Annotated in this window: 35 protein-coding genes (2 of these 35 running past the window's edge); 19 read left to right on the top strand and 16 right to left on the bottom strand. The window is 36.4% G+C overall.

The window, feature by feature from the left end; translation table 11 throughout:
- Positions 1–949, top strand: partial view of a TonB-dependent receptor family protein gene (locus RQM59_RS04510; RefSeq protein ID WP_349240887.1) — the 3' end only. It extends 1,283 nt beyond the left edge of the window; only the last 949 of its 2,232 coding nucleotides appear in the window; its start codon lies off the left edge, out of view; the stop codon is at positions 947–949.
- Positions 950–984: 35 nt separating this feature from the next.
- On the opposite strand, the gene RQM59_RS04505 is transcribed toward RQM59_RS04510, so the two are convergent.
- Together RQM59_RS04505 and RQM59_RS04500 are read right to left on the bottom strand one after the other, a co-directional pair.
- A complete protein-coding gene (locus RQM59_RS04505) occupies positions 985–2,493 on the bottom strand; it encodes a bifunctional metallophosphatase/5'-nucleotidase (protein ID WP_349240886.1) in 1,509 nt (502 codons plus the stop codon).
- A gap of 10 nt (positions 2,494–2,503) precedes the next feature.
- Positions 2,504–3,361: a hydroxymethylglutaryl-CoA lyase gene (locus RQM59_RS04500; RefSeq protein WP_349240885.1), complete on the bottom strand. Its 858-nt coding sequence runs from the start codon at positions 3,359–3,361 to the stop codon at positions 2,504–2,506.
- A gap of 347 nt (positions 3,362–3,708) precedes the next feature.
- On the opposite strand from RQM59_RS04500, the gene RQM59_RS04495 reads away from it, so the two are divergent.
- Positions 3,709–3,972, top strand: coding sequence for a hypothetical protein (locus tag RQM59_RS04495; RefSeq protein ID WP_349240884.1), 264 nt, complete (start codon positions 3,709–3,711; stop codon positions 3,970–3,972).
- A 2-nt stretch (positions 3,973–3,974) separates the two neighbouring features.
- On the opposite strand, the gene RQM59_RS04490 is transcribed toward RQM59_RS04495, so the two are convergent.
- The gene (locus tag RQM59_RS04490) at positions 3,975–4,592 is read right to left on the bottom strand and encodes a LysE family translocator (RefSeq protein ID WP_349240883.1); all 618 of its coding nucleotides are present in this window, start codon (positions 4,590–4,592) and stop codon (positions 3,975–3,977) included.
- 86 nt (positions 4,593–4,678) lie between these two features.
- Here RQM59_RS04490 and RQM59_RS04485 point away from each other — a divergent pair, with 86 nt between their 5' ends.
- Positions 4,679–5,581: a T9SS type A sorting domain-containing protein gene (locus RQM59_RS04485; protein WP_349240882.1), complete on the top strand. Its 903-nt coding sequence runs from the start codon at positions 4,679–4,681 to the stop codon at positions 5,579–5,581.
- Here RQM59_RS04485 and RQM59_RS04480 read toward each other — a convergent pair.
- From RQM59_RS04480 to pheT, 3 genes are read right to left on the bottom strand one after another with little or no spacing between them, the layout of a single operon-like run.
- Positions 5,567–6,583 (bottom strand): quinone-dependent dihydroorotate dehydrogenase, encoded by a 1,017-nt coding sequence (locus RQM59_RS04480; RefSeq protein WP_349240881.1) that lies wholly within the window; start codon positions 6,581–6,583, stop codon positions 5,567–5,569. The two genes, RQM59_RS04485 and RQM59_RS04480, sit on opposite strands and share 15 nt — an antisense overlap.
- Complete coding sequence (locus tag RQM59_RS04475) at positions 6,583–7,728, bottom strand: tetratricopeptide repeat protein (protein WP_349240880.1); 1,146 nt, start codon at positions 7,726–7,728, stop codon at positions 6,583–6,585. Before RQM59_RS04475 ends, RQM59_RS04480 begins: the two co-directional genes overlap by 1 nt.
- Before the next feature lie 45 nt (positions 7,729–7,773).
- Entirely contained in the window at positions 7,774–10,200 is a 2,427-nt protein-coding gene (gene pheT / locus RQM59_RS04470) for a phenylalanine--tRNA ligase subunit beta (RefSeq protein ID WP_349240879.1), read from the bottom strand.
- Between the two features lie 171 nt (positions 10,201–10,371).
- On the opposite strand from pheT, the gene RQM59_RS04465 reads away from it, so the two are divergent.
- The 4 genes from RQM59_RS04465 to RQM59_RS04450 all read left to right on the top strand — a co-directional run bounded on the left by RQM59_RS04465 (position 10,372) and on the right by RQM59_RS04450 (position 20,246).
- Complete coding sequence (locus RQM59_RS04465) at positions 10,372–14,568, top strand: endonuclease (protein ID WP_349240878.1); 4,197 nt, start codon at positions 10,372–10,374, stop codon at positions 14,566–14,568.
- A 35-nt stretch (positions 14,569–14,603) separates the two neighbouring features.
- The gene (locus RQM59_RS04460) at positions 14,604–14,777 is read left to right on the top strand and encodes a hypothetical protein (protein ID WP_349240877.1); all 174 of its coding nucleotides are present in this window, start codon (positions 14,604–14,606) and stop codon (positions 14,775–14,777) included.
- Between the two features lie 217 nt (positions 14,778–14,994).
- Complete coding sequence (locus RQM59_RS04455) at positions 14,995–18,942, top strand: fibronectin type III domain-containing protein (RefSeq protein WP_349240876.1); 3,948 nt, start codon at positions 14,995–14,997, stop codon at positions 18,940–18,942.
- Between the two features lie 92 nt (positions 18,943–19,034).
- The gene (locus tag RQM59_RS04450) at positions 19,035–20,246 is read left to right on the top strand and encodes a TlpA disulfide reductase family protein (protein ID WP_349240875.1); all 1,212 of its coding nucleotides are present in this window, start codon (positions 19,035–19,037) and stop codon (positions 20,244–20,246) included.
- 1 nt (position 20,247) lies between these two features.
- On the opposite strand, the gene msrA is transcribed toward RQM59_RS04450, so the two are convergent.
- On the bottom strand, positions 20,248–20,913 hold the full coding sequence (msrA, locus tag RQM59_RS04445; protein WP_349240874.1) for a peptide-methionine (S)-S-oxide reductase MsrA: 666 nt from the start codon (positions 20,911–20,913) through the stop codon (positions 20,248–20,250).
- 139 nt (positions 20,914–21,052) lie between these two features.
- Between msrA and dnaX the strand changes: the two genes are divergently transcribed.
- Positions 21,053–22,741, top strand: coding sequence for a DNA polymerase III subunit gamma/tau (gene dnaX / locus RQM59_RS04440; RefSeq protein ID WP_349240873.1), 1,689 nt, complete (start codon positions 21,053–21,055; stop codon positions 22,739–22,741).
- 1 nt (position 22,742) lies between these two features.
- Here dnaX and RQM59_RS04435 read toward each other — a convergent pair whose 3' ends face one another.
- On the bottom strand, positions 22,743–24,560 hold the full coding sequence (locus RQM59_RS04435) for a cation:proton antiporter (RefSeq protein WP_349240872.1): 1,818 nt from the start codon (positions 24,558–24,560) through the stop codon (positions 22,743–22,745).
- 132 nt (positions 24,561–24,692) lie between these two features.
- Between RQM59_RS04435 and RQM59_RS04430 the strand changes: the two genes are divergently transcribed.
- Genes RQM59_RS04430 through RQM59_RS04415 form a run of 4 tightly spaced genes read left to right on the top strand, consistent with a single transcriptional unit; the run spans position 24,693 to position 28,765 of the window.
- Positions 24,693–25,526, top strand: coding sequence for a universal stress protein (locus RQM59_RS04430; RefSeq protein WP_349240871.1), 834 nt, complete (start codon positions 24,693–24,695; stop codon positions 25,524–25,526).
- Entirely contained in the window at positions 25,526–27,736 is a 2,211-nt protein-coding gene (locus RQM59_RS04425) for a SulP family inorganic anion transporter (RefSeq protein WP_349240870.1), read from the top strand. Before RQM59_RS04430 ends, RQM59_RS04425 begins: the two co-directional genes overlap by 1 nt.
- Entirely contained in the window at positions 27,717–28,298 is a 582-nt protein-coding gene (locus tag RQM59_RS04420) for a MiaE family protein (protein WP_349240869.1), read from the top strand. Before RQM59_RS04425 ends, RQM59_RS04420 begins: the two co-directional genes overlap by 20 nt.
- Before the next feature lie 29 nt (positions 28,299–28,327).
- Positions 28,328–28,765: a DUF4268 domain-containing protein gene (locus RQM59_RS04415; RefSeq protein ID WP_349240868.1), complete on the top strand. Its 438-nt coding sequence runs from the start codon at positions 28,328–28,330 to the stop codon at positions 28,763–28,765.
- A 74-nt stretch (positions 28,766–28,839) separates the two neighbouring features.
- Here RQM59_RS04415 and RQM59_RS04410 read toward each other — a convergent pair whose 3' ends face one another.
- Positions 28,840–29,178: a DUF4870 domain-containing protein gene (locus RQM59_RS04410; protein ID WP_349240867.1), complete on the bottom strand. Its 339-nt coding sequence runs from the start codon at positions 29,176–29,178 to the stop codon at positions 28,840–28,842.
- 102 nt (positions 29,179–29,280) lie between these two features.
- Between RQM59_RS04410 and mnmE the strand changes: the two genes are divergently transcribed.
- Together mnmE and RQM59_RS04400 are read left to right on the top strand one after the other, a co-directional pair.
- On the top strand, positions 29,281–30,672 hold the full coding sequence (gene mnmE, locus RQM59_RS04405) for a tRNA uridine-5-carboxymethylaminomethyl(34) synthesis GTPase MnmE (protein WP_349241456.1): 1,392 nt from the start codon (positions 29,281–29,283) through the stop codon (positions 30,670–30,672).
- Between the two features lie 214 nt (positions 30,673–30,886).
- Entirely contained in the window at positions 30,887–31,825 is a 939-nt protein-coding gene (locus RQM59_RS04400; protein WP_349240866.1) for a hypothetical protein, read from the top strand.
- Between the two features lie 219 nt (positions 31,826–32,044).
- Here RQM59_RS04400 and RQM59_RS04395 read toward each other — a convergent pair whose 3' ends face one another.
- On the bottom strand, positions 32,045–32,200 hold the full coding sequence (locus tag RQM59_RS04395) for a hypothetical protein (protein ID WP_349240865.1): 156 nt from the start codon (positions 32,198–32,200) through the stop codon (positions 32,045–32,047).
- 385 nt (positions 32,201–32,585) lie between these two features.
- Entirely contained in the window at positions 32,586–33,347 is a 762-nt protein-coding gene (locus RQM59_RS04390) for a LytR/AlgR family response regulator transcription factor (protein ID WP_349240864.1), read from the bottom strand.
- A 344-nt stretch (positions 33,348–33,691) separates the two neighbouring features.
- Here RQM59_RS04390 and RQM59_RS04385 point away from each other — a divergent pair, with 344 nt between their 5' ends.
- From RQM59_RS04385 to RQM59_RS04365, 5 genes are all read left to right on the top strand, one after another.
- Positions 33,692–34,648, top strand: a complete 957-nt coding sequence (locus RQM59_RS04385) for a sensor histidine kinase (protein WP_349240863.1) — start codon at positions 33,692–33,694, stop codon at positions 34,646–34,648.
- Between the two features lie 72 nt (positions 34,649–34,720).
- Positions 34,721–35,740: a sensor histidine kinase gene (locus RQM59_RS04380; protein ID WP_349240862.1), complete on the top strand. Its 1,020-nt coding sequence runs from the start codon at positions 34,721–34,723 to the stop codon at positions 35,738–35,740.
- 145 nt (positions 35,741–35,885) lie between these two features.
- Positions 35,886–36,824, top strand: a complete 939-nt coding sequence (locus RQM59_RS04375) for a sensor histidine kinase (RefSeq protein WP_349240861.1) — start codon at positions 35,886–35,888, stop codon at positions 36,822–36,824.
- A 90-nt stretch (positions 36,825–36,914) separates the two neighbouring features.
- Entirely contained in the window at positions 36,915–37,853 is a 939-nt protein-coding gene (locus tag RQM59_RS04370; protein WP_349240860.1) for a sensor histidine kinase, read from the top strand.
- A 2-nt stretch (positions 37,854–37,855) separates the two neighbouring features.
- Positions 37,856–38,599: a LytR/AlgR family response regulator transcription factor gene (locus RQM59_RS04365; protein WP_349240859.1), complete on the top strand. Its 744-nt coding sequence runs from the start codon at positions 37,856–37,858 to the stop codon at positions 38,597–38,599.
- Positions 38,600–38,682: 83 nt separating this feature from the next.
- On the opposite strand, the gene RQM59_RS04360 is transcribed toward RQM59_RS04365, so the two are convergent.
- The 5 genes from RQM59_RS04360 to RQM59_RS04340 form a co-directional block, all read right to left on the bottom strand.
- A complete protein-coding gene (locus tag RQM59_RS04360; RefSeq protein WP_349240858.1) occupies positions 38,683–38,853 on the bottom strand; it encodes a hypothetical protein in 171 nt (56 codons plus the stop codon).
- 14 nt (positions 38,854–38,867) lie between these two features.
- Positions 38,868–41,045: a DUF8693 domain-containing protein gene (locus RQM59_RS04355; RefSeq protein ID WP_349240857.1), complete on the bottom strand. Its 2,178-nt coding sequence runs from the start codon at positions 41,043–41,045 to the stop codon at positions 38,868–38,870.
- Positions 41,046–41,257: 212 nt separating this feature from the next.
- The gene (locus RQM59_RS04350; protein WP_349240856.1) at positions 41,258–52,804 is read right to left on the bottom strand and encodes a BspA family leucine-rich repeat surface protein; all 11,547 of its coding nucleotides are present in this window, start codon (positions 52,802–52,804) and stop codon (positions 41,258–41,260) included.
- A gap of 199 nt (positions 52,805–53,003) precedes the next feature.
- Positions 53,004–54,794 carry a BspA family leucine-rich repeat surface protein gene (locus RQM59_RS04345; protein WP_349240855.1) on the bottom strand — a complete coding sequence of 597 codons (1,791 nt, stop codon included), beginning with the start codon at positions 54,792–54,794 and terminating at the stop codon, positions 53,004–53,006.
- Between the two features lie 310 nt (positions 54,795–55,104).
- Positions 55,105–57,671, bottom strand: the 3' end of a protein-coding gene (locus RQM59_RS04340; RefSeq protein WP_349240854.1) for a BspA family leucine-rich repeat surface protein. 4,897 nt of this gene lie beyond the right edge of the window; only the last 2,567 of its 7,464 coding nucleotides appear in the window; its start codon lies beyond the right edge, outside the window — the gene reads right to left on this strand; the stop codon is at positions 55,105–55,107.

The raw sequence follows: 57,671 nt of genomic DNA, 5'->3' as shown, positions 1-57,671 counted from the left end.
GGGAGCTCCAGGCTCTAACGCGAATAGAATTAGTAGTGCCAATGCTTTTGCAAGCTTTATAATGTATAAATTAAAATATAAGAACTTGACAATTACTCCTGGGGTTCGATATGAAAACATTACATTGAAAAGAGAAAATTTTGGAACAAGCGATCCGACAAGAACAGGAAATGCATTATCTGTAAGGGAAAATAAAGTTGATGTATTTATTCCTGGTATCGGTGCCAATTACAATTTTTCTAATACATTGTCTGTTTTCGGTGGAATTCATAAAGGTTTTTCTCCTCCGGGAAATCAAGAAGGACAAAAGCCAGAAAAAAGTATAAATTATGAACTTGGTACAAGGTTTAATTTGCTAGGACTTAAAGGAGAATTTGTTGGATTCTTCAATGACTATAGTAATCTACTAGGAAGTGATCTTGCAGCTACAGGAGGTACTGGTTCTCTAGATCAATTTAACGCTGGTGAAGTGAACGTTATGGGGCTTGAAGTCCTGTTAAATTATGATTTATTGGCAAAAGATCAGGATTGGTCGTTGCCTATTTCATTTGGATATACATATACAGATACGGAATTTCAAAATAGTTTTGGAAGTTCTGATGACCTTTGGGGTGTTGTAACTGCAGGTGACGAATTGCCTTATATTTCTAAACATCAATTTAATGCAACCATATCTCTAGAACATCAAAAGTTTCAGTTAAATCTGAATACAAGGTTTAACGGATCCTTCAGGACAGTAGCTGGTTCTGGAACGATTCCAGCCAATGAACAAGTGGCATCTAACTTTATTGTAGATTTTGCGGGAAAATATAGCATAAGCAAGAAATTAAATGCTACCGCGAACATTATTAATCTTTTCAATAAAACATATGCAGTATCACGAGTTCCTGCTGGTCTAAGACCAGGACATCCGTTTGGAGTATACGCAGGGTTGGAGTTCATGTTCTAATTTAAAAAGTAAAAAAGGCTCTTTAGGAGCCTTTTTTACTTTAAAGTTTTTAGGTACAAAATCACAGCCTTTCGTATATCATAACCTACCTCACTCGGTGTAGGCTTATAAACTGAGATTACACCCTTGGCTTTTTCCGTAAGTACCGGAATATCAAAACCTTTCAATAGATAATCGCTAACAGCAAGCGTGTAGGTCTTTCTTGGGTTCAGTTTTTGCTCATTGATAAACCAGTTATTCTCTTTTTCATTTATGTTGAATCGCTGCAAATATGGCCCTTTTCCTTTAGCTTGTTTTCCAAAATTTAACACTTCTTCCAATAAGAACCCTTTGATTTCTATTTTATAAACGCTTCCTCCAAAAGGCAGTACTCGAAAGATGTCGGTACTGGTAACTTCGCCTATCAGCTCATCATCAATTCTAATAGATCCACCATTGACCAAAGCACCATCAACCTTATTATCAAATGCAAAAGCCATAGCTTCTGTAACTAATTCTCCAAGATTCGTTTGCTTAGATCTAATAGGAGTATCTCTACCATCTAAAGGTACTTTTGCTTCATAAATCACCTCATTAGGGTTGGCCACAATCTCTTTGATTTTTGTGTTCAATATCTTTTGCCATTTTTCTACGATACCTCCTACTCTTTCTTCAGATTTAATAGCCGCATTGATCTCTTTTAATGTCGATGTTACTGTGGCTTTGTTTGTTTCTTTATTAAATGTAATCTTATGAATGTAAGCAGATTTGGCATTTGCATCCGCTTTAGCGATTATCGTATTACCTACTTGATGTTTCATATTTGTATGCTCATGCCCTCCCATGATCAACGGAATGTTTGGCAGCATTTCCGCTATTCGTTTATCTTGATGGATATTCACATGGGTTAAACCAAATACCACATCTACACTATCCTTTAAAGATTCATAAGAAGCTTTGGCAGCAGAAAACATATCTGAATAAGACACGTAACTTCTAGGATTAGAAGGAATACAAACACTAATAAAACCTATTTTAATGGTTGTACCATCACTGTCCTTTATCGAAATTGTATGCGTTTTAGAAATAGTGTTTTTTATGTTATTCTCCTCTTTGTAAAAAGGCGCTATAACTCCATCGTTATTAAGTGCCACATTCGCTCCAATCCAATGAAATGAACTTTCATTAATTCTTTTCTGGAGATCATTTTTGCTTAGATCAAATTCATGATTCCCAAATGCGGCCAATTCGAAATCCATGGCATTCATAACCTCAACCATTTGTCTCCCTCGAATTCTATCTCCTTCGTACTTAATGGTTCCTAATAAGGAAGGATTTAAAAAATCACCCGCCATCATTACAAAAGTATTCTTGTTATCTTCTATCAATTCTTGATGTATTGTCTCCAACCTTGCCATTCCGCCGTACTTTCCTCCCTGAATAGGTGCTATTTCATATACATCATTTACTTGCAAAAAGGTAAATTCTATCTTACCATCATCCTGTCTACAAGAGATGAGTAATACAATAGATAAAAACGCTAAGAATTGTTTGATTGGTTTCATAAGATAGTTTCTACATGAATACGTTTAGTGCTTCGTTATAAGCACTTTCAAAACTCATGGGTTTAATATTAGTTTCTGCCTTTTGCTCTGTAAAGTAGGATACTAGTTTCTCCGTTGGCATATTTCCTGTTAAGTCATCTTTAGCCATTGGGCATCCACCATATCCTTTTATGGCGCCATCGAAACGATAACAACCAGCTTTGTAAGCTGCATCTACTTTTTCATGCCAAGAGTCTGGCGTTGTATGTAAATGTGCTCCAAACTCAATATCAGGGTACTTTGGGATAAGGTTCCCAAACAGGTATTCTATAATATCCGGAGTTGAACTTCCAACTGTATCGGATAGGGATAGAATCTTCACTCCCATATTCGATAATTTTTCCGTCCACTCAGCAACAATGTCTACATTCCAAGGATCGCCATAAGGGTTTCCGAACCCCATACTTAAATAGGCCACAACCTCTTTGTTTACCTTACCTGCTATCGATAGAATTTCTTTAAGCACGTCTATGGATTCCGCTATGGTTTTATGTGTATTTCGCATTTGAAAGTTCTCAGAAATAGAAAAAGGGTATCCTAAATAATCTATTTCCTCAAATTGAGTCGCATCATTTGCTCCTCGAACATTGGCTATAATCGCTAAAAGCTTGCTTCGCGTATTTGATAAATCCAGTTGAGATAAAACTTCAGCCGTATCTCTCATTTGGGGTATTGCCTTTGGAGAAACAAAGCTTCCGAAATCTATAGTATCGAAACCCACTCTTAACAACGAATTTATGTAGTCCGCTTTACTTTTTGTAGGTATAAAATGACTTTTAATGCCTTGCATAGCATCCCGAGGACATTCTATTATTTTCACCTTATTCATTGCTCAAATATACAACAATTGTTATTCAGATATTTCTAAAATATTCTTTTGCATTAGTGAAAAATTTTACAATACTACGTACTACTACGTACAGGTTGAAATGACAATGTCAATAATTTTAAATTGTGAAAACTATGAAAAATTTTACACTAAAAAAACCCGTTTTTTTAGCACAGCCCCTATTCAATACTATCGAATATCATAAGAATATAGCGATTATAATTTATCTCATTTTAGGGCTTACCTACATGATAATCGGTGGCTATACTATCTTAGAAAATCCATTTGTTTGTCAACCTGAACATGTTAGCTACACTGGTAATTACTTCTCCTACGTTCTCGGTGTTATGAAAGGTATACTGCACTTGTTCATCGATTTAAGCCCTACCTATTTCTTGATTGGAGCAGTGCTTGTTTATTCCGCCTTTAATTATGTTCGATCAACGTATCACGATTATTTATGCGTCATTTATTTTACAATATCTACGATAATTCATTGGGTGGAATCTTTTGATGAAGAAAGAAGTATAAATAGTCCCATTTTTAGCTTTATTTCTTTGGTTTTGGTCGGAACCATTATCTTTCTAAGAGGTATTAAACCTCAGCATTAAGCTTAGATTAAAATAAATACAGCAATTGCAACAAAAACAATAATCTGTATCCACTTTAAATAGAGTCCAACATTTTGATGTTTCTTAATATATTCTGATAAAGTACCTCCTAAAAATGCAATCGAAGAAAAGATAGTAAATGATGTCAAAATAAACAGACCGCCTAGTACATAAAACTGTAGCACACTTGACATCTCTTCTGAAAACAAAAATCTGGGAAAAAATGCCAGAAAAAAAATAGTCACCTTAGGGTTTAAAACATTCATCCAAAAACCTGTTTTGAAAAGTTGAAAAGCTGTCGTTTTCTCCACGTTGGTCGTGGAGATCATAATTTCGGCTTTACTTTTAAAAATCTGAAAGGCTAAATACAACAAGTAGGACGCTCCAAAAAGTTTAATTACGAAAAAAAGGTTCTCATTCTCCTTAAGAATGGCTGAGACACCAAAAGCTACTAGGGTCGTATGAATAATACATCCGGTCATTAAACCTAAGACTGTTGCAAAACCATGTTTTTTACCATTTACAATACTTTGAGTAAGCACAAAGATATTATCAGGTCCGGGAGAACAAGCCAATACGGCCGTCGCTAAGATAAATGATAAAAGGATTTCTATATCCAATATTTGTTTTTTTCAAAAATAGTTAAAAAAGAATGTAAGTATAGCATTCAAACTGAGACTTAAGAATTAATCTTAATTAATTCGATATGAAAAAAATTACTTTACTCCTTTTATCTTTTACTTCTTTAAACTTTTTTGGTCAATCTACGGCGACCTATACTGTTACATTCAATAGTATTTGGAATGCTACAGATCATACCAGCGTACCAGGAAATGCCCATTGGTCAAGATTGGTTGGGGCCACACATAATACGGCTAATCAATTTTTTCAATTAGGTGCTAATGCTACTACAGGTATAAAGAATGTAGCTGAGTTTGGAAGTAATGCTGTGTTTAGTAATGAAGTAAATACAGCCATAACCAATAATCAAGCCGATCAATTTATTAATGGTCCTTCATTAGGTACGGCAACGGGAGATATGATAATTTCTAATTTGCAAGTAACTGAAGATTTTCCCTTATTATCACTGATTTCTATGATTGCTCCAAGTCCAGATTGGGTAATCGCCATCAATAGTTATGATCTCTTTAATGGAGGAAGTTGGGTTACATCGGCCACAATAGATATGTTTGCATATGATGCCGGAACAGATAGTGGCAGCGACTATGCTTCTGGCAATGTGATAACTTCTCCTTTTCAACCCATATCTATGATCAATGGTGCTCCTATTAATGGAAATAAAATGGGTACTTTAACCATTACCTTAGAATCTGTTCTTAGTGTTCCGACGGTTGATCTTTTTACAAGCATAAAGGTATACCCTAATCCGTCAAACGGAAATGTAACTATTAACAATCCCACTTCTATTGAACTTCAAAGAATAGAGGTATATAATGTTCTAGGTTCTAGGATACGAACCTTTACAAAAAACTTAGGAGCAAATAAAAATATTGACTTGGATCTAAACGCCTTGAAAAAAGGAATGTACATTCTGAAATTAATATCAGAGGATAATAAAACTAAAACGCAACGATTAGTGCTTCAATAATGCCTTATTGATGTCCTTAATCAGTTGTGGACCTTCATAAATAAAACCGGTGTAGAGTTGAACTAAATCTGCGCCGGCTTTTATCTTTTCAATGGCATCATTGGCAGAATGAATACCTCCCACTCCAATAATAGGAAAAGCTTTATTAGATTTTTCTGATAAGAAACGAATTACTTCGGTAGATCTATTGGTAAGTGGCTTCCCGCTTAAACCTCCTATTTCTTCTTTATTAGACGATTTCAAACCTTCTCTAGAAATGGTAGTATTCGTTGCAATTACTCCTTCGATCTTTGTCATTTTAACAATATCTATAATATCCAATAATTGTTCATCCGTTAAGTCGGGTGCTATCTTTAGTAAGATAGGCTTTGCTTTTTCTTTCTTATTATTTAATTCTTGAAGGGTATTCAATAACGCTGTTAAAGGTTCTTTATCCTGTAGTGCTCTTAGGTTAGGTGTATTTGGAGAACTTACATTAACCACAAAGTAATCTACATGATCGAACAATGCATTGAAACAAATTACATAATCATCAACAGCATTTTGGTTTGGCGTTATTTTGTTTTTGCCAATATTTCCCCCTACTAAAACGCCTTTATTCTTTCGTAATCTTTCCACGGCCTCTTCAACACCTCCATTGTTAAACCCCATTCTATTAACAATGGCTTGATCTTCCTTAAGCCTGAATAAACGTTTTTTGGGGTTTCCTTCTTGAGGTTTTGGTGTTAGCGTGCCAATCTCTACAAATCCGAAACCAAAATTAGAAAGCTCATTATATAACTTGGCATCTTTATCAAAACCAGCTGCTAAACCGACCGGGTTTTTAAAAGTAAGCCCCATTACGTTTCTTTCCAAACGCTTATCCAAAATAACATACATACTTTTGATGAAACCAGAAATCAGTGGGATCTTGCATACAAACCGAATCATAGAAAAAGTAAAGTGATGTACCTTCTCTGGGTCAGATAGGAATAGTATGGGTTTTATGAGTATTTTATACATTACTTACTTTTTAACCATTGATTAAACTCTTTTGATTTAGAGAATTCAGAAAAATATTCAGAAACACTACTCTTTAGCTCTTTTTTGACTACCTTAAAACTATCCATCATTATTGACAAAATTTCTACTGCCTTGTCGTATTGGTTCGTTTCAATATATATGGTAAGTAAACTATCATAAGGATCAAAAAAATGCTCAAAATCATTTGTCATTGTAACAAAATAAGAAGTTGCCATTTTATAGTCCTTCTTCGCATAAAAAATGTTTCCCCGAAGGTAGTTTAGAAAATCATCTCCTTGTAATAGATCATTCAGTTTATCTACCATTTTTAAAGCCTCGTCGTATTTTTTATTAAGAATATGACCATCAATGGAAACTAAATAAACACTTGGGTTGTTGGGAAATGCTTGTAAATATTCTCTAATAGATTTTTTATACAAATTTTCATCAAGATTAGAAGTCACGGAGATTTTTAAAAGTCTAAATACTTTGGTCTTTTTCGATTTTTCTCCCAAAGACTTGAACAAATCATATGACTCCTTAAACTTCCCCTGAGCTTTGAGCGCTCTTACTTCTTTTAACTTGACTAAATCCGTTAAATAATCATCCCTTTTAAATAACTTAGAGATAATACCTCCTTCATTCATTCTAGCTAGGTCATACATAGCTTTCAAAGATTCGCTCAGGTTTTCTCCAGTTGTATATACAAAAGCGTCAACTAATTTTACCTTTCCATTTTCTTTAACAACTAAAAAATCATGATAATTTAAACCTTCATCAGAAAACAATCTGAATAATAAATGGAGTCTACTTCGACTATCTTCATAAGCTCTGATAAAATCATAACTTGCTCCATTCTCAATTTCTCGAAGCAATAGTTTTCCGAATTTAAAACTACTTTTGAATCCTCTTTCAAATCCCTCATTATATTGAGAGAGTGATTTATGCTCTGGAAGGTTCATCCTTTTTATAAGTGCTGAAGTATCAAACTTCTTGTTAAAAAAGGAATCATCTCCACTATATAAAGTAGAGTCTATAACATAACCTATATTTTCTAACTCGCTCAGGTCTTGTTTAATGTTTTGAGACTGTACTAGCCAACAATTCCAGAGTAAAACGTATACTATTAGTACTATTCTTTTCATTCTTTTTATAAAAAAGGCCCCATATAGGAGCCTTGTAATACTTATTTATCTTAATACAGCGTTTAAGTTCTTCTCAAAAGTTTGCTGCAATTTTTGCATGATCTTATCTATTTGCTTGTCATTTAACGTCTTGCTTTCGTCTTGTAGTAAAAAACTTACAGCATAGGATTTCTTTCCATCAGGCAACTTGTCGCCTGTATATACGTCAAACAAGTCTACATCTCTTAATAACTTTCTTTCTGACTGAAAAGACAAGTTATAAACTTCTTTGAACGATATTTTTTCATCTAACAATAATGCCAAATCTCTCTTAACCATAGGGAATTTAGGCAAATCCTTAACTTTTACCTTTCTATTCTTTGTTAATGTTAAAATTACATTCCAATTAAAGTCGGCAAAAAGTACTTCTTGCTTGATTCCAAATTCTTTGAGAATGCTATTCTTTACGGTTCCGAAGTCAACTACTTTTGTCTTTCCTAAGCTTAAAGATAGTCCTTCGTTTAAAACATCTGACTTTGTAGGGGTTGCCTTCAGGTTATTGAGCCCTAATCTACCCAACAAGCTTACGATTATTCCTTTTGTATAAAAGAAATCTGAAACTCCTGTGGTAGTATTCCAACGCTCTTTATTTCTATTTCCTGAAACAAACATTGTTAGGTGCTTATCTTCTTGATAACCGCTCTCATATTTATGATATGTTTTTCCAAATTCGTATAATTTGAGAGAACTATTCTTTCTATTAATATTATAAGCAACTGATTCAAGGCCACTAAACAAAAGAGATTGGCGCATTACACCAAGATCATTGCTTAATGGGTTTAACATATGTACGTTAAAGGATTCCTTTAAACTTTCAGAAAGTTGAACGTAGGATTCCTTGGTTAGAGAATTCGCCATGGTTTCATAAAACCCAAGAGAAGACAATTGATTAGCAACAATATTCTCTAATTTTACCTCATTGTTCTCATCAAAAGAAATAGACGTATTCAATTTATGAGAAAACTTAATATTGTTATACCCGTATACGCGCAATATCTCTTCAATAATATCTGCTTCACGTTGCACATCTGTTCTATACGATGGAATTGTCAAGCCTAATCCTCCTTCTGTTTCACTACTGATTTTGATTTCTAGAGAAGCTAGAATATTCTTAACAGTTTCTTTATCAATCTCCTGACCTATTAATCTATAAGCATTTTCATAAGAAAAGAACACTTGAAAATCTTCTATTTTCTCTGGATAAAAATCAAGTACATCAGAAGATATTTTACCATTTGCATATTCTTCAATTAATAGCGCTGCTCTTTTCAGCGCATACTCCGTAAAGTTCACATCGATTCCTCTCTCAAATCTAAATGAAGCATCTGTATTCAAGGCATGCCTTTTTGCTGTTTTACGCACAGCTACAGGATCAAAATAAGCGCTTTCCAAAAAGACAGAATTTGTATTCTCAGTAACTCCAGATTGAATTCCTCCAAAAACTCCTGCAATACATAATGGGTTCGATTCTGCATCACAGATCATGATATCATCTTTATGAAGTTCTCTTTCAACCTCATCAAGTGTAGTAAACTTAGTTCCTGCAGGTAGTGTTTTTACCACAACTTTATTTCCTTTGATCTTTTGAGCATCAAAAGCATGTAGCGGTTGCCCTAACTCATGTAAAACATAGTTTGTAATATCTACAATATTATTCTTAGATGCAATGCCTATTGCTTTTAAACGATTCTGAATCCATTCTGGAGAGTCTTTCACCTCTACATCTGTAATCGTAATTCCACAATATCTCGGTGCTAATTCTTTATTTTCTATCTCGATATCAACTTTTAAAGTTCTTTCATCAACATGAAAGTTACTTACAGAAGGAGAGATCAATTCTAAATTAATACCTTCCTGAATTAAGCCGGCCCTTAGATCTCTGGCTACACCAAAATGACTCATAGCATCTGATCTATTAGGAGTTAACCCTATCTCAAAAACATGATCTTTTTCTATATTAAAAACTTCAGCCGCTGCTGTCCCAGGTTTTAAGGAATCGGCGAGAATCATTATACCATCATGTCCTGACCCAAGTCCTAACTCATCTTCCGCACATATCATTCCATGACTTTCCTCTCCTCTAATCTTTCCTTTCTTTATTTTAAACCCTTCGCCGTTCGCATCATATAATATCGTGCCAATAGTTGCGACTGGAACTTTTTGTCCTTCAGCTACATTAGGAGCTCCGCAAACAATTTGTACTGGGTCTCCCTTTCCTAAATTAACCGTAGTCACTTTTAACCGATCTGCATTCGGGTGCTGCTTACAAGTCAAGACTTCTCCTACAACAATCCCTTCCAAACTACCTTTAACAGACTCTATAGACTCAATACCTTCTACTTCCAACCCTAAGTCAGTAAGTAATTCGCCAGTTTTGGATGCTTCCCAATCTACTTGTAAGAATTGTTGCAACCAATTGTACGATATTTTCATATAATTTCCTTGAAGATTTTCAGATGCAAACTTAAAAAATTTATAGTTAAAATTAAGGCTTTGAGCCAAAACAAAAGAACAAAATGAATGTAATTTTTTCCTGTTTTAAAAAAAAGCAGTAATTTAGTAGCTGTGTTTTACTACAAACACTTAACCCCATTTTGAAAAAACATGAAGAAATTAACCCCTCTCTTAATGTTGTTATTCTCTATAACAGCATTTGCTCAAATTCCAACGTATTATAATGATGTAAACCTTAACTTAACAGGTGTCGCGTTAAAGAATGAACTGGCGACGAAAATCATCAATACGCATACAAATAGCTTATCGTATTCCAATATTTGGGACGCTTCAAAGATTACCGATGTAAATCCTTTAAATAGTTTAGAGGTATTGCTTATATATGGTTATGAAGATGGATCTGATGGAGATACAAATAACGATCGAGAACGAGGTATCAATGACACCTGTGGTGCTGGTAGTTGCGTAGGTCTATGGAATAGGGAACACGTATTCGCAAATTCTCTTGCCACGCCAGACCTGGATGCTTCGGGAACAAGCGGTCCCCCCTATGCAGACGCACACAATCTTAGACCATGTGATTCGCCTACAAATTCATCCAGAGGAAATAAATTATTTGCTACTGGTTCTGGAAATTCAGGAGCAGTTACTGGAGGATGGTATCCTGGTGATGAATGGAAGGGTGATGTTGCTAGAATTGCCATGTATATGTATCTAAGATATGGAAGTCAATGTTTACCAACCGCTTTAGGTGTGGGAGATAGTTCGAGTACTCCAGATGATATGATCGACTTGTTCTTACAATGGAATGTCGATGACCCAGTATCTGATTTTGAGAAACAACGTAATACCTATCATGATAGTGCTGGTACATATGCACAAGGAAACAGAAACCCATTTATAGACAATCCAGCATTTGCTACTACTATATGGGGAGGCGCACAAGCTGAGGATCTTTTTGGTGGAGGAAGTAGCGATACCGAAGCACCAACAGTTCCTATGAGTTTAGCTTCTTCTAGTATAACGGGAAGTTCATTCTCTGTTTCATGGGCTGCTTCCACTGATAATGTTGCTGTAACAGGGTATAATATTCTTTTTAATGGTTTGGTTGTCGGAACCTCAAATACGACAAGCTATGATGCTACTGGTTTATCTGCTTCAACTGCATATACTGTAACGGTTCAAGCGTATGATGCTGCGGGAAACACGTCAAGTGCAAGTTCTTCATTAGTTGTTAATACTACTTCTGGCGGTGGTGGTTCAGCGACAGATCTTTTTCTTTCTGAATACATAGAAGGGTCTTCTAATAATAAAGCACTAGAGGTCGCTAACTTTACAGGGAGTACTGTAGACCTCACCATATACTCTCTTAAAAAACAAACCAACGGAGCAGGCTCATGGTCTAGTGGATTATCACTAACAGGAAATCTAGCCAATGGTAGCGTTTTTATTGTGGCCCATAGTTCAGCGTCATCTACTATTACCAGCGTTGCTGATATTACTACAGCTGGTGCTCAAATAACTTTTAATGGTAACGACCCAGTAGGTCTCTTTAAAAATGATGTCCTAATTGATATTATAGGAACCTTCGATGGAGGCGGTACAAATTTTGCTCAAAATGTAACGTTACAAAGAAAATCATCGGTATCGAGTCCAAATACAACTTATACCACCTCGGAGTGGAATACCTTAGCAACGGACACCTTTTCTGGACTAGACTCACATACCTTTGATGGTAGTGGAACGCCAGATACTGAAGCTCCTACTGCACCATCAAGCCTTTCTTCAAGCAATGTAAATGTGACCACGGTCGATCTTTCTTGGACTGCTTCTACAGATAACATTGCTGTCGCATCTTATGCCATATATAGTAGTGGTTCTTTGATTGCAAGTACAAGTAGTACAAGCTATACGGTGACTGGGTTAACAGGAAATACTGCATACTCTTTTACAGTGCGTGCCAATGACGCTGCAGCAAATCAATCTGGAAATAGTAATACTGAAAACGTAACAACAGCCACTGCAGATACGGAAGACCCTACAACGCCAACAAGTTTAGTCGCAAGTAATACAACTCAAACAACTACAGATCTATCATGGACGGCTTCAACGGATAATGTAGCCGTTACATCGTATACAATATATCAAGGAGGTTCAGAAATTGCCACTTCTGCAACAAATAGCTATAGCGTTACAGGATTAACAGCTAGTACTTCATACTCCTTTACCGTAAGAGCCAATGACGCAGCGGCGAATCAATCTACAGATAGTAATGCAGCAAATATAACCACCTCTTCGGCTCCATCTGGTGTTGCAACAGATCTTTACTTCTCAGAGTATATAGAAGGTTCTTCTAATAATAAAGCATTAGAAGTCGCCAATTTTACCGGGAGTAGTGTTGATTTATCTATATACTCTCTAAAAAAGCAAACGAATGGCGCCGGTTCTTGGTCTAGTGGATTGTCATTAACAGGAACTTTAGTGAATGGCGATGTTTTTGTAGTTGCCAATAGTTCAGCTGATGCTGCCATTACTGGTGAAGCTGATATCACCACTGGAGGTACTCAAGTAACTTTCAACGGAAATGACCCTGTAGGTTTATTTAAAAATGATGTGCTTATTGACATTATAGGAACATTTGATGATGCTTCAGTCTTTGCGCAAAATGTTACCCTAAGAAGAAAGTCTACGGTAACTAGTCCAAACACCACATATACCACTTCTGAGTGGGATACATTTCTTACCGATAATTTTTCAGACGTTGGATCTCACACAATAACTGGAACACATACATTCTTAGGAAATACCGATAGTGATTGGGATACTCCTGCAAATTGGAGTATAGGAACGGTTCCTAGCGGAACTGCTGTAATTATTAGTGCAGGTCAAACTGTTACTGCTTCGGGAAGTATTTCTATAACCAACTTAACACTTGAATCAAATTCTGCACTTACAGTTACTACAAATGTTACAAACTCAGGAACAGTAACTCTCAATTCAGGGGCTTCGTTAATTGCAAAAAATTCTACTGCTTTTGATCTAACATATAGTAGATCTCTGGGGACTAACAATTGGTATTTGGTATCTTCAGCAGTAACAAATGAAACACTAGAAGATATTATTACAAATCATACCTTTGCTACTGGAAGTAGTAGCAACATTGGAATTGGCGATTATGTAAATACCACACCAGGATGGACCTATGCAACATCGGCTAGCACTGGAACTTTAAGTAGCGGTGAAGGTCGCTCTGTAAAACTAGCTGTATCTGGAGATATATCCTTTTCGGGAGCTATGCCACTAAGTGATGTAAGTATTACTATTTCTGATGGAGGTGGCAGTGGAAATGGTTTTAATTTAATCGGAAACCCCTTCCCTTCTTATATTACAGGAAACCACACGTCTCCGCTTGTATCTAATAATATTTTAAGTGCAAACTCGGGAATTCTCGAAGAGCAAACTCTTTGGTTTTGGGATCAGGTAGATAAAGAATATGATCAAATTAATCAAGCCAGTGCATTGGTTGATGGTATCCGATATATTCCTCCTGGTCAAGGTTTTTTTGTAAAATCAAATGCTTCAGGAGGCAGTTTTAGTTTTCCTGAATCTATGCAAAGTCATCAAAGTACCGATGCCTTTTCAAGATCTGGAAATACCAATGAGAATTATACACACATTAAATTAAAACTTAGTGATCAAACTACTACCAAGAATGCAGACATTATCTACATCCCAAATGCTACTCATGGTTGGGACAATGGTTTTGATGCAAGTCTATTTGGTGGGGCTAGTAACAGTTTTGCCATATACACGGAATTAGTAGCAGATAATCAAGGTCAAAAACTAGGTATTCAATCACTTCCTAACTCCAATTTTAACGAAGTTGTTGCGGTTGGAGTAAATGCCTCCGCTGGTACAGAAATTACGATTTCTGCAAATAGCAAGCATCTTCCTCAAGGAACTGAAGTGTATCTAGAAGATAGATTGAATGGTACTTTTACTATTTTAGATACGAGCTCTAAGTATACAACTACACTTTCAAACGACATTACTGGTACTGGACGTTTCTATCTTCATATAAGTGCAGATGCGCTTAGTATAGATGATGATGCTCTAAGTGGTGTAAATGTATATACAAATAATTATAATGAATTACGCATTATTGGTATTCATAATGCAGATACTAATCTTATTCTCTATGATATCATAGGAAAGAAAATTTTCAATACTTCCTTCATTGGGAACGGTAATAACACGATTACACTCCCCAATGTAAAAACAGGAATTTACATTATTCAATTGCAGACTTCCCAAGGGAAACTAAGTAATAAAATAGTGATCGAGTAACAAACAATGTTTATTAAGGAAAAAAGTATTGAATCATGAATAATCAAGCAAAATATAAAAACAAAGAATTAATCACCCGTAAAGAGGCCTTACATAAAATTGGTAATTACGGAAAGTATGCGGCATTAACGGCAATCGGAACTTACATCTTATTAAGTCCTAAGCAAGCACAAGCTGCTAGCCCTGAAGATCCTGGCTCAGGTTTCTAGTTTAGTAATAATCAAAGGCACTATTAGTCTTATACACTTTAAAACCCTATCAAATGTTGATAGGGTTTTTTGTTTGTTTAGAACTACTTACAATCACTATCAGGCTGTGAATACTTATCAACAAGTCACTAAAATTCCAAAAAAAAGGTGTATTTTGTATTCTGGGCTTTTTTTAAAAGTCCAAAAATTCAATTAACACAAAAAACGTTCAATTAACATGAGAAAATTAACCCCCTGGCTGATGCTGCTATTTACTGTAGCAACATTTGCACAGATCCCTACGTACTACAATGACGTAAACTTGACCCTTACTGGCACCGCTCTTAAGAATGCCTTAGCTACAAAAATCATCAATACGCATACTACTAACCTTTCTTACACCCCCGGCGTATGGGATGCTTTAAAACAAACTGATCTAGATCCTACAGACCCTACCAAAGTACTATTGATTTACGGTTGGAATGATTCTGATGGAGATATAACTAATGATCGAACTAGAGGTGTTGATCAAAATGGTGGAGGAACCGGTGTTTGGAATCGAGAACATGTGTATTCTAAATCTCTCGCTAATCCAAATTTAGGAACATCTGGCCCTGGTGCCGATGCACATAACCTAAGACCCTGTGATGCTCAGCGAAATTCATCTAGAAGCAATCGAAAATTCGAAGATGGCAATGGTAATTCCGGAGCAACTGCCGCAGGAAATTGGTACCCTGGTGATGAATGGAAAGGTGATGTTGCACGGATGATGATGTATATGTATCTCCGATACGGAAATCAAACCTTACCCATAAATGTTGGTGTAGGAACTACTGTCGCTTCGGATACTAACATGATCATGCTATTTCTCGAGTGGAATGCAGAAGATCCGGTTTCTGATCTGGAAAAGCAAAGAAACCCTGTTCTAGAAGGTTTGCAAGGAAATAGAAATCCTTTTATTGATAATCCCGCTTTTGCTACACAAATTTGGGGAGGCCCTCAGGCTGAAGATTTATTCGGAGGTGGTAGTACTGATACTACTGCTCCATCTACTCCAATCAATTTAATTGCCTCAAATGTCGCTTCAACATCTTTTTCATTATCCTGGACAGCCTCTACGGATAATGTTGCTGTTAGCGGTTATACCATATTTTTAAATGGATCTCAAGTTGGAACTTCTAACACTAATAATTACGATGCTAGTGGCTTAACTTCTTCCACAAGTTATACAGTTTCGGTTAGCGCATATGACACTGCAAGTAATAGCTCAAATCAAAGTACTTCAATAACTGTCAATACTTCTGCAGGAGGTAATGGAACAGCAACGGACCTATTAATTTCGGAGTATATTGAAGGCTCTTCTAATAACAAAGCTATCGAAGTAGCTAACTTTACAGGGAGTACGGTAGACCTATCTGCTTATACCTTGAAAAAACAAACTAATGGATCCGGTTCCTGGTCTGGTGGACTTTCCTTAACTGGACAATTAGCCCATGGAAGTGTGTTTGTTGCTGCAAACAGTAATGCCTCTTCTGCTATTACCAGTGTTGCCAATATTACCACTGAAAGTTCCGAAATGACATTTAATGGAAATGACGCAGTTGGTCTTTTTAAAAATGATGTGTTGATAGATATGCTTGGCGTATTCAACAGTAGTGCTACCTATGCTCAAAATGTAACCTTACAAAGAAAATCATCTGTAACTAGTCCCAATACAACCTACACTACTACAGAATGGAATTCTCTTGCTACAGATACCTTTTCTGGATTAGGTTCTCATACTATCGATGGAGGTTCAGGAACTGATACCGAAGCTCCATCTATACCAACAAGTCTTGCCGCTAGTAACATTACTGAAACTTCGACAGTTCTTTCTTGGAACGCTTCTACTGACAATGTTGGAGTAACTTCATATACCATCTATCAAGGAGGGACTCAAATTGGAACTTCAAGTACAACAAGCTTTAGTGTTACCGGTTTAACCGACAGCACTGCCTACACATTTACCGTAAGAGCAGATGATGCAGCTGGAAATCAATCCAATGATAGTAATAGTGTCAATATAACAACATTAACACCTCCAGATACACAAGCTCCTTCAAATCCTGCTAGCTTAGTAGTAAGCAACGTAACACAAACATCCGTAGATCTTTCTTGGAATGCTTCGACAGATAATGTTGGAGTAACCTCATATACGATCTATCAAGGAGGAGTTCAGATTGGGACTTCGAGTACAACAACCTTTGGCGTTACTGGTTTAACAGCTAGTACTGCATATACATTTACCGTAAGAGCAAGTGATGCTGCTGGAAATCAATCTGCAGATAGTAACTCCGTTAATGTGACAACCTCTCAAAATGGTGGTAATGGAACAGCAATGGACTTATTAATTTCGGAGTATATTGAAGGCTCTTCTAATAACAAAGCTATCGAAGTAGCTAACTTTACAGGGAGCACGGTAGACCTATCTGCTTATACCTTGAAAAAACAAACTAATGGATCCGGTTCCTGGTCTGGTGGACTTTCCTTAACTGGACAATTAGCCCATGGAAGTGTATTTGTTGCAGCAAACAGTAATGCCTCTTCTGCTATTACCAGTGTTGCCAATATTACCACTGGAAGTTCCGAAATGACATTTAATGGAAATGACGCAGTTGGTCTTTTTAAAAATGATGTGTTGATAGATATGCTTGGCGTATTCAACAGTAGTGCTACCTATGCTCAAAATGTAACCTTACAAAGAAAATCATCTGTAACTAGTCCCAATACAACCTACACTACTACAGAATGGAATTCTCTTGCTACAGATACCTTTTCTGGATTAGGTTCTCATACTATCGATGGAGGTTCAGGAACTGATACCGAAGCTCCATCTATACCAACAAGTCTTGCCGCTAGTAACATTACTGAAACTTCGACAGTTCTTTCTTGGAACGCTTCTACTGACAATGTTGGAGTAACTTCATATACCATCTATCAAGGAGGGGCTCAAATTGGAACTTCAAGTACAACAAGCTTTAGTGTTACCGGTTTAACCGACAGCACTGCCTACACATTTACCGTAAGAGCAGATGATGCAGCTGGAAATCAATCCAATGATAGTAATAGTGTCAATATAACAACATTAACACCTCCAGATACACAAGCTCCTTCAAATCCTGCTAGCTTAGTAGCAAACAACGTAACACAAACATCCGTAGATCTTTCTTGGAATGCTTCGACAGATAATGTTGGAGTAACCTCATATACGATCTATCAAGGAGGAGTTCAGATTGGGACTTCGAGTACAACAACCTTTGGCGTTACTGGTTTAACAGCTAGTACTGCATATACATTTACCGTAAGAGCAAGTGATGCTGCTGGAAATCAATCTGCAGATAGTAACTCCGTTAATACAACTACAAATGATCCTCCTACGAATACATCAACTATTATATCAGAGTCCTATTTCGAAGCTGGCTGGGACAATTGGGCTGATGGAGGAAGCGATTGCTACCGTTATTCAGGTTCTCGTTCTTGGGAAGGAAACTATTCTATCAGAATTAGAGATAATTCTGGGACAAATTCAGCTATGACTTCTGAGGTCTATGATATAAGTTCTTATGATACCGTTGAAGTAGAGTTTTATTTTTATTCATACAGTATGGAAAATAACGAAGATTTTTGGCTGCGTTATTTCAATGGATCTAGTTGGGAAACAGTTGCGACCTACGCTAGAGGTACAGATTTTGAAAATAATGGTTTCTATTCTTCTATCGTAGTTTTAGATAAAAACAGCTATAGTTTCGTTAACAATGCGCAATTTAGGTTTCAAAATGATGCTTCTGGAAATGCCGATCATATTTATATAGATCAGGTTACAATTACGGGAAAAACTGGAAGTACATCTAGAAATTCATTACCTGCTGTTGAGAAAAATATCCAGTTTCATAGACCGAAATTTGAAGATGGAAATTCTTTTACTTTATATCCGAATCCAGTGAGTGGACAGCAAATACAAGTGTTTATTACAAATCGAGAAAACGAAGTTGTAACTTACAAGGTCACCTCTTTATTAGGTGCTGCCTTATTATCTGGAACATTAGTAGACAATCGTATAAATATTGCGAAGCTAAAGCCTGGTATCTATTTAATGCAACTAATAGATGGCGATGAATCTTCTATTAGGAAATTCATCAAAAAATAAAGCATTACTTTTAAGCCCCGTCAAATGATGGGGTTTTTTTGTAAGAAGTTATATCTAATACGTACTACCTTTATTTATCAAAATACTTTTTAATGAGATACGTCATTTTTCTTTTAACTGCAATTTTCATCATTTCATGTTCAAAAAAGGAACATCAAACATTAAAAAAAGGAACCTATAAAGCAGAGCTCTTGGTTCAGGATAATCAGATTTTACCATTCATTTTCAAAGTTGATAACGAAAAATCTATTAGAGTATTTAATGCTAATGAAGTGATTGATGTAAATGAGATTACCTATAAAAATGATTCTGTTTATATTCAAACTCCTGTTTTTGAAGGGTATATTGTCGCTAAGATTGAAAATGGTGTGTTACAAGGAAGCTTTATCAAGGAAAGTTTGGATAGAGTCGTTCCGTTTAAAGCATCACCAAGCACTGACAGATTTCGAATATTCTCTCAAGACACTCCTAAAATAGTTCAAGGGGTTTGGGAAGCTGTGTTTAGTCAAAATATAGAAAAAGATGAGTACATCGCTAAAGGAATTTTCAAGCAGAATGGAAATACGGTTACAGGAACTTTTAGAACCACAACGGGAGATTACAGGTACTTGGAAGGTGTTATGGATAAAGATTCTCTAAAATTATCTACGTTTGATGGAGCGCATGCTTTTTTATTTCAGGCTAAAGTAACGGATTCAACGATGACTGGGGTCTTCTATTCCGGAAATCACTGGAAAGAACCTTTTATTGCAAAAAGAAATGACGCCTATGAACTACCGTCGGCCAATACACTAACCTTTCTAAATAAAGGATATGATCGTTTTGATTTCAGTTTTGAAAACGAGCAAGGAAAACTGATCTCCTTAAACGACAAACAGTTTCAAAATAAAGTAGTGGTGGTACAAGTTATGGGAACCTGGTGTCCTAACTGCCTAGATGAGAGCAAGTACTATACAAAGTATGCAAAGGAACACCCTAATTCAAAGGTAGCCTTCGTGGCACTGGCGTTTGAATATGCTAAGACTAAGGAAATTGCTTTTAAACGCATTCAAAGGCTGAAGCGTAAGGTAGGAATTCCATATCCAATTTTGTTAGCACAATATGGATCTTCAGATAAAAAATTAGCACAGGAAAAATTACCTATGCTAAATCATATTATCTCTTATCCTACTAGTATATTTATCGATAAACAAGGAAAGGTGAGAAAAATTCATACTGGTTTTAATGGTCCCGCTACGGGTCAAAAGTATCTCGACTTTCAAAAAGAATTCGAAAGTTTTATTGATACCCTTTCTAAAGAATAGCCTAATGGGCACCTTTTTTTAATAACTCAGGAAACTTCTTCTTAAACCTATTTAGCCTAGGTATAGATACTGCTTTTACATATGGCTGATTAGGGTTTCTTCTTTCAAAATCCTGGTGGTAATCTTCTGCCTTATAAAATTTTGTGTGCTTTGTTACCTCGGTAACTACCTTGCCATTGTATACTTCTTTGTTCAATACATTAATCGCATCTTCTATAATTTTCTTCTCTTTATCATTACTATAAAAAGCAATAGATCTATACTGAGTTCCATAATCTGGATGCTGTCCATTTTTTGTAGTTGGGTCGTGCGAACCAAAGAATACAGCTACCAACGTCTTAAAACTTACTTTTTCAGGATTGTAATATACCGCCACAGTTTCCGCATGTCCAGTTCTTCCTGTTCCAATCTTTTTATAGGTAGGGTCCTTAGTAAATCCACCAGCATATCCAGAAACAGCTTCCTCTACCCCTCTTACACTTTCAAAAACGGCCTCTACACACCAAAAGCATCCACTTGCAAAATATGCAACTTTTAACTCTTTATTGGTTTGCACTACTGCTATATCATTTTTTAGCATACTTGTATTCCTTTCATTTGTAAATCCAAAACAGGAAATCAATAAAAAAAAGGAGAATATCGTAGCTGATGTTTTTAAAGTTTTCATTTCTTCTATGTTTTAAGACTTTGTCGAAAGCACTATCGTTTTTGTACAATTGTTTACAACTTTAAGATTTTGTTAAGAATCATTATTGTAAAAAATGATGTAGATACTTACATTTGTTTCTCAAAGATACCGATTATCCATGGAGCATTTTATCGTTTCTGCACGTAAATATAGACCTCAAAATTTTGAGGATGTTGTTGGGCAACAAGCCATTACAAATACGTTAGAAAATGCGATAAAGAATAACCATTTGGCACAAGCATTATTATTTACAGGTCCAAGAGGAGTTGGGAAGACATCTTGCGCTAGAATTTTAGCGAAAAGAATCAATCAGGAAGATATCGAGGTAAGCGAAGATGAAGATTTTGCTTTCAATATTTTTGAATTAGATGCCGCTTCTAACAATTCTGTAGATGATATCCGGAACCTGACAGATCAGGTTCGAATTCCACCACAAACTGGTAAGTATAAAGTATATATTATTGATGAGGTTCACATGTTGTCTCAAGCTGCATTTAATGCATTCTTAAAAACCTTAGAAGAACCACCAGCACATGCAATTTTCATCCTAGCAACCACTGAAAAGCACAAGATCATTCCAACGATACTATCTCGTTGTCAAATTTTTGATTTTAAACGAATTAGTGTATTAGATGCAAAGAACTACCTGAAAACCATTAGTGAAAAAGAGAATATTAGCGCCGAAGATGATGCGCTACACATTATAGCTCAAAAGGCAGATGGTGCCATGCGAGATGCTTTATCCATTTTTGATAGAGTCGTAAGTTTTTCTGGAAGTAATCTAACGAGAGAGGCGGTAACTCAAAATCTTAATGTATTAGATTTTGAAACCTACTTTGCAATGACAGATTTATTGCTAGGAAACAAGATTCCCGAAGTATTAGTTGCATTTAACACTATATTAGGTAAGGGTTTTGAAGGTCATCATTTTATTAATGGATTGGCTTCTCATTTTAGAGATTTGTTGGTTGCCAAAGACACGGCTACCTTAGAGCTACTTGAAGTTGGCGATGCCACAAAAAAGAAGTATTTAGAACAGTCTGTGAAGACACCTATAGGTTTTTTAGTACAAGCCATAGATAAAGCAAATGCTTGCGATCTAAATTATAGAGCTAGCAAAAATCAAAGACTGTTGGTTGAACTAACTTTGATGCAAATTGCCTCTATCACTTTTGATGGAGAAAAAAAAAAGTCAGCTAACTACATAATTCCAGCTACTTTTTTCACATCCATTATTCCGGCTGCTAAAGAATTGAAAAAGCCGAAACCACTAACCGTACAAAACGAAACACCTAAAGTAGTCGCAGAACCTAAGCCTGAGATTAAGAAACCTGTTCTTAAAAATATTACGAGACGTTCATCTGCACTTTCTTTAAAGAGCGTTCATCAGAAAAAGGAAGAAAAGAAACCTGTTGATGAAGAAAATTATGACAACCACCCAAAAACGCCATTTACACAAGAAGAGTTACTAAAAACTTGGAAAAAATACTATGGTAAGTTGATTAAAAAAGGAGAGAAATCCATTGCTTCTATTCTAATTACTGATGAACCTATATTGAAAGATAATTTTGTGGTTCAATTTACCTTACCAAATACATTGATGAAAGATCAATTGCGACAAGGGACTCCTAAGTTATTACTGCATTTACGGGAATCCTTGAACAATTATGGGATTTCATTGGATGTACAAGTAAACGAAACCATAGAGAAGAAGTTTGCCTATACGCCTCAAGAAAAGTATAACAAATTAAAGGAGAAAAATCCAATGATCGAGAAACTCAAAGATCGTTTTCAATTGGACCTATAATCTAAACTTTATCTCCAACATAGACTAGAATGCAATCTTTCTTTGGTAAATCTTTCGATTCAAATTCTGTCAATAAATAGATGTTTTCATCTTGTGATATCACAAATAAAGGCACGCATTCTAAATGCTGATGCAACTTTTCTAAACTAGATTGATATGTTTGGTCAGAATCGATTTTGATCTCATGAATTTCTGGGTAATCCCTCACCGTCTCACTTAAATTAATATAATCATCTTTAGGAGAAAAGAGTACGTCTTTGTGTTCAAAATCTCGATCTTTAACCTCTTGAGCGGTTGCTAAACGAAAAGCTCCATGCTCTCCAAATTCTTTTGATAGATTTTTTAACGCATATTCATTTACGGCATCACTTCCTGTTAAAGCTATTAAATAGCCTATATCATTTAATTCTATATTATCGGATAGGTCGTCGTCGTAGATATTGAATTCGAATGCTTCAACACCTTCTTTTTGCGCATCTTCTATAAAGGCTTTGTTTGAATCGATAAGCACTACCCGTTTACCAAATTTCTGTAAGTAACCAGCAATCAATCTAGAAGCTTTAGAGGCTCCTACAATTAGAATTCCATCTGAATCTTTCAGAAAGACTCCTACTACTCTAGCAAATAAGCGTGCCGTAGTAGCATTGAGTAAAACGGTCCCTAACACGATCATAAATACTAAAGGTGTAATATATTCCGCACCAGCTACTCCTTGTTTGAGCAACTTGCTACCAAAAAGTGAAGCAATTCCTGCAGCTACAATACCTCTTGGTCCTACCCAGCTAATGAAAAGCTTTTCATTTAATTTTAAATTGGACTTATGCGTACTTAATAATACTGCAAGGGGTCGTATTACAAAAACAACTAGAATAAATAATACAGCTGTTTTCCAATTGTATAATAGTAATAGATCTTCAATGTTTATGTTGGCGGCAAGTAATATAAACAGCATCGAAATCAATAATACGCTCAACGACTCTTTAAAATACAGTAGCTCCTTAAGATTGTTTAACTTGCTATTACCCAATACCATTCCCATTACCACCACAGCGAGTAATCCTGATTCATGTGCAAAAATTTCTGATTCTACAAAAACTAATAATACCGTTGATAGGGACACCACGTTTAAGAGGTAGTGTGGAATCCACTTTTTATTAATTACAAAGGCCAATGCATGTGCAAAAGTAAATCCAAAAGTAGTTCCGAATAACAGGATCTTACCAAACTCAGTTAATGCTGTTTTCGTAAACCCGCTGTCTCCTCCTACACTAATAAACTCAAACACCAATACGGCTACCAGTGCACCAATAGGGTCTATTAATATACCTTCCCATTTTAAAACAGTTGACACATCTTTCTTTAGCGGAATATTTCTCAGGATCGGTGTAATTACCGTAGGACCTGTTACGATAATCAATCCAGAAAACAGAAATGACAATTCCCAACTAAGCCCAAACGTATAATGCGCTACAACACCTGCTCCGAAAAAAGTTACTGCAGATCCAAGTGTAATCAGTTTTGTAATGACCGGACCTACGTTTTTAATTTCATTTCGCTTCAAGGTCAAACCTCCTTCAAAAAGAATAATACTAATAGCTAAAGAGACAAAATAATATAAATAGTCTCCAGGGAAGAGCCCTTTTGTACCATTCCAAACAGGTTCTATATATTTTGATCCGTCATCTGTAAGGAATTCAGCCGCTATAGGGCCTACAAGTAACCCTATTAAAATTAAAGGGAGTATTGCCGGAATCTTAAACTTCCATGCAAACCACTGTGCTAAAATTCCTAAAATAATGATTCCTGCGAGCTCTAACATGCTGATATTAAGTTTGATCTAAAAATACTAAAATCTTTGATTGTGCTTTCTTCAAAAATAAAAATTTTAAGCTTTTTTGGGCTTTCATTTTATTTCCTATCTTGTGCTTGAAACACAAACTTACAAAGGCACTTGCAAAAGATACAAAAGATACTCATAGGAATTGCTTTTTCACCAAATTTAAAGGCCAATTTCTTTGAAGCAGCGAGAATCGCAAATATGTTCAATTCCGAATTAGTCGGTGTTCACGTAGGAGAAAAATCAGCAGAAAAAGAGAAAGCACTCATGGCTTTGGCCAAAGAAGCTCCAAAGCTTACCATTCCCTTAAAAACAATCTGGCAAAAAGGAAAACCTATTGATGTGTTGCTAACAGCTACTAAAGACGAATCTATTGATCTCTTGATTCTGGGAGCGCTTCAACAAGAAAACATTTATAAATATTATGTGGGTTCCATCGCACGAGAGTTAACAAGAAAAGCCGCATGCTCAGTATTACTGCTAATCAAACCATCTGTTGAAAGGGTTTCTTGTAAACAAATTGTAGTAAACGGCCTTAAAGATCAAAGAACAAGAGAAACCATACAAGCATCATTTCTGATTTCTAAAGGACTAGGATGTAAAAGAGTTACTATTGTAGAAGAAATTAGCCAAAGTGAAATTCATGTTAAGGTAAATGATGATGCTTCTTTAAGAAAAGCAACGATTAGAAGAGAACGTCTCAAAATGAGAGAAGATTCCAGGGTTAATAAAATATTAGAGGAAATAGATACAAACGATATTGCGGTAAAAAAACAAAGTATTTTTGGTAAACGAGGGTATTCTATTGGGCATTATGCTAAAGTAAAAAGAGCTGACCTATTAGTAATGAATGCTCCGAAAAAGACGGGTCTTTTAGATCGAGTTTTTCCGCATGATTTAGAGTATATCTTGTCAGAATTACCAACTGATGTATTAATAGTTAAATAATGAGTAAAAGAGGTACTGTTAAAACATTTGTAGGTCAATTACCACAGAATATTTTTTCTGGTTTTGTAGTTTCATTGGTGGCATTACCCTTAGGACTGGGGCTAGCATTAGCATCTGGTGCTCCACCCATTTCTGGAGTGATTGCGGCTATCGTTGGCGGAATCGTTTGCTCCATCCTTGGAGGATCTCAGGTTACTATTACAGGTCCGGGAAATGGATTGGTCGTTGTTATTTTAAGTGCTATTACTATCTTAGGTAATGGCAATATGTATGAAGGTTATCTCTTTACTCTGGCTGCCATTATTATTTCTGGAGTACTCATGTTCATCTTGGGTATTTTAAGACTGGGGTCTTTAAGTAACTTCTTTCCTTCTTCTGCAATTCAGGGAATGCTTGCAGCCATTGGTATCGGTATTTTCGCCAAACAAGTACACGTAATGTTGGGAGATCTTTCCGCCAAAGGAAGTATCGTCGATTTACTCGTTATGGTTCCTGGAGGCATCCTAGACTATATCCAAACCAATAGTACAAGCGTTTTCTATGCAGGATCTATTGGTATTATTAGTCTGTTGATCATGATTTTTTATAGCAAGATCAGAAATCGATATTTTCAATTGATCCCTGCTCCTATGTGGATTATTGTATTCAGTATAGCTTTCTATTATTATTTTGACATTTTTTCAGCATCTAAATATCCTATTGATCAAGAATTACTGATCAATTTACCAGATAAGATCTTTGGAAAATTTCCGCAACCTAACTTCGAGAAACTTCTTGAATTCGAGTTTATTAGTGCTGTTATTGCTATTACATTGATTGCCAGTATTGAATCTTTACTGAGTATTAACGCGGTTGACAAACTAGACCCCATGAAACGTAGGTCGAATATTAACAAGGATATTAGAGCATTAGGTATTGCAACTATAATTAGCGGTTTTTTAGGGGGACTAAATGTAGTGACCGTAATTGCAAGAAGTTCTATCAATGTAAATAATAAAGGAAGTAATCGATCGGCAAATCTATTTCATGCTACTTTCTTAGTGTTATTTATACTACTCTTAGCCAGCGAATTAAGGCATATCCCTTTAGCGGCCCTTGCAGCCATTCTTGTCTATACAGGATATAAATTGGCTTCACCAGAAAACATTCGAAAAACATTTAGAATTGGCTCAGAACAGCTGATCATTTTTATGGTGACCTTATTGGTCACGATTACCACAAATCTTATTACTGGAATTGTTATTGGTATAATTACTACGTTCATCATTCACGTGATTATTAACAAGAATTTTGGCATGTTTGCTAGTAACTTATTCAAACCGAATGTGCTCATGTTTAAAGAGGATGACACGTATTATGTAAGTGTGAAGAATTTTTCGAGTTTCCTAAACTATACCAAGTTAAAGACAAAATTAGATCAGATTCCTGAAACGGAAGACGTGATTATTGATTTTTCAATGTGTGATTTTGTAGATCATTCTGTGATGGAAAATGTATACAACTATGCCGAAAGTTTTAAGCGAAAAGGCGGACATTTTGAGGTTGTTGGCTTAGATGATTATAAGTCTGGGAGTACACACCCATTTGCCTTGCGTAAATTTGCCCTTTCTAAACCAAAAGACAAAAAACATAGCTTAACGAAACGACAAAAATCTCTAAGCTCTATTAGCGAAGAATTGCAATGGAACTATCAAGAGGTGCCACAAACGGAAATCACGGAACTTCCAGAATTCGGTTATTTTAAAACACGCCAGATCAAAAAAGTATCAAACATATTATCTAATGATCATTGTAGTTTATTCGATATTGATTTTTCCGAAGGAGAAATGATCGCTAAGCAAAATATAAAGGCAACGATGTTGCATATTGGTTTGGATAGCACTATTCCCGAATTTACCTTAGATAGAGAAGGTATCTTCGAATATATTATTCATTTTGCAGGCTTTAAAGATATCGATATTGACAGTCATCCTGATTTTTCAAAACGCTTTTACCTCTCTGGAAAAAATGAAGAAAAAATACGTTCGTTCTTTACAGATGATTTAATTTTGTTCTTTGAAAGTAACACCTATTATCACATTGAATCTAACGAAAAAGGATTACTGATTATAGGAAGAGAAAGATTGGCTGGTGTTAAAGAGATTAAATCACTTGCCGATTTTGGAATTCGTTTGACACAAATTATGAGTAATGTTAGGACTGCAGTTTGACACGAAAACTTCATGGGTAGAAGTAGCTAAAAATGGACTAGAGCAATTGTTAACCGATCATGCTTTTGCCGAGCAAAAAGCAGCATCTAATGCTGTTTCAATTATTATCAACTATTCAGAAGAAACGGCCTTAGTTAAGGATATGAGCGATATCGCAATTGAAGAAATGGAACATTTTAGAATGGTTCATAATTTGATGGTAAGTCGTGGCATGGTATTGGGTCAGGCAATCAAAAATGATTATGCCTTAAAGCTGCAAAAATTCTTTCCACATACAAAAGATAGAACAGAAGCTTTGATACATCGTTTATTAGTAGCTGCCCTTATTGAAGCTAGAAGCTGTGAACGTTTTAAAGTATTCTCTGAAAACATGGAAGATGAGGAACTCGTAGCATTCTATAAGGATTTAATGATCTCTGAAGCAAATCATTATACCTTATTCCTAGGATATGCTCGAGAGTACATGGATCGTGAAATTGTAGATGAAAAATGGAAAGCATTGTTGGCTTTTGAAGCCGAATTGATGCAAGAAAGAGGTACCCATGCAAAAGTACATGGCTAGTATATATACTCCTTAGACCACAACAATCTATGTTTAGTAGAGAAGAATCTGCACAACTGCGTAAAGAGTTTTGGACCAGTTTTGGAAAATCGTTTCCTAGAAAATGGCTCCTATACAATACCAAAATAAAAGGATTCAGTTTTAAATTTGTTGCTGACAGAAAAAAAGCGATGGTATGCTTAGACCTTGAACACCCTGATGAAATTGCTAACAAACTACTGTATGATCAACTATTGGCGCTAAAGAATCTCTTAGAGACTGATTATCTTCCTGAGGTTATTTTTGACGATTCCTACGAATTGGAAAATGGCAAGCTAATTCGTAGAATCTATGTCCCACACAACCAAAAGTTTAGTATCTATAACAAAAACTCCTGGAGAGATTGCTATGAATTCTTTGTAGACAAGATGCCTCAATTCGAGTTATTCTTTTATCAATTCGAGGATTTTATAAAACAAGCTATCTAGCGCATTCTAAAACAAAAAAAGCGCCCTACCGAGCGCTTTTAATTCAAATAATTATACACGTATACTTATAATTCTTAACTTAAGAATTGGATACTCAATGGGTAGTTCGGAGCTTGGTTATTACTCGCTTTGATCGCATTGATAATTGGAAAAATCAAGTAAAAGATTCCAATTAACAAAAACCCGAGCAAGCCCAATCCAAAAAAGAGTACTAGCGGAATACACATGAGCACATAAATAAACATGCTAATCCTAAAGTTCAGTATCGATTTTCCATGCTGATCCATTCCAATGACCTCATCTCTCTTTACCAACCATAAGATCAAAGGCACCACAAAGCCTCCTATGATCGTTACTAGATCTAGCAATTGACTTAAATGGGTAATGACTAATAATTGGTTATCTTTTCTCATGATCTCTACTTTTAAATGGTTGACTCTCTATTATATAGACGCCAAAATTTTAAGTTTGTTACATAATTATTACTGTTCAACTTTATGCGGTATATTTGCGCCATGGTTCAAAACGATACTATTATTGCCTTAGCGACTCCTGCAGGTGTAGGTGCTATTTCCGTTATACGATTATCTGGAGAAGAGGCTATTAATATAGCTTCTAAATTCTTCACCTCTGCACGTGGTAAGCGTTTGGAGGCGCAAAAATCACATACTATTCACTTAGGACATATTACCGAAAATGATAAAGTATTGGATCAAGTTTTAGTATCTATTTTTAAGAACCCTCATTCCTATACTGGTGAAAATGTGGTGGAGATTTCATGTCATGGATCGAGTTTTATTCAGCAAGAGATCATACAACTGTTTTTACAAAACGGATGTAGAATGGCTGACAATGGTGAATTTACCATGCGTGCTTTTTTGAATGGTAAAATGGATCTATCTCAAGCAGAAGCTGTCGCCGATGTTATTGCATCAAATTCAGCAGCATCACATCAAATGGCGATTCAGCAAATGCGCGGAGGCATTAGCAATGAGTTAGAAGAATTACGCGGTCAATTGTTGGACTTTGCTGCTTTGATTGAATTAGAATTAGATTTCTCAGGTGAAGATGTGGAATTTGCAGATAGAACAAAGTTCAAGGAACTGGTAAATACTATTTCTACGGTTTTGAAAAAATTGATTGATAGCTTTGCCTTCGGAAATGCAATGAAGAATGGAATTCCTGTTGCTATTATTGGCGAGCCCAATGTTGGAAAGTCTACTCTGCTAAATGCATTATTGAATGAAGAAAAGGCTATTGTATCTGACATTGCAGGAACGACCAGAGATGCTATTGAAGACGAACTGATCATCGATGGTGTTGCGTTTCGATTTATAGATACTGCAGGAATTCGTGAAACAGATGATGTAGTAGAAAGTATTGGGATTAAAAAGGCTTATGAAAAAGCAGAAAATGCGCAACTAATCATCTTTTTGATCGATTCGAATAAGTTCGTTCAAAATAAAAAGGCATTTATCACAGAAATTGAAACGATACAGGAACGTTTTCCTCAAAAACGAGTTCTAGTCATTGCGAATAAAATAGACGCTTTGGAAAATTCTCAGAAAGAAGATATTGAATCTACTGTTGCGCAAATCTTATTACTTTCTGCTAAGCAAAAAACAGGTATTGATCGTTTAGAAAACGAATTGACATCTTTAGTAAATACTGGAGCATTGAGCAATAACGAAACCATTGTAACGAACTCCCGTCATTTTGAAGCTTTAAATCTTGCCTTACAAAGTATCAACTCGGTTCGCGATGGAATTGATGCTAATATCTCTTCTGATCTTTTTGCGATTGATATTCGTGAGTGCTTACGTCATCTTGGAAATATAACCGGAGAGTATGATGTAGATAAGGATATTCTAGGGCATATCTTTTCCAACTTTTGTATCGGTAAATAAATTTTCTCTCCGAAAATCAAGAATATATTCTAATTGAGATGTAACCTTTTTTAATGATCTGAGTTATATACTATAATAAAGACACTAACTAAGGGAACTTATTATGGATCCACGCATACTGAAAAAGAAATGGATGCCCCCATCACAAGTTTATAAAATGATCCAATATTATATTTTACCTGCTGTGTTAGATTATAAATAGTAATTTTATAGTATGAAAAAAATAAAGTGGTTTATAGGATTCCTTAGTATCGCTGCAATATTGTATGCTTTTGTCTTAACAGATAAAAGCACTTATGAAAACGAAACAAGCACGAAAACAGATATCCAAAAGTCTTTGATGTATTTAGGGCAAAAACCTCCTAAAAAAACACCTAAGATCTTTGCTCCTGGTCTCATTTCCAAGAAGAATGAGTATGAGTTTGGATCCGTTTTTAATAAAGATGGTACAGAGTTTTTTTACGGAGTATCCACTAATAATGGAGAAATCATACGATATACAAAGCTTGAAGGAGATACGTGGAGTGCTTCAAAAACGCTAATGATACAGAAAAACTATGGTAATAACGACCCCTTTCTTTCTCCTGATGGAAACAGGTTATACTTTATTTCTCAAAGGCCGCTTGATGGTGTAGGAAATGCTAACAACTATGACATTTGGTACGTTGAGAGAAAAGATAAAGGGTGGTCAGAACCGATCAATGCAGGACCAAATATCAACACTGAAATGAATGAGTATTATATTTCCTTCACCAACGACGGTACTATGTATTTTTCGTCTAATAAGAACAATAATAACTTTGATATTTATGCCTCAAAATCTATTAATGGGGAGTTCCAAAAACCTGTTATTTTGAGCAATGCGATCAATACGCCAAGCTATGAGGCCGATGTTTTTATCGCACCAGATGAATCGTATATAATTTTCTGTGCCCAAAGAAAAGAAGGCTTGGGTCGTGGCGACTTATATATTAGTTTTAAAGAAGACGATGGGACTTGGTCGCAATCTGTCAACATGGGATCGCTTATAAATACTAAGGGCCATGAACTTTGCCCCTTTGTAACCAAAGATGGTAAGTACTTTTTCTATACAAGTAATCAAGATATTTATTGGGTAAGTACGGAGATATTTAAGAGGTACAAAAAGAAATAAGCCCATTTCCACAAAGTTTCTTTATCCGATAAAAGACAAAAATAGTTTTACTAAATAGCCAACGTCTTTTTTAAAAAGAAGCAGAAGTCATTGGTTAACAAAAGGAATATAATTGTTTCTGAGGGAACTTTAATGACTCCTCACTTCTTAAATATAATAATCTCAAAAAACATTCTTACTTACTATAAGTATAATGTATTGGAGAGGTAAGTTTATGTATTAGATCCCCGCAGACCCCATAATAAATACATAAACTACCTTTCCTTTCTTCAATTCATCTAGATCTTTAGATGAATTTTTAGTTAAAATTTCTGCATTAGAACTCTTAACCGCAATTTTCCCTGATGTAATACATACATCTCTGTTTTTATGCATCTCATCAGATACAGTACCAAAAATAAGTATGATTAATGTAGTTACTCTTTAAAATGATCCTTATGAAAAAAGAAGGCTCCTTTTTGTAATAAGTAGGTATGATTTATTATTTACGTCAATTCTCTTTTTAAAGTAACGACACTACAGAGAAGTATTTCTTTGAAAGATCAGTAAAAAGAAGAAGCCACAGACTCAAGAGTTTTCTGCAGCTTCCGTTATTAAGGGTACTAAAAAGTATAGTTCTTTTTCTTCTTTCAAAATGAGTTATAGAAAAGGTAGGTCTGCCAAGTGAATAAACCCCTATCCGAATGAGGGCAAACCTACTTTTCTATTATTTTTCACTAAATAAGAGTGAAAGGAGGGCTCTTTTATGCTAAAATTTTAGTTAGGCACTTACTTTAAATCCTTTTAATACGTTTAATAATTCTGATCTACGTGTTCTAGACACTTTTAATTTAGTTCCATCCGTTAGATGAACTTCACCATATTTCTGAGCATCTCTATTATAACTATCTAGATATTGGATATTTATCATATAGGAGTCGTGAATACGAATAAACCCATGTGCTGAGACACCATCTTCAAAGCTTCCCAAGTTTTGAGCAATCGTAATCGACTTTTCTCCATATGGTCTTACAATGGTATATCTTCCTGAAGATTCACAATACACAATATCATCTATGTTCATTAATTTATATCCTTTCGGAGTAGGCAGAAGAATCTTTTTCGATGGGTCGTATAACGAGTGTATCTTTTCTTTGATGGTTCTTTTTTGTTGCGCTCTTTTTAACTCTAATCTTTCCTGATAACGCTCTAGAATCTCTTCAATATCTTCCATCTTTGGAGGTTTTACGATATAATCTAAGGCATTATGTCGTATCGCCTCTATGGCATAATCTACTATTTTACACATAAAAACGATCTCGAAATTCACTTCGGGGATCTTTTTAAGTATTTGAAACCCACTTTTTTCAGGCATTTCTACTTCTAGAAAAACCAAGTTCGGTTCAGTTTCTGTAATCGCTTGTATACCTTTTTGAATCGTGCTTGCTTGTGCAACTACCGTTACACCTTCAAATAAAGCAAGTTTCTTGCTTAAATAACTTCTGGTCTTTAGATCTTTATCTATAATTACTACTTTTATCATACGACAGGGGTTTTGCGTATTAGACATTGAGCAGTACATACAGGGGATTTAACGTACGGGGGGAATAACTTCATAATTCTTTTGAGTTTAGTTGTCCCAAACATATTCTCATTATTCTCTACTAAAAAGGAAAATTCATAAGGTTTTGTAATTTAGGAACACAAAGTCTATTTTTTTCCTTAAAGATAAAAACCAGGATTTCATTCCTAAAAACATACATTTTACGAAATTACTCATGTCCCTATAAAATTCATTTCTATCTTTCGCCATTGACATTTTTAATGGGTAAACAAGACAACTTATATCATCTACTTTTTTGGGGATTTGTCTTTCTCTATTCGTTTATGTTTCATTTCGAAGAAGTAGAAACATCTTCCCCTGTTATTAGCAGTTTGGTTCTAACATTTCTAGACCTGCTTTTTTATAGCATTGTTTTCTACTGCAATTTTTATTTATTAATTCCCAGAGTATTAAAAACTTACGGAGTACCTATTTATGTTATCACAATTATCCCATTACTGTTAATTGTATTTAATCTAGGAATACTATCTCCTCTATTCGAAAACGTAGATCTAAATGGGAACTACTTCTCTGATTTCGACATGTTTGTTGAAGCCTTTTTCTACTTAGCTGACCTTTCGATTTTTGTCGTTGTATCTCTATCGTATTGGTACTTTAAGCAGCATCGTATAGAAAAAGAGAAGGCACTACACTATCAGAATGAAAAACTGCATGCCCAACTACAATTCTTGAGATCTCAGATAAGCCCGCATTTTTTATTCAATTCTTTAAATAATATTTATTCGCTCATTATTCAAAAAGACGACAATGCTTCTTTAATGGTGGAAAAGATTGCAGATATGCTCCGTTACATTATTTATGAAGGAAAAAACAAAAAAGTGTCTATGAACAAAGAAATAATGCTTGTAGAAAACTATATCGATTTGCAGTACTTAAAGAAGATGAAAAATGTAGAATTGATCGAGTATACCAGAACTGGTGATTTTTCTCAAAAAGAAATTGTCCCTCTATTGTTAATGAATTGTGTTGAAAATTGTTTTAAACATAGTAATCTGGAGACCAATCCTAAAGCGGTATTACATATAAACGTAGCTGAAGAGAACAATAAACTTATTTTGCATACCCGAAACTCATATACCTCCAAACCCACTCAAAAAAACAAGAATAGTTTTCAATATTTGAAACAACAACTAAATCATCATTACCCTAACAGACATTCATTTTCGACCTCGGATAAAAAAGGTGTTTTCACTTTTGAATTGACGTTGGACCTTGTTTAGGAAGGGCATTTAAATTGTTTATACCCCTTGAGAAATATATAGATCTTTCGAATTTATTGTTACTTTTAGGGTATGGTAAACAAGAATGTATTATTTCATGCCCTCTTTTGGGTTTATATCTTAGTCTATATATTCTTAGTTGTATGGGAAGAAATATCTGGATCTTCAGGCATTCTAAGTAGTTTGTTTATAGCTATTGTTAACGTCCTTCTTTTTGTGCTTATTTTTTATACTAATCTTTACATATTGATTCCCAGAGTGTTAAACAAGTATGGAGCGGCGCTCTATATAATTTTGGGTTTCGCTTTTTTAATTCTCGTTTCTATTCTGGGTTTATATTTACCTTTATTTGATGACATTCAAATTAATGTAGATCAATATTCAAATTTTGATCTTTTTAAAGAGGGGTTTTACTACATATGGGAACTATCTCTTTTTATTCTAGTATCCTTCCTGTATTGGTATTTCGTCAAACATAAGGAAGAAGCACAGAAGGCATTACAATTTCAAAATGACAAGCTTAAAGCAGAACTTCAAGTGCTAAAGTCTCAAGTATCGCCTCATTTTTTATTTAACTCTTTAAATAATATCTATTCACTAGTCATCCAGAAAAATGATAATGCGGCTATAATGATCGAAAAATTATCAGATATTTTGCGTTATATCATTTATGAATGTACCAAAGAAAAAGTGTCGTTACAATCAGAAGTTACACTTTTAGAAAACTATATACAACTACAACTTTTGCGTAAAATTCGGAATGAACAAGCCATTCAATATCATATTCAGGGTAATTTTTCTAATAAGTTGATCGCTCCGTTGTTACTTATCAATATTGTGGAGAATTGTTTTAAACATAGTGATATTAATTCCTCAGAGGACAGTTTTCTGTCTATCGACCTTATTTTAAACAGTTTTACATTAACTCTAAAAACGAAAAATACATTTACACCAAACAACAAAGAGCAGGGAATCGGTTTACAAAACTTAAGACGTCAGCTTGAGCAGATCTATCCATCCGATCACATCTTAAAAATAGATAGCACGCAAAACATATTTATGTTGGAACTCGTTTTACATTTAAATGAGTAGTAACTATTGTAAATTTACTTTAGTGTTTTATGCTTGGCCATTTCAAATTTATTATTACTTTTAATAAATGGGCAGTAGAAATATAGTCTATCATATTCTTTTTTGGATATTTATCTACATCTGGGAATTCCACTTTTTCTTTTTTATGGAAGATTCCATAGGTGCTGTGGCTGATTTTGTGCTTGGACAGACCTTATTTGATGCCTCTATTGTATACATCAATTTGTTTATTCTTATTCCCTTACTCTTATCAAAATATGGCAAATTTGTATATATTTTAGGTGTTACTCTAACCTTACTTATCATCTCCTTTTTGGTCGAATTTGTAGGTTTATATGGACTTTTAAGTGATTTAAATAATGAATTCAACAATAGCCCGAATCTAGGTATCTATAATAAACTATTCTCCTATTTTATTGAGTTCGGACTATTCATGATCATTTCTTTTTTGTATTGGTATTTTACCAAACATAGAGAAGAACAGCAAAAAGCATTGCATCTACTTAATGAAAAATTACAAACTGAGCTACAGGTATTGAGATCTCAAGTGAGTCCGCAATTTCTATTTGAATCCCTAAAAAATATTCATGCATTATCACTTAAAAGCGATACAAACGCATCCGTGATGATCGAAAAATTATCGGATATTTTAAGGCATATTATTTATGAAGGAAGACAAAAAGAGACCTTATTGAAGGAGGAAATAGGCATGATAGAAAACTATATACAGTTACAAATTTTGCGAAAATCAAAAAATGAAAGATCGATTCGCTATCAAATTTCCGGGGATTTCTCGAATAAAAAAGTAGCTCCGTTATTATTGCTGTACATCGTTGAAAATAGTTTTAAGCATTGCGAACTATCCTCTACAGAGGATGATTTTTTGGAAATTGACATTTCTATGAAAAATAACGTATTGCACTTAAAAACAAAAAATACGTTTATTCCCAATTCAAACGAAAAAGGAAAAGGGTTAGAAAATTTAAAGGAACAGTTGGAGCATATATATACAGATAAGAATATACTGAAAATAGATGCAAAAGATGGTATCTTTTCTATTGAATTAAGTTTAGAAATATCTTAAGTAATACCCGGTATGAGTCGAAAAAAAATAATTTATCACATCCTATTTTGGTTGTTCATCTACGTTTGGGAATTTCATTTCTTCATGTACATGAATGATAACATTTGGGCAGCTGCAGATTTTTCTTTGGTGCAAACCCTATTTTTAGCGGTTGCAGTATATGTCAATTTACTCATATTGATCCCTAAACTCTTAGTGAGATATGGCAGTGCTGTTTACATCATTGGGGTAGCAATAACGCTAATAAGCTTGTCTTTTCTGGTAATGTTTTCAGGATCTTATAATCTTTTAAACGACATGAGTGAAGGGATTGGTGACGGCCCAGAAATGAGCCCGTTTATGTTCGTGTTAGAGCATGTTGTTCAATTTTCTTTGTTTATCATTATCTCTTTTCTATACTGGTATTTTAACAGACATAAAGAGGAAGAAGAAAAAGCCTTGCAATTTAGCAATGATAAGTTACAAGCCGAGCTGCAAGCCTTGAAATCACAGATCAGTCCGCACTTTCTCTTTAACTCTTTAAATAACATATACTCACTATCTATTCTGAATCATTCGAACGCTCCAATTATGATCGAAAAGCTTTCGGATATTTTACACTACCTGATATACGAAGGAAAACATGAAGAAGTAGCATTAGCCGATGAAATACAATTAATAGAGAATTATATACAGTTACAATTGCTACGAAAATTGAAAAATGAAGAATCCATTCATTATCGGATCACAGGTGATTTTTCTAATAAGAAGATTGCTCCTCTCCTATTAATAAATATTATAGAGAATGGTTTCAAACATAGTAATATCTCATCCGAAAAGAATGGTTTTTTGAAGATTCGTATCTCTACAGCAGGTAATACGCTAACTGTACTAACAGAGAATACATTCACTCCAAACGACAAGAAGAAAGGAATTGGTTTACAAAACCTGGAGCAACAATTAGAACATATGTATCCAAAATCGTATTCTTTAAAAGTTAATAATAAAAATCGTATTTTTAGGGTAGAATTAACTTTAGAGCTAGATTAGAGATGTCCCCCATAACCTGTTTGATCGTCGACGATGAATCGTTGGCTCAAGATCTTATTGAAAATCATCTGTCTAAGATTCCTAATATGCAAGTTGTAGGTAAATTACATACGGCTGTTGAGTGTATTGGTTTCTTAGCAAACAACGAAGTGGATCTCTTGTTTTTAGATGTGGAAATGCCCGACCTAACCGGATTGGAGCTACTAAAAGCATTAAAAGATCCTCCTATAACAATATTAATTACAGCGTATTCAGAGTATGCGTTAGATAGTTATGACCACAACGTTGTGGATTATTTATTAAAACCAGTGAAGTTTGATCGTTTTGTGCGTGCCATAGCTAAAGCAAACAATCTTCTAAAGGTCGATGTCAGTGTTAAGAATACTGTTTTGGAATCTTCCCATCCAATTCCCTCAGCAGAACAAGATTATATTTTTGTTAAGTCAAATTACAAAGCGATCAAAGTTCGTTTTTCCGAGATTGTATATGTCGAAAGTGCTCAAAAATATGTGAAGTTTCATCTAGCTAATGAGTCTATTATGTCTTTAATGAGTCTTACATCATTAGAAGGAATTCTTCCTGAAAACACTTTTTTCCGAAGCCAAAAGTCTTTCATAGTGAACTTAAACGAAATCAAAGAGATTAGCGGAAACCAGTTATTAATGAGCAATGGTAGTAAGATTTCTGTGAGTAAAAATAGCAAACCAGCACTTTTAGACAGGATAGATCAAAATAAGCTCCTGTAAGATCAAGTGGTATATACTGTATAAAAAAAGCCCATCGGAAGATGGGCTTTTTCGTAACTAAATTCTATATAAATAAAGAACATTTAGAATCCGTCCCCTGGATCTTGAGGACTAGCCGCTTGCGCTTTCTTTGGATTCAACATAATGTAGGTTCCAATAGCTGTTAATGCTGCATACTTACCATAATTCCCGATCTTCTGTAAAGCTTCTTTACGTGAGATATCTTGTGATCTGTTTTCTGTTTGTTTTTTCATGGTTTGGCAGTATATTATTCTATAATAATTTTTTTGTTCAACTTCCCTTCCTGTGTTACCATTTGTATGATGTACACACTTGATTTAAGGTTTGGTAATCTAATGTCATTAACACCAGTACCTACAAAAGTTGTTCGCAGAACCTCTTTTCCTAAAATGTCATATATACTTACTTGCGCGTCTCCACTTTGAATACCTACTACGCGTAGATTATCTTTCTCTGACAGAAATACACTTACATGATCTAAGGTGAATCCTTCTGTACTCAATGTACTGGTAGTAGTATGCAGGTAAAAACGTCCAATACCATTGAGTTCTTCGGAAAGTGTCGTGGTAAACTCTGATGAACCATCTAACAAGGTAAATGTATTGTCATCCTTGTCTTCCAGATATACATTCATCCCACTAGGCAAGTTCAAACTTGTGGCAGAAATGGTAATCTCAGTACCTGCTGCTGCGTTCACTCCTACTGGAACGATCATCGTTTCATAACCACTGTCCGGTAAAGATTGAATTCCTAAATTCTCGCCTGCATTGTCTGATACCAATTGTGTATAGATTGCAAAAGAATGATCTGCTCCTCCAAAAATGCTACTGTCATATCCATTATCCCAAGCAGTCGTAGTTCCTTCTATATAATACAACTCGGTCTCTCTCAGTTCACTTCCGTTTGCAAGTGATAACTTGATCTCTGGTCTGGTGTTCGCATTTCTCTGGAAATTATCCGCCTGATGGCTCTGCATTGCCTCTGTAAAGTTGAAGGTATTACTTCCGTTAGAACTCACAAAGAACCCTTGTGCCGGTGCAATATATCTTGCTCCTGAAGCCTGATTGATAGGCTGGTATGCACTGGTTCCTTCATTCCAAAACCATACGGTTTGTTCAGTTAAATCTGATGAATTGATCGTTAATACATTGTTGGTCCCATCTGCATTGGTATTTGCCGGTATAAAGGATGGGTAGGGGTTACCTACAAGATTAAAAGCATTGGCATTAGATGTAATGGCAATACCCACATCTGAAACAGGCATAGATCCTGTAAAAGCAATATCTCCCGTTGCTGCTAGTTTTATAGATCGTCCTGCTCCTTGAGGAAAGTTTCCTGAACCAGATGCTCCATCCTGGTAATATTCCCAACCAGGAGTGCTGTTATTGTAATTCGATAAGCCTCGATTGTTTGATGTTCCAGAAGCCAATCCTTCTGCACCTGCAAAAGCATCGATATCTTGATTGGTTACCGGTGAAGATATTAAATACCAATTTGTTGTTCCTATACTTCTATTATAGGTGATATTTCCAGATACTGAGGTCTTTGCAATTAAAGACCCGCCAGAGTTGATCGTAATCACTCCATTGTTGGTCACTGCTCCGTTTACCGTAAGTTGTGCTCCGGTATTGATCGTCATTTCATTGACACTGATCGCTCCAGATGCCACTGGGGCGTTTGCAACATCTGCAATTACCACATCGCTAGTTCCTGTCGGAACAGATCCTAAAGACCAGTTACTCGTTATATCCCAATCTGTACTAGTACCTCCTGTCCAAGTGTTGCTTAGCTTCGATCCTGAGGAATCATAACTATCATTGGTAATATTTACACTGGGATCTCCTGTTCCTAATGGACCATCTCCGGCTGTATTGGATAAATTATCTGAAAGTCCCGCATCAAAAGCAATCATCGGATCTTGCGTATTGTCTGTATACTGTATCGTTAAGTGCATTAGCAAGGTAGGAGAACCTGCTACCGTTACATTGGCTGCTGGAAGATTCGCCGCTGTTTGTGCCTGATTCCAGTCTATAGACACTTTGGAACTCGTATTATTAACCACGTTTAACGCATTGTAAAAGTTGGCAAAACCTCCAAAAACTCGCGTATCTAGAATATAGCCCGTCGCACTTCCTGCAGGATGATTGGTCGTTAAATTACCTCCTGCGATACTCGTCCCAAAAGCAGCTGTGTTGTAATCGATATAGATCTGACCAATACCCAACTTAAAATCAGTATCTGTGGTCAGCATCACATCTACTTCGTAGTGCGTGGTTCCAACACCCCCACTACCATCGGTCATCTTCGCATTGGCAAAAGAAAACGTTACCGTCTGGGCGAATAAACTTCCGCTTAATAGAAAGACCGACAACATCCAAATCAATGTCCCAATCTTAAATCGTCTTTTCTCGTAATTTTTCATCATATATAATTCGTTTGAAGATGTTTTTCTGTTTCTTTTAAGGCTGCTTATCGTTACTACATACAAGCATCCTAATACAAAAATTCAACTATTTTTCCTGGATATTGAGTTAAATAACACTCATGTAGTCTTTTGTTCCTTTTTTGTAACAACGGCTGTTTTTATTGTAACAAACGCTCAATCTATTTTGCTTGAATTTTCTCAATAACAAGAGGTTAGAACTGTTTCCCTTTTCCTAGCCCTTTTACCAAGACATTGGTCATATCAGAAGTTTGTGTTTGTCCATTCAAATCCAGATCTCGAATTAAGTACCCGGGAAAACCTATCGAGGCAAAACCTAATATTAGATCAGCGGTATTGATTTGACCATCTCCATTGAGATCTCCTCCGAACGTAGCATGCTTTCCATCACCTAGATCATGCATAAATCCTCCTCCTCCTCTTACATTCGTGCTCACCGTAAGGTCTATAGTGGTTGCCGTACCGCTTAAACTATAGGTGGCATCTGTAGCAATAGGAATATGACTTCTGTGATCCACAGAAACATAATAATCATCTATATCCGCTGTAATGCTTAGCGGAGACACACCATCTACGGCAACAATATCTCCATCCCGTTGCACTAAACCTGAGGCACTATATAATACCGAGGTGATATCATTCTTATCACGTAGCTCTACCAGCACCCAATCTACAATAGCATCGTTGCCCGTAACATCAAATACACTTGAATTTGCTGTAGCCCCATCGGAATATGGTGTATTCGTAGGTAAATGCATAGATATAACCGCTCTCATCATACCAGGACCTGATTCGTAAGGACCGTGAAGAAATAGTTTGACATCTACCAAAACCTGACAACTTTTCCCAAGGTCATCCGAAATAGTCCATTGATTTGTAGCATTTGTGAGGATATTAAGTCCTGCTTCTCCATCACAATATGTTGTAGGCGGAGCTCCAAAAGCCACTCCATTCTGCACAGACCTGGTGGACCAACCCGATAATAGACTATCATAATTTGCTTTACTAAAACCAGTTGCATTAAGAAACATAGTGGTCATATTTGTTACATTCGAGACATTCCAACCACTAAGATCTTGATTAAATGCACTAGCTACATTGAACATATTCGACATATTGGTTACATTGCTCACGTTCCATCCACTTATATCTATATTAAATTCAGTGGCTCCAGCAAACATACCTTCCATTGTACTGACACTCTGAACATTCCATGCTGTAATGTTACCATTAAAAGAACTCGCACTTCCAAACATGGCTCTTATATCTGTTGCGCTTGATAGATCCCAGGAGTTTAGATCCTGGTTAAATGAAGTAGCGAATCTAAACATATGGGACATGACAGTAACATTGCCTACATTCCAATTGTTCAATGGTTGATTAAATGCCGAAGCTTCACTAAACATTAGACGCATATTGGTCACCTGAGCAGTGTTCCAGGAGCTAACGTTTCCATTAAAGGCGGTAGCTTCTTCAAACATGCTGGTCATGATCGTCACATTAGAAGTATTCCAGGAGTTCAGATCCTGATTAAAAGCCGGAGATTTCCAAAACATCCAACCTAAATTGGTCACTTTTGAAACATCCCAATTATTCAATGGCTGATTAAATACCGTAGCTCCAGAAAAAGCTCCTAACATATTGGTGACGTTCGAGGTATTCCAGTTGTCAATATTCATGTTAAATGCACTTGCATCCTGAAACATCGCTACCATATTGGTCACATTAGAAGTATTCCAATTGCTGATATTTCCATTAAATGCGCTTGCACCATGAAAAACTCCTCTCATATTGGTAACCTTCGAAACATCCCAGGTACTAATGTCTACATTAAACTGACTTGCTTCTTTAAACATATCCTCCATATTGGTAACGTTCGACATGTCCCAACCAGAGATATTGCCTCTAAAAGCTGCTGCCTGATAAAAGACTCCTTGCATATTAGTGACACCAGAGGTATCCCAGTTTTCACCTATATTGCTGAATGAATTTGTTCCGGCGAACATATAGCTCATATCTGTAACGATGCTCATATTTGGAGCCGTTGGGCTTCCAAAAATGTAGAACTTCGTACAACCTTCAAATGCTCTTTCCATAGAGGTCCAGACAATGTTATTCCCCCATTCTCCGAGTACCAATAATTTTTGAGGATTATTTGCTCCCGCATAACGTATACGCAATCTTTTTGAGGTATTTGTGTTACTGGGACGAATACGAATGGTGTGAAAACCTGCACTTGCAAAAGTGATCGTAGTAATCCCTGTTAAATTAACAAGTGACTGAGGTGTTGGTGAAAAATCAACATCCGAAAATACACCGTCATTATTAATGTCTACATCATAGGCTCCGTCTAGTATGGGTAGCGTGATCGTTCTACTCCCAGGGTCTCCTTCTGTGGTGTTAAACGTTGCCAAAAAATCTGTACAGGATGTCCCGGTGTCACCATTGATGGTCCAATTTATAGGGGCGCTGGTTAGGGTATTTCTACCATCGGTTCCTGCACAATAAGTTGTTGGAGGCCCTCTAAAGGTCAATCCTGGTTGCACCGTCAATTCAGACCATCGAATGAGCAGTCTGTCATAATTTTCAGAGCTATAACTCGATGCCAAGCTTAAAAACAAGTCTATATCTGTGACACTGGAAATGTCCCAATTACTCACATCTTGATCGAACATTTCGGCATTTTGAAACATGGAGTTCATATTGGTTACAGCACCGACATTCCATGAAGAAACAGCCCCATTAAAGAGCAGTGCATCTTTAAACATTTCACGCATACTGGTCACCTTAGATACATTCCAGCTGCTTAGATCTTGATTAAAATCGCGAGCATCGTGAAACATCGAGGTCATATCCGTTACATTCGTAACATTCCAGGTACTGATATCCTGATCAAATCGCCATGTATCATGAAACATATGGGCCATCGTGGTCACATTGCTCACATTCCATGCAAACAATGGCTGATTATAGTTAAATGCATTCTGGAACATAGAACTCATATCTGTTATAGTCGTAACATTCCAGGCACTAATATCACTATTAAAGTTTGTGGCATTAAAGAACATCGATCTCATACTCGTCACCATTGTCAAATCAGGTACTCCTGCCGATCCAGAAATACTCAGATTGGTACAACCTTGAAAGGCCTGCTCCATAGAGGTCCATACAATACTACCCCAACTTTCTATTGAAGTCAATTTTTGTGCACTATTTGCTCCGGCGTAAGTGATTCGTAATTGTTGACTGCTGTTGTTTTCTTTGTTGATTCGAACTCGAATGGTCTTAGATCCATTGCTGCTAAAGGTAATGGTCTGTGTTCCTGTCAAGTTGTTCAGATTCTTGGCTGCAGCATCTGTATCTCCATATAGGCCATCATTATCAAAATCTACATCATAAGCTCCGTCACTTATCGGTAGAACAATAGTTGCATTACCCGGATTTCCCAGTGTTGTATCAAAGGCCAGTACTGCTTCATTACACGACCTTCCTGAATCACCGGTAATATTCCACCCGCGTGAATTAATCAAGGTATTCCTTCCAGCCTCTCCTTCACAATATGTTGTTGGCGGAGCCCCAAAACCGTAGTTATTGGTAAACGTTAATTTGGCCCATTCTGTCAATAGTTTATCATAGTTGTCGGAACTGAAACTCGTTGCTCCGGTCATAAAATCTCGTAAATGAGTAGCGGTTGAAATGTCCCAATTACTGATATCCTGATTGAAAGAAGTGGCTCCAAAAAAAGTAAAACGCATATCTGTTACTATACTCAAATTAGGAGCACCAGCATTGTCACTAATGTTCATGTTCACACAACCTGCAAAAGCACTATTCATCTCCGTCCAAATAATTTGATCTCCCCAATGATCGATACTTACCAACTTCTGCGCAGCATGTGCATTGGCAAATCGAATTCGTAATTGATTGTTGGTATTGGAACTATTTGGTTTAATTCGAATCGTATAAATTCCGGGTTGTGCAAAATTGATCGTTGTCGTATTTGAATGGTTCTCCATCGTTCTGCCCAAAGCATCCACTTCTCCTGCAAAATTTCCGTCATTATTTACATCAATATCATAGGTTCCTTCTCCAACTGGTAAAATAATAGTCTTATTTCCAGGATCTCCCAATTCAGTATTAAAGGTCCATTGGAAATAACACAACCTTCCTGTATCATTGGTGATCGACCAGTTATTAGGTGCATTTGTTAATATATTTCTTCCTGCTTCACCTAAACAGTAACTTATTGGTGGTGCTCCAAATGTCAAATTGCTTTGTACAGATAAGGCGGACCAGGCAATTAGTAACTTATCGTAATTTCCGGCACCAAAACTAGTCGCATCTTTTAAAAAGTTTGCGAAATTGCCTACGTTGACAATATTCCATGAACTGATATCCTGATTAAATGCAGTCGCGTCGCGGAACATATCATTCATATCCGTAACTTGATCAACATTCCAGACATTAATGTCTTGATTGAACGAAGATGACCGGTAGAACATTCCTGTCATAATAGTAACCTTTGAAACATTCCAGGAGCTAATGTCTTGATTGAACGCTGATGCTCTAGAGAACATTGACCCCATATCAGTTACATTGTTAGTATTCCATCCGGTAATGTTTCCATTAAATACAGTGGCCTCCTCGAACATGCTAGACATATCTGTAACATTTTCAACATTCCATGAGCTTAAATCCTGATTAAAAGCTGCTGCCTTATAGAACATTTCATACATGCTATTTACCTTAGCTACATTCCATGAATTTAATGGTTGATTAAAGGATGTTGCGTTGAAGAACATATCATATATATCAACAACATTTCCCGTATCCCAATTGCTTATGTTTTGATTAAAATTAGTGGCTTCTCCAAACATATAGGCCATTTCAGTAACGTTGGAAGTGTTCCAACTCGTAACATCTCCATTAAAAGCTGTGGCTCTATAAAACATATCGCTCATTAGTGTAACCTTACTCGTATCCCAATTATTAAGGTTTCGATTGAACACACTGGCATATGAAAAAACAGCAGACATCGTCGTTATATTGGAAGTATTCCAGTTATTCAAAGACTGATCAAACGCTGAAGCTCTTTCAAACATGTAGGATATAGTAGTTACTTTTCCCGTGTCCCATGTATTCAATGCTTTGTTAAACGCGGTAGCTCTTCTAAACATACTAGACATATCGGTTACGTTAGCAGTATTCCAGCTACTAATATTCATATTAAAAATACTAGCCTCACGAAACATACTGTTCATGTTGGTTACATTACCGGTATTCCAACTCCCAATATATGTGTTAAATGCACTGGCTCCGTAAAACATATTGCTCATGTCCGTTACATTGCTCATATTCCAACCATCAATATCACTATTAAAAGAACTGGCTTTCTCAAACATACTATGCATGCTAGTAACCATACTTAAATTAGGAGCACCATCTGTAGCAGAAATGTTCATATTAGAACAGCCGTGAAAAGCATCTTCCATGGATGTCCATATAATATTTTCTCCCCAATTATCTATACTCAAAAGTTTTTGTGCACTATTCCCATTTGCATAGGCTATCCGCAATTGATTACTTGGGTTATTTGTCGGATTAGGGCGAATTCGGATCGTTTTTTGCCCCGAACTACCAAAGTCTATGACCTGTGTACCTATGACGTTGACCAACGCTCCTCCATCTCCGGTATCTGCAAAACTTCCATCATTATCTATATCTACATCATACCTGCCTACACCATCATTTACCATCGGGATAATGATCGTGGTATTACCCGGATCGCCTTGAGTAGTATCAAATGTTATCGTCAAGTCAGGACATTTTACGGTAAGATCTCCACTAATAGTCCAGTTTTTACCTCCCTGAGCAACTGCTCTATCTAGCAGATCTCTTGCGGATGCACCATCACAATAATTGGAAGGTGGCGCTCCGAAAGAAATATTTTCCTGTACATTCTGTGCTGCCCAACCTACTAACAACTTATCATAATTCATAAAACTATATCCCGTCGCACTTAAGAACATGTCATCCATATTGGAGACTAAAGTTACGTTCCATGCACTTACATCCTGATCAAAGGCAGTAGCATCTTGAAACATTCGACGCATATAGGTAACACTTGATGTATTCCAGGAGCTTACATCTTGATTAAAGGCAGTAGCCCCTCTAAACATATCTCCCATAGAGGTTACGTTGCTTACGTTCCAGCTATCTATTGGTTGATTAAAAGCAGTTGCTCCGCTAAACATGGATGCCATAGAAGTTGCACTACTTACATTCCAAGAATTCAAAGGCTGATTAAAGGCGGTTGCTCCAGCAAACATACTAATGAATCTGGTTACTTTACTTACATCCCAATTACTTATGTTACCATTAAAAGCAGTTGCTCCGGTAAACATAACTCCCATATCGGTAACATTAGAAGTGTTCCAATTACTAATGTCTCCAGTGAATGCTGCAGCATAATGAAACATATTGGACATGCTAGTTACACTGGCTGTATTCCAGTTACTGATATTTCCATTAAAGCTTGACGTTCCAGAAAACATAAAACCCATTGCGGTTACTTTACTTACATCCCAATCATTGAAATCATAGTTCATGGAACTTGCATTTCTGAACATGGAGTCCATATTTGTTACCTGACTTAGGTCGGGGATTCCTGCATCTACAGCAATGGTTAAGTTACTACACGATGAAAATGCGTTTTCCATGGAACTCCAAACAATAGTATTTCCCCACTTGTCAATGCGCATTAACTTTTGCGCAGCATACACCCCTAAGTTCCGAAGATGTAATTGACTGTTGCTATTAGTACTACTAGGACGTATACGAATCGTTTTCTCCCCCGGGCTATCAAATGTGATGGTCTGTATACCCGTTAAACCTACCAACGAAACTGACGGTGTTGCAAAATCGGTATCATTAAAATTACCATCATTATTGATATCTATATCGTATGAGCCTTGCTCCATTGGTATTATAATGGTAGTATTACCCGGATCTCCCTGGGTAGTATCATATGTCAAGACCAAATCATCACAAGATTCTGTATCTCCTCCTATTGTCCAGTTGTTAGGTGAACCTGTCAATATATTTCGTGAATTTTTTCCAACACAGAAAGTAACTGCAGGTGCACCAAAAGTAACGTTAGGTTGTACCGATTGTGCTGCCCAACCAATTAATAACTTATCGTAATTCTCTGTGCTAAAGCTAGTAGCTGCACTCAAAAATCCAGCCATCGTAGTTACTTTAGAAATATTCCAAAAACCTACATCTTGATTAAAATTAGAGGCGCTAGAAAACATCGCTGACATCGCTGTAACATTTTCTGTATTCCAACTACTCACATTGCCATTAAAAGCTGTTGCAGCGGCAAACGTTGCTGTCATATCTGTTACACTACTGGTATTCCAAGAACTGACATCCTGGTTAAAAACACTAGCGCCATTAAACATACTGGACATACTTACAACTGTAGATACATTCCAACTGCTGATATTTCCGTTAAAAGCAGTGGCATTTTGGAACATACTGTTCATGGTCGTCACCTTAGAAACATTCCAAGAATTCAAATCTTGATTAAAGACACTAGCGCCAATAAACATTGCATTCATAAAGGCTACATTGGAAACATCCCAAGAATTTAGAGGTTGATTAAATGCTGAAGCTCCGTAAAACAATCCAGCCATAGTGGTAACTTTGGAAACATTCCAACTATTTATATCTTGATTAAAAGCAAAGGCATTGGCAAACATAAAGCCCATAGCTGTGACACTACTTGTATTCCAGCTACTAATATTTCCATTAAATGCCCTTGCTTCTTTGAAAGCATTATGCAAAGTGGTAACACTAGACGTATCCCAGTTATTCAAATTTTGGTTGAAAGAAGTAGCGTTCAAAAATATATCGCTCATTGTGGTCACTGTAGAAGTGTTCCAACTACTTAGATTCTGATTAAACAAAGTGGCACCACTAAACATGGATGCCATGGAAGTTGCACTACTTACATTCCAGGAATTCAAAGGTTGGTTAAAGGCTGGAGCACTTGCAAAAACATAGCTCATATTGGATACATTCTCTACATTCCATGTGCTCACATTGCCATTAAAAGTTGAAGCTTCAAAAAACAGTCCTTGCATATTTGTGACAGTAGAAACATTCCATCCGCTTAAATCTTGATTCAAATTGGTTGCTCCCTGAAACATAAATGCCATATTGGTCACAGCACTTAGATCTGGTGCTCCTGCTGTAGCTGAAATATTCATACTCCTACAACCATGAAAAGCATTTTCCATAGAAGTCCAAACAATATCTCCCCATTGTTCTATGCTAGTAAGTTTTTGTGGGTTTTTTGTCGCGTCTCCTGCAAAATTAATTCTGAGTTGTTTTCCTACATTATTTGTAGGATGCGGGCGAACACGGATGGTGTGCTCTCCTGCAGTAGCAAACGTAATCGTTTGTTTTATTGTTAAATTTTCTAATACCACGCTCGCAGCGTCTGTATCTCCAAAAACACCATCACTATTGAGGTCTACATCATAGGCTCCACCGCTGATAGGAAGGTCAATTGTTTTATTACCAGGATCATCTATAGTAGTGTTAAAAGTTAATACTAAATGATCGGGGCAAGACAATCCTGTGTCTCCATCAATGGTCCAACCTGCATCGATTAACGCTTTCCTTCCTTCTGCTCCCCCACAAAAAGTCGTAGGAGGCGCTCCAAATGTTATGGGCGATTGGACGGAACGTGATCCCCAACCTGCTAATAAACTATCATAGTTGTCTGAATCAAAACCGGTGGCATTGGCAAACATGGATGCCATTGTAGTAACTCCGGAAACATTCCAACTACTGATGTCTTTGTTATAAGAGCTCGCATTGATAAACATCAAATCCATATTAGTAACACTGGATGTATTCCAGTTACTGATGTTTCCATTAAAAGCACTAGCACTTTGAAACATATTGTTCATTGCCGTCACTTTGGAAACATTCCAACTGTTTAGATCCTGACTGAAAGCTTCTGCGGAGGTAAACATCCCGTTCATGCTCGTAACATTAGATACATTCCAACTGTTGAGGGCTTGATTAAACGCTTCTGCCTTGTTAAACATCGCGGCCATATTGGTAACACTGGACACATTCCAACCTCCTATGTTTTGATCAAATACCGTGGCATTGAAGAACATATAGCTCATATTCTCTACTAAAGCCGTATTCCAATTGGCAACATTCCCATTAAAAGCTACTGCGCCTGCAAACATCGCTGACATAGAAGTTACTTTTGAGGTATTCCAACTGTTTAAGTTCTGATTAAAAATACTCGCACTATTAAACATATTGGACATGTTCGTTACTTTAGAGACATCCCAATTTAAAGCATGATTGAACGCCGAAGCATTGATAAACATAAAGGCCATCCCTGTAACTTCTGAAGTATTCCAATTGCTGATATTTCCATTAAAGGCACTAGCGGTTTGGAACATATTATTCATCGTAGTTACTTTAGCCGTGTTCCAATTATTTAAGTTTTGATTAAAAACACTGGCGCCACTGAACATAGAGTTCATATATAAAACATTGGAGACATTCCAACTATTTAATGGTCGATTAAAGGCCGTAGCATTTTGAAACATACCCGTCATAGCGGTTACTTTGCTTACATCCCAAGTATCGATGGGTTGATCAAAAGCTGAAGTGCTTCCAAATGTGAATCCCATATTGGTAACATTGGAGGTATTCCAGGTAGTTATATTTCCATTAAAGATCGTCGCCTCAAAAAAGGTTGCTTGCATATTGGTAACTGTAGAAGTATTCCAGGAACTTAAGTCCTTATCTAATTTGGAAGCTCCCCAAAACATAAAGGCCATATTCGTCAGTCCACTTAAATTAGGGGTACCAGCAGTCGAAGAAATATTCATGTTAGAACATCCATAAAAAGCACTCTCCATAGAGGTCCAAACAATGTTCGGTCCCCAATCATCTATTCGGATCAGTTTTTCTCCATCATTGGCATTGGCATAGGCAATACGTAATTGGTTCCCCGAACTAGGTCGAATACGGATGGTTTGTTCTCGTGCAGGAGTACCTAAATCAATGGTCTGCGTACCCGATTGGTTAAGGAGCTCAAAAGTACCATCGTTGTTGGTATCTACATCATAGTTACTGACACTTATTGGTAAGGTAATGGTCGTACCAGGGTTGGTACCTAAGCGCGTATCAAACGTTATAACAAACTCATTACAAAGAGCTCCCAAATCGTTAGAAAACGTCCAGTTGTTAGGTGAACTCATCAAGGTATTTATTCCAGCAGACCCGCTACAATAACCCGTAGGAGGCGTACCAAATGTAACATTCGGTGTTACCGTTTGCGCCGCCCAGCCAGTTAACAAGTTATCATAGTTTTGCCTACTAAAACTATTTGCTCCGGTTAACATATGAGTCATATTAGCTACTGCACTTATATTCCAGCTACCGATATTCTGATCAAATGCAGCTGCATTGGTAAGCATGAATTGCATAGCTGTTACTCCTGAGGTATTCCAACCACCGATATTCTGATTAAACGAACTGGCTCCTGAGAACATTCCACTCATGCTGGTCACCGCAGACGTATTCCAATTACCTATATCTTGGTTAAAATCAGTAGCTGTAAAGAACATCCCAAACATATCTGTTAGACTAGATGTATTCCAGTTTGAAATAACTCCATTAAAAACTGTAGCACCAGAGAACATAGATCGCATAGTCGTTACCTTGGAAACATTCCAGGTATTTAGAGGTTGATTAAATGCCCGCGCATTAGAAAACATCTGATTCATTGAAGTAACACTGGCTGTATTCCAATTTAAAATCGTTCCATTAAAAACTGTAGCACCAGAGAACATATTGTCCATACTCATGACTTTGGAAACGTTCCAGTTGTTCAATGATTGATTAAAAGCGATGGTACCGAAAAACATTGATGACATATCGGTAACCTTCCCTGTATTCCATGAAGCTATATCCCTATTAAATGAAGTAGCACCGGAAAACATTGATGACATACTAGTAACATTCTCTGTATTCCATGAACCTATGTCTCCGTTAAAGGAGGTGGCTCCTAAGAACATTTGGCTCATAGTGATCACATTTCCCGTATCCCAATTCTCTATATTTCCATTAAAGGAAGTCGCTCCCTGGAACATTCTTATCATCGAAGTAATGTGCGATACGTTCCATGAACTTAGATCTTGATCTAATGAGGTCGCATTGGGAAACATTTCCCCCAGACTAGTTAATCCTGAAAGGTTGGGAGCTCCAGCCGAAGCAGCAATATTCATGTTAGTACAATCCTGAAAGGCTCCCTCCACGGAAGTCCACACAATTTTTGTACCCCATTCCTGAATCCATAACAACCTCTCTGCATCCGTGGTCCCTCCAAAAGAAATACGCAAAGAACCACCACTATTAAATGTAGCATTTGGTTGTATACGAATGGTGTATTGCGCCTGACCACCAAAATCAATAGCATATGATCCTGATACATTCACTACGGCACCTCCATCTCCTGTATCTGTAAAATCTCCGTCATCATCCAGATCTATATCATAAGTACCACCGCTCATTGGAATCGTAACAGTACTAGAGCCGCTGCCCAAACTGGTATCAAAAGTCAATCTAAAATCCTGACCCCAACCCGTTGTCACACAGCAAAACATAGCAATTATACCTATAATCGTAATTCTCCTCATTTGTACACTCTTTTTAGCAAGTTCTGTATATATAATTAGTACAAAATTTCAACGAATCATTTCAAGACCAACCCTAAAAAAGGTCTTATGTAGTACAGGGTCCTTTTTCTGTAACAAAAGGACTCTGTACGGTAACTAAAATTTTCGATTTTTTAGATTTTATGGGTCATCCAGGGAATTTTTCGATTGAGACAAGATGTTAAAATTGAACTCCATTTCCTATAAAAGGAGCTAACATTTGAACGATATCTGTCGTCTGCACCTGGCCGTCCATATTAGTATCTGCAGCAGAATAGCCGGATTTCCCTACTTCCTCGAAAGCTAATATCAGATCCTGTGTATTTATTTGTCCGTCTCCGTTAATATCTCCGCACATTAATGTGTGTACATTCCCGGTAGTTTTATGCATCGCAGTCGTGCCTCCATAGACATTATTTCCATTACTAAAATCTATAGAAGTCGCAGTCGTGGAGTTGAGATCCATCGTATTATGTGTCATAATGGGTACGTGCGTTCTGTGTTTTAGCACTATATAATAGGTATCTATAGCTGCTTCAATCCGAAATACCGATATTCCATCTAACGCAACAACGTCTCCATCTCTTTGCAATAATGCAGATGATTTTGAAATGATCGTATTCTTATCATTCTTATCGCGTAACTCAACAAAAACCCAATCTACAATAGCATCATTACCAGTTACCTGCAGAATCTCTTCTTTAATCGTTGTTCCGTCAGCATAGGGCGATGTCAAAGGAATATGCACTCTTAAATCATCTCTCATCAGGCCTGATGCTTCATGATGTGGTCCCTGTAAAAATGCCTTGATCTCTACCATAAGCTCTGGAGCGGATACCGGGCATTCATAACCTGTATCTCCGGTAATATTCCAATAATAAGAGTTCGTAAGTACATATCTCGCATCCTGTCCATCACAAAAACTCGTCGGAGGAGCACCAAAATTTAGCCCTATTCGTGTATTTGTAGTAGACCATCTTGTCAATAATTTATCGTAATTCTGAGTACTATACCCGCTTGCGCCAATTAAGAAACTGGTCATGTTATGTACATTGGGAAAGTGCCAATGACTAATGTCCTGATCAAAAGCTGTTGCATGATTAAACATATGCGATAAACTGGTAGCCCGTTGCAGATCCCAATTGCCTAAACGACCATTAAAGGAACTTGCTCCAGAGAACATATACCTAAAACTCTGAACATTGGATACATTCCAATGATCTAAATGTTGATTAAAAGCAGTTGCATCTTTAAACATGCTCGTCATATCAGATACGTTACTGGTGTTCCAACTGTTCAAATCTCTGTTAAAACTAGTAGCATTGTTAAACATCTGCCACATATTGGTCACATTGGAAACATTCCATGTACTAATATTGCCATTGAAAGACCTTGCATTTATAAATGTGCCTCTCATATTGGTTATATTGGATACATTCCATGTACTTAGATCTTCCTGACCTAAAGATGTTGCGTTTACAAACATAAAGGCCATATCCCTTACATTACTTAAGTCGGGTGCACCGGCAGAAGCGGATATTTTCAAATTACGACATCCATTAAACGCACTTCTCATGGAACTCCATTTAATATTGGTTCCCCATTGATCTATTCGAATTAATTTCTGAGCATCATATCCTCCATTAAAAGCAAAGCGCAATTGTTTGTTATAGTTATAACTTCCCGGAGCAATTCGAATTTGATAGATTCCTGGATGTGTAAAGGTAATTCTCTGCGCACCTGTCAGATTCACCAATGATTTAGACGTAGCATCAACCTTTTCGTAGACACCATCACCATCTGCATCTATTTCCACGTCATAGGTTCCGTCATGTATTGGTAAAATAATTGAGCTATTTCCTGGGTCCTCTATTTCTGTGTTAAAGGTTGCTATAAAATCTTGTGTTTGACCCCAAGTCGAAAAACTTGTTATAAGTAGTGAAAGCACCACTACAGACCTAAATCCTCTCATTATAAATTTTAGTTTTAGTACTTAAATTTTAAAATAGCTGTGCTATTTTTTAAGCAGCTATCATTTTATAAGAGGGCGTGCAAATGTTCAAATTTTTATTTCAATTATAAGGCATAGAGAGTCATTATGTAACATGCGGCTATTTTTTGGTAATAGACATTGCAAAAATTTAAAAACAAGGTATTTACGTATGGATATATCTTTCTAAAAAAGAGGAAACATCTGTATGCATTTCGTCAAATTTATGTCTAGGAACATGTAGTGCGATTGAATTACACGACTACATGTTTGCTTACACTCCATTCTTTTGCTAAAATTGTTTCCCTTTTCCTAATCCTTTCACCAACACATTGATCATATCTGCTGTTTGGGTTTGACCGTTCAAATCGAGATCACGAATTAAATATCCCGGAAGACCTATGGATGCAAAGCCTAATATGAGATCAGCTGTATTGATTTGCCCATCTCCATTCAAATCTCCGCCAAAAGTTGCGTGCTTTCCTCCACCTATATCATTCATAAAATTAGCTCCACCTCTAACATTGGTACTCACTGTTAGATCTATACTGGTTGCCGTGCTACTTAAACTATAAGTAGCATCCGAAGCTATAGGGAGATGACTTCTATGATCAACTACTATATAGTAGGCATCTGCATCCGCTACAATACTTAATGGCGATACGCCATCGGTAGCCACAATATCTCCATCACGTTGCAATAGACCGGAAATACTATGTAACACCGATGTGATGTCGTTCTTATCTCGTAACTCTATCCACACCCAATCTACAATAGCATCGTTTCCGGTAACATCAAAAACAGCTGAGTTTGCTGTCGCACCATCAGTATGCGGGGTGTTGGTAGGCAAATGTGTCGATCCTAAAGAAGCTTGCATCATACTTGAAGCCGATTCATAAGGGCCATGAAGGAATAATTTAATATTTAGGACCACACTGGTCTGAGGGCAACCTTCACCCAAATCTCCATTGATGATCCAATTATTCGGAGAACCTATCAAGCTGGCTCTACTGGAGGAACCTGCACAATAACTTACCGGTGGAGCACCAAAAGTAACACCTGATTGTAACGACTGTCCCACCCAGTTCAATAATAACGTATCATACAGATCACTATTAAAGCTAGTAGCTCCAGTAAGGAAATCCGTCAGATTGGTTACGCTAGAAATAATCAATGAACTCAGATCTTGATTGTATGCTGTTGCGCCATTAAACATGCTTTCCATGTTGTTTGCATTGACTGTGGACCAGAGACTTAAATCTCCATTAAAAGCAGTAGCTCCTGCAAATAGGAAAGACATGTTGAAAACAGTACTTACATTCCAGTTAGCAATATTTCCATTAAAGGAAGTAGCATCTTGAAACATTCCGGACATATTTAAAACTTTTCCAGTATTCCAGGTATTAAGATCCTGATGAAAAGCAGTGGCTCCTCTAAATAACTCTTGCATATTGGTAACGTTAGCCACATTCCAACTACTAATATTCCCATTGAATGCCACAGCATTATTAAATGTACGTGTCATATTGGTTACTTTAGAAACATTCCAGGAATTCAGTGATTGATTGAACATTGTAGCTCCCTGGAACAGTTCGAAAAAACTAGTTACATTGGAAACGTTCCAGGAATCTAAGGGTTGATCAAAAGCAGAAGCGTTTGCAAACAGAGATTCTATAATAGTTACCTGGGAAACATTCCAGGAATTTAGGTTCTTATTAAAAGTAATTGCTCCGAAAAACATTTGTTTCATATTCGTAACTTGGCTTGTGTTCCACACACCAATATCTCCGTTAAATGCAGCCGCATTCATAAACATGGACTCCATGTTGGCAACATTACTTGTATTCCAAGTACTTATATTTCCATTAAATACGGTAGCACCGGAAAACATACCGGTCATATTGGTTACTTTAGAAACATCCCAAGCATTTAGATTCTGATTGATAGAAGTGGCTCCATTAAACATCTGCGACACGTTGCTCACATTAATTAACAGAGGAGCTCCGGCTGCAGCATCTATATTCATATTAGAACAACCTTGAAAAGCTTGCTCCATCGAAGTCCACACGATATGATTTCCCCAACTATTAATGGTTGTCAATTTCTGTGCACTATTACCATTCGCATAGGCAATTCGTAATTGATTGCTTGTATTTCCCGCATTGGGTCGAATACGTATAGTATATATTCCCGGGTTTTCAAAAGTAATGGTTTGTGTGCCCGTCAAGCCATCTAAACTTAAAGGTGTGGTGGCAAAATCGGAATCGCCATATAAATTATCATTATTAATATCTACGTCATAGGTACCGTCACTTATTGGTAAGACGATGGTTCTATTTCCTGGATCTCCCGCTTCTGTATTCACCGTAATTGTAAAATCATTTGCACAAGACTCTCCCTGATCTCCGGAAAAACTCCAACCATACCCTTGCAGGGTTACTCTTGCAGCACTTCCTGCGCAATAGGTGGTCGGTGGAGCCATAAAATTACGATTTGATGATGATCCTAAAGCCGCCCACCCTAACAATAATCTATCATAATTATCTGAAGAAAAACTAGTTGCGCTATTAAACATATTCGCCATATTATCTACATTGGTCACATTCCAATTACTAATGTCTTGATTAAATGAAGAGGCTATATTGAACATTCCATACATATGCGTTGCTGCTGATACATTCCAATTACTGATATCCTGATTAAAAGTATGCGCATTGGAAAAAACAAACCCCATATTTGTTACACTAGACACATCCCAATTACTGATATTTCCATTAAAAGCATTAGCAGCCCCGAATAAGGCAAACATATTGGTTACAGTGGATACATTCCATGAATTTAGATCTTGATTTATCACCC

The organism is Asprobacillus argus (assembly GCF_032248395.1).
Lineage (GTDB): Bacteria > Bacteroidota > Bacteroidia > Flavobacteriales > Flavobacteriaceae > Polaribacter > Polaribacter argus.
Note: the sequence above shows the minus strand (reverse complement) of the source record. Positions and strands in the feature narration are given on the sequence as shown.

Bases quoted from the DNA above. Each gene is read 5' to 3' on its own strand.
- RQM59_RS04505 (WP_349240886.1), bottom strand. From the start codon at position 2,493: ATGAAACCAATCAAACAATTCTTAGCGTTTTTATCTATTGTATTACTC.
- RQM59_RS04500 (WP_349240885.1), bottom strand. From the start codon at position 3,361: ATGAATAAGGTGAAAATAATAGAATGTCCTCGGGATGCTATGCAAGGC.
- RQM59_RS04495 (WP_349240884.1), top strand. From the start codon at position 3,709: ATGAAAGGTATACTGCACTTGTTCATCGATTTAAGCCCTACCTATTTC.
- RQM59_RS04485 (WP_349240882.1), top strand. From the start codon at position 4,679: ATGAAAAAAATTACTTTACTCCTTTTATCTTTTACTTCTTTAAACTTT.
- RQM59_RS04480 (WP_349240881.1), bottom strand. From the start codon at position 6,583: ATGTATAAAATACTCATAAAACCCATACTATTCCTATCTGACCCAGAG.
- RQM59_RS04475 (WP_349240880.1), bottom strand. From the start codon at position 7,728: ATGAAAAGAATAGTACTAATAGTATACGTTTTACTCTGGAATTGTTGG.
- pheT (WP_349240879.1), bottom strand. From the start codon at position 10,200: ATGAAAATATCGTACAATTGGTTGCAACAATTCTTACAAGTAGATTGG.
- RQM59_RS04465 (WP_349240878.1), top strand. From the start codon at position 10,372: ATGAAGAAATTAACCCCTCTCTTAATGTTGTTATTCTCTATAACAGCA.
- RQM59_RS04460 (WP_349240877.1), top strand. From the start codon at position 14,604: ATGAATAATCAAGCAAAATATAAAAACAAAGAATTAATCACCCGTAAA.
- RQM59_RS04455 (WP_349240876.1), top strand. From the start codon at position 14,995: ATGAGAAAATTAACCCCCTGGCTGATGCTGCTATTTACTGTAGCAACA.
- RQM59_RS04450 (WP_349240875.1), top strand. From the start codon at position 19,035: ATGAGATACGTCATTTTTCTTTTAACTGCAATTTTCATCATTTCATGT.
- msrA (WP_349240874.1), bottom strand. From the start codon at position 20,913: ATGAAAACTTTAAAAACATCAGCTACGATATTCTCCTTTTTTTTATTG.
- dnaX (WP_349240873.1), top strand. From the start codon at position 21,053: ATGGAGCATTTTATCGTTTCTGCACGTAAATATAGACCTCAAAATTTT.
- RQM59_RS04435 (WP_349240872.1), bottom strand. From the start codon at position 24,560: ATGTTAGAGCTCGCAGGAATCATTATTTTAGGAATTTTAGCACAGTGG.
- RQM59_RS04425 (WP_349240870.1), top strand. From the start codon at position 25,526: ATGAGTAAAAGAGGTACTGTTAAAACATTTGTAGGTCAATTACCACAG.
- RQM59_RS04420 (WP_349240869.1), top strand. From the start codon at position 27,717: ATGTTAGGACTGCAGTTTGACACGAAAACTTCATGGGTAGAAGTAGCT.
- RQM59_RS04415 (WP_349240868.1), top strand. From the start codon at position 28,328: ATGTTTAGTAGAGAAGAATCTGCACAACTGCGTAAAGAGTTTTGGACC.
- RQM59_RS04410 (WP_349240867.1), bottom strand. From the start codon at position 29,178: ATGAGAAAAGATAACCAATTATTAGTCATTACCCATTTAAGTCAATTG.
- mnmE (WP_349241456.1), top strand. From the start codon at position 29,281: ATGGTTCAAAACGATACTATTATTGCCTTAGCGACTCCTGCAGGTGTA.
- RQM59_RS04400 (WP_349240866.1), top strand. From the start codon at position 30,887: ATGAAAAAAATAAAGTGGTTTATAGGATTCCTTAGTATCGCTGCAATA.
- RQM59_RS04395 (WP_349240865.1), bottom strand. From the start codon at position 32,200: ATGCATAAAAACAGAGATGTATGTATTACATCAGGGAAAATTGCGGTT.
- RQM59_RS04390 (WP_349240864.1), bottom strand. From the start codon at position 33,347: ATGATAAAAGTAGTAATTATAGATAAAGATCTAAAGACCAGAAGTTAT.
- RQM59_RS04385 (WP_349240863.1), top strand. From the start codon at position 33,692: ATGTTTCATTTCGAAGAAGTAGAAACATCTTCCCCTGTTATTAGCAGT.
- RQM59_RS04380 (WP_349240862.1), top strand. From the start codon at position 34,721: ATGGTAAACAAGAATGTATTATTTCATGCCCTCTTTTGGGTTTATATC.
- RQM59_RS04375 (WP_349240861.1), top strand. From the start codon at position 35,886: ATGGAAGATTCCATAGGTGCTGTGGCTGATTTTGTGCTTGGACAGACC.
- RQM59_RS04370 (WP_349240860.1), top strand. From the start codon at position 36,915: ATGAATGATAACATTTGGGCAGCTGCAGATTTTTCTTTGGTGCAAACC.
- RQM59_RS04365 (WP_349240859.1), top strand. From the start codon at position 37,856: ATGTCCCCCATAACCTGTTTGATCGTCGACGATGAATCGTTGGCTCAA.
- RQM59_RS04360 (WP_349240858.1), bottom strand. From the start codon at position 38,853: ATGAAAAAACAAACAGAAAACAGATCACAAGATATCTCACGTAAAGAA.
- RQM59_RS04355 (WP_349240857.1), bottom strand. From the start codon at position 41,045: ATGATGAAAAATTACGAGAAAAGACGATTTAAGATTGGGACATTGATT.
- RQM59_RS04350 (WP_349240856.1), bottom strand. From the start codon at position 52,804: ATGAGGAGAATTACGATTATAGGTATAATTGCTATGTTTTGCTGTGTG.
- RQM59_RS04345 (WP_349240855.1), bottom strand. From the start codon at position 54,794: ATGAGAGGATTTAGGTCTGTAGTGGTGCTTTCACTACTTATAACAAGT.